The organism is Marinobacter sp., assembly GCF_048259445.1.
In the GTDB taxonomy this organism is placed as follows: Bacteria; Pseudomonadota; Gammaproteobacteria; order Pseudomonadales; family Oleiphilaceae; genus Marinobacter.
Window position 1 is genome coordinate 1 of record NZ_JBLXHQ010000029.1, and the last position, 51,600, is coordinate 51,600.

Consider the following 51,600-nt stretch of genomic DNA (forward strand, 5'->3'; position numbering starts at 1 on the left):
TTTTTCAGGGACAGATTATGATGAATTGTGACCGCCCATGCTGATTATTCCTGCCGAGAACGCTGTTAACTGGAAGCAGCCCCCCTGGGTAACCCTCGGATTGATGTTTACCTGCCTTCTGGTTTTCCTGTTTTACCAGGGTGGAGACAGCCGAAAGCTTGAGCAGGCGGTTGATACTTATGTGGATTCCGGCTTGCCGCAATTGGAAGGTCCTGCCTATGAGGACTACCTGCAACGGAAAATCCGGTTCGAAGGTGAAGATGAACTGGTGTTCGAGCTTCAAAGATTTCAGAAGCTGAGAGCAGAAGACGAAGACTTCTGGCTTGCGGTCAGCCTGCTAATGGATCGTGAATTTTACCAGTACTTGCTGAACAATCGTGATGTGATCTGGGCCCCGACCGATCGGGTGCACTGGCTGGAACAACGCACCCTTATTGAAGAAACCTACATTCAGCGCCTGAGCGCCCAGCAACTTGGCCTTATTCCGGCGCAGCTGTCTTTGTACACCCTGGTTACCTATCAATTCCTTCACGGTGGTTGGGGGCACATTATCGGTAACCTGGTTTTCCTGTTTCTGCTTGGTTTTACCGTCGAAAAGGCGCTTGGCCCGGGCCGTTTTCTGCTTGCCTACCTGATGTGTGGCGCATTGTCTGGCGTGGTATTCACCATTTTCTCGCTCGGCAGCCATATTCCGCTTGTGGGAGCATCCGGCTCAATATCCGGATTGATGGGCATGTACGTAGCCATCTACGGTTTGCAGAAAATCCGGTTTTTCTATTTTCTCGGTGTGTACTTCAACTACTTTCGGGCGCCCGCGCTGGCCATACTGCCAGTGTGGCTGGGTAAGGAAATTTACGATTACTGGTTCGCCGGTGCGACCGGTGTTGCCTATATGGCCCACGCCGGCGGCTTGCTGGCGGGCGCCGGGCTGGTGTGGCTGCTGGGTAAAAGCTGGCTGCAGGTGCGCGAAGAGTTTTTTGAGCCGGAAGAGGCTGAGCAGGATGATCGCTTCACAACCGGTTATGCCCAGGCCATGGCAAGTCTGGGGCGCATGGATTTCGATCTGGCCCGACGCCAGTTCGAGGCGTTGCGCGAGCACTATCCGGACAGGCCCATTCTGCTGGAACACCTGTATAACCTCGCCAAGCTGCGTCCGGACTTACCCGAGTACATGTCCCTTACCCGTGAGCTCATGAACGTCAGTCTGAGCCGCCGGCAGCCGGAACAGATGATTGCGGTATGGCAGGAGTATCTCGGTAAAGGGGAGACTTACCATCCGCTTGCCGCCGAGGATCACAACAGAGTGTTGTTCACCAGCCTCAAGCAGCACGACCTCAAGGCCGCAGAAAAGGCGTTTGAACGCCTGCGCGGTGCTGATGATCCGTTGCTGACTACGGAGGCTTGCAGGTTACTTGCTGAAGAGTTTGAGAAGCTACAGATGGAGCCCAAGGCACGTCATTATCGGCAGTTGCTTCAGACAAGTTGAAGAGTTGGAGGGTGAGCGACGGCATGGCTCCCCCAAAACCGTGCGGAGCCATGGATGGCGGAGCCGAGCGTACAGGGAGGTATTTACAGCGTGTTTTGGGGGAGCCATGCCGTCGCTCGCCTTACTCCTGAATCAGAAAGCTTGCCTTTGGCCCTTTAAGAAGCTCTCGCGTCTCAGCTTGAGCCAGATAAACCGGAATCTGTTCGTGTAACGGGTGTTTTTCACAGCGCTTCTGGATAAACGTCAGGAAAGCCGTCGCCTTCTCCCACTGGTTCAGGCCGTTAGCCAGGCTTTGCGCAACCAACAGATAGGCCGGAGCCAGTTCATCGCTTTCCGGAAAGCGTTTATGGAAGTCCTGCAATAGCCTTATGGCGGGTTTGTATTGCCCACGCTGATATAAACAGCGGGCACAGCGCACGGCGATTTCAGGATCATTCAGTTTGAAGCCGGGCTCTGTCGCTTCAAGCATACCGAGCAATGAAACTATGCCCTCATCATCGCTTCGGCTGGCCAGCCAGCCCAGAATCCTTGGGTGGAAATGGTAAAGCTCCGTTGTATCGTTCCGGGCTACCAATAGCTGGTAGAGCTGGCCGATGCGCAGCGCATCATCCCGGTTTCGCTTCAGTGCTTCCTTCAGCATGCCCTGAACACGATCGTAGTTGCCGTCTTTAAGATTCATATCAATGTCTGCATCAAAACGGGTGCTGCGATCCCGCTGGTGCATGTCGACATTCTCAGTGTCGTCCTGAATATCCGAGGCAAACCCCAACTCTTCCTGATACTGAAATAAAAGATAACCCAGCATGTTGAACAGGATCAGCGTAAAGGTACTGTTCAAAAAACCGGATAAAGGCTGCGAAAACCAGAAGGGAAAGTGATTGTGAGCAAAATCCTGTGCCACGCCAGAGGCCAGGGTGAGCAGAATGAGGTAGCCGTAGAGCAGAAAGTAGGGACTGCCGATGCGGGAAATGAGTACCGCCAGATTCATCGGATTGACCGCGGCGCCCACCGATCGTTCCATGGCCAGAACCATGATGCTGGCGGGCAGCGCCAAAACCACAAAAGCCAGTGCCAGCAACATCAGTAATGGGCCGCCCAACATTGCAGCTGCTCCAACCAGCCCGCCCATGAAAATGAAAACCAGCAACTGGAGAATAACAATATTAAAACCGCTGCCAGTAAAGGCGACGGATACCGAAGGCGGCTTGAGGTGGCCTTCGGCTGTGTGGTTAATGACCGCATAGGTGTATTTGAACAGCGCCAGTGCCAGCAGTAACCAGATCAGGATCCCGATCAGGTTGGCGGGCGCGACAAGGGGCACCAATGTACATATAGCGATGACGATCAGTGGATCAGAGTGGAATGGATAACGAAAAAAAGATCCGATCCGGTTCCAGAAAGGTACTACTTCTGTCGCTGCTCCCAGATACCGCATGGCTTTGCTGCAGTTCGGGCACAGCGCCTTACGCTGGCGAGTATCAGCATCAGGCATACAGCGGGTGCAGTAATGAACCTGGCATTCGCCGCAGTGCCATTTGGCAGGGTCACCCGGGTGGTAGTGGCAATCATGTTTCATGGTCGGAGGAAGCCCTGCCTGGATATAAATAGTCTTTTATGATCGCAAATATGGCACCTAAAGAATATGCCAGCATGGCCGTAAACGATTGTAAGGGCCGCGGTTCCTGAAAAAAGACCCACTTATCACACCAACAGCAGGATATTGGCTATGAGACCTGCCCCCGTCATTCTGCTACTGACAGCACTGACCATGGCCGCAACTTTGCCGTTTGCTCATGGGCTTTTCAACAGAACGGGCGGCGAATCCGGCTTTTACGGGTACAAAACCAACCTGCCAGTTCCAACTTTGGCGGGTGCAGAAGTGCCTGATGCCGGCCTGAATGTGGTGTTTTTTGGTTATCGAAGCTGCGGTACGGTGTGCCCACTTCAGTTGCTCAACCTTAAGGCGTTGCACGATCACTGGTATGACCGACCGGTGCAGTTTGTTTTTGTTTCCCTGGATCCTGAAAACGACAGCCAGCAGGAACTTGACGGTGTAATGGAAGTAATGGGCCAGAACTTCCGGGCTGTGCGGCCGGAGAATTTCCGTCAGGCCCAGGCACTGGCTAATGAATATGGTGATTTCGCAGCTCGCGCGGAAGGTACTCATGGGGAAATCAACCACGGTGCGCGGCTGTACGTAGTAACGGCAGATAACCGGAGGCAACTTCTGTACGCCTCGCCCGAGCTGGATTTGCAGCGGGTGAATGCCGATCTTACGCGGCTTATGGAGCATGCTGGTGGCTGAAGTGCCATGGCGGGTTTTTCACATTAACATTTGAATCAGCTGGTTCAGGTCTGATTTCAAGATGAGGTGTCACTGTGAATTCAACGGATAACATTCAGCACCTGCACCGGCAGGAAATGCTCAGCGCAGATCGCAGCATGCTCTGGTTGTTGCTGGCTCACGTTCCGGTAGTGGGGCTGCTTGTGCCCTGGGGGTACGGCACCACCGGCTTTGCGATCACAGCATCTCTGGCAATCGGTGCACTGGTTATTGCCGGTTATAGCTGGCTTCGCGGAACCCGTGCCTGTGGCGTGCTTTTTTGTATGTGTCTGATGCTGTTCTCGGCCACCATGATTCAGGCCCAGCTCGGGCGCATCGAAATGCATTTTCATATTTTTGCAGCGCTGGCACTCACAATCGCGTACCGCGACTGGCTTCCAGTGTTTGCAGCCGCCGCGTTGATTGCGGTGCACCATCTTGTGCTGACGTCATTGCAGCTTTCGGAAGCCGTCATCGGTGGCATGCCGGTGATGCTTTTCAATTATGGGTGTAGCTGGTCTATCACTGCATTGCACGCAGCCTTCGTGGTTTTTGAAGCCGGCATCCTGTCGTTTTTTGCGATCAGAATGGCCGCTGAGCAGCAGCGCTCACGGGAAATTATTGCACTGGTTAACGCCTTTGATAACGAGCATGACTTGCGCGGCCGTCTGGAGAACACAAAGGGTGATCTTGCTGCCACCGCGTTCAATACCATGATGACCCAGTTCGCAGGACTGATAGATTCGGTACGTGGGCTCTCCAGCCAGTTGCATACAAGTGCCTCGGCACTGACAGCTGCAGGTGCTTCAACCAACCGGATCATAGAGGCTCAGCAGGCTCAGACAGACCAGGCAGCGGCTGCTACCAATCAGATGACGGCAACGATTCAGGACGTAGCCCGAAACGCGCAATCTGCAGCTGAATCTGCATCCCGCTCGACGGAAGCATCGGCTGAGGGCGCTCGTCACATTCAGAGCGCCATTACGATGACTGAAGCCACCAATACCGCGCTCACAGACTCTTCGCGCATGGTCACCGAGCTGGTAGAGAAAGTTGAGTCAATTGGCTCGTTTATCGCCTCAATCAACGATATTTCAGATCAGACCAACCTGCTTGCTCTGAACGCAGCCATAGAGGCTGCCCGTGCTGGCGAACATGGTCGTGGTTTTGCGGTGGTAGCTGATGAGGTTCGCAATCTGTCACGGCGTACTCAGGATTTCACCACAGAAATTCGTGCCACGATTGATGGTTTGGCCAACGTTTCTGAAGCCACTCTGGCTGCCATTGAAATGGGCCAGACCCGCTCGCGGGAGACCCTGGGCGCAATGACCCAGACTGGCAATGCGATTGCGGTTATTGAAGCGGCAATTGCCGAGGTAAACGGCATGAACCTGCAAATTGCCTCTGCTACCGAGCAGCAGGCTGTGGCTTCCGGGCAGATCAATCAAAGTGTTCAGCAGGTTGCGGAGCAGAGCCAGGAGGTTGTTGAAGAGGCGGCAAAGTCCCAGGCTATGGCTGCAGAAATCGGGCGTATGATTGCAGAGGTGGATTCATTGATCGCCGATTACAAAACGCGTTAACAGCCCGGCTGAAAAATACGATGTCGCCCGCCATTCACCGGATGAATGGCGAACATCAGCTGCTATAAGTTGAAGTCTGCCGAAACGATGCGATAGTAATAGGATCGCAATTCATCGTAGGAGGCATACCATGTCCAATGAGAGCCTTGGCAAAGACAGCCTGAATACACTGACCAGCCTGAGCGCTGGCGGTAAAACCTTCCATTACTACAGTCTGCCCAAAGCTGCGGAGTCCCTTGGCGAAATCAATCGCCTGCCCTTTTCCCTGAAAGTGCTTCTGGAAAACCTGCTGCGCAACGAAGACGGCGTAACGGTGGATCAAAGCCATGTTAATGCCATGGTGCAGTGGCTGAAAGACAAGCGTTCAGATACCGAAATTCAGTTCCGCCCGGCACGGGTGCTTATGCAGGACTTTACCGGCGTGCCCGGTGTGGTCGATCTGGCTGCCATGCGGGAGGCCGTTAAAAAGGCGGGTGGAGATCCTGCGCTGATTAACCCGCTGTCGCCGGTGGATCTGGTGATTGACCACTCGGTGATGGTCGACAAATTCGGCACCTCATCTGCTTTTGAAGATAACGTGGCCATCGAGATGGATCGCAACCAGGAGCGCTATGAATTCCTGCGTTGGGGCCAGCAAGCTTTTGATAACTTCCGTGTGGTGCCGCCGGGAACCGGTATCTGCCATCAGGTAAACCTGGAGTATCTTGGTAAAACCGTGTGGCACAAAGAGCAGGGCGGCAAAACCATCGCCTATCCGGACACGCTCGTGGGTACAGACTCCCACACCACCATGATTAACGGCCTGGGTATTCTTGGCTGGGGTGTTGGCGGTATCGAAGCCGAAGCGGCCATGCTCGGCCAGCCGGTCTCCATGCTGATACCGGAAGTGGTGGGCTTTAAAGTGAGCGGTAAATTGCGTGAGGGCATCACCGCCACGGATCTGGTACTGACGGTTACCGAAATGCTTCGCAAAAAAGGCGTGGTTGGCAAGTTCGTTGAGTTCTATGGCGACGGGCTTAAGGACATGCCAGTGGCAGACCGTGCCACTATCGCGAACATGTCTCCGGAATACGGCGCAACCTGTGGCTTCTTCCCGGTGGATGAGCAAACCCTTAATTACATGCGTTTGACCGGCCGGGACGACCAGCAGATAGAGCTTGTTGAAGCCTACGCCAAAGCTCAGGGTCTTTGGCGTGAGCCCGGCCACGAGCCGGTATATACGGCTACCCTCGAGCTCGACATGGGTGAAGTAGAAGCCAGTATGGCCGGGCCAAAACGGCCGCAGGATCGTGTCGCACTGAAGAACATGAAATCAACGTTCGAGCTGTTGATGTCGACGGCCGAAGGCGCGCCGGATGCGGCTGAAAACCGTGAAAGTAATCTGGAATCAGAAGGGGGCCAGACAGCGGTGGGTGTGGATGACAGCTACCATCACCCATCAAGTCAGCCGCTGGAAATGAACGGTGAGAAGACGCGCCTCGATCCGGGCGCGGTAGTGATCGCCGCAATTACGTCGTGCACCAACACATCCAACCCCAGCGTAATGATGGCCGCCGGCCTGGTAGCCCGCAAAGCAGTAGCCAAAGGCCTGAAAACCAAGCCCTGGGTGAAAACCTCGCTGGCACCTGGCTCAAAGGTGGTCACCGAGTACCTGGAGGCCGGTGGTTTCCAGGACGATCTGAACAAGCTGGGCTTTGATCTGGTGGGCTATGGCTGTACTACCTGTATCGGTAACTCCGGCCCGCTGCCAGATGCGGTTGAAAAAGCCATTGCTGACGGTGACATAACGGTTGCGTCGGTGCTGTCTGGTAACCGTAACTTTGAAGGCCGTATACATCCGTTGGTGAAAACCAACTGGCTGGCATCGCCGCCCCTGGTTGTAGCTTACGCATTGGCGGGCAACGTGCGGTTGAACCTCGCGGAAGACCCGCTGGGTGAGGATAAGGATGGCAACCCTGTGTATCTGAAAGATCTCTGGCCGAGTCAGCAGGAAGTCGCGGAAGCTGTGGAAAAGGTCAAAACTGACATGTTCCGCACCGAATACGCCGCCGTGTTCGATGGCGATGCCACCTGGCAGGCCATTGAAGTGCCAGAAACCAAAGTATACAAGTGGTCAGAAGACTCCACCTACATCCAGCACCCGCCCTTCTTTGAAGGTATGGGGCCGGAACCAGACCCGGTGGAGGACATCGTTGACGCGAACATTCTGGCCTTGCTGGGGGATTCAGTAACCACCGACCACATTTCCCCGGCCGGCTCCTTCAGTGCCGACAGTCCCGCTGGTAGATACTTGCAAGAACGGGGGGTTGAGCCGAAGAATTTCAACTCTTACGGCTCCCGTCGCGGTAACCACGAGGTGATGATGCGTGGCACCTTCGCCAACGTGCGCATCCGTAACGAAATGCTGGATGGTGTTGAAGGTGGTTTCACAAAGTTTGTACCCACAGGGGAGCAAATGCCGGTTTACGACGCTGCCATGAAGTATATGGAGCAGGGCACACCACTGGTTGTGATTGCCGGTAAGGAATACGGCACCGGCTCAAGCCGCGACTGGGCTGCCAAAGGCACCCGGTTGCTGGGAGTCCGCGCGGTGGTGGCGGAATCCTACGAGCGCATTCACCGTTCCAACCTGATCGGGATGGGCGTGATGCCGCTACAGTTCCCGGAAGGCACGGATCGCAAGAGCCTCAAGCTGACCGGTGAGGAAACTGTCAGCATCAACGGGCTGTCTGGTGACATATCGCCGGGCCAGACCCTGACTATGACGGTAACCTACAAGGACGGCTCTACTGCAAGCTGTGAGCTGAAGTCGCGGATCGATACTGCCAATGAGGCGGTGTATTTTGTCCACGGTGGCATACTGCACTATGTGGTGCGTGAGATGCTCAAGTCTGCCTGAATCGTCTGTTGACTGGTTCAGATAAAAACCGGCGGCCTGCTAGCAGGCCGCCGGTTTTTTTATGAGTCATCACTGTTTGCAACCGGCAAACGTATCCAGAAGGTAGCACCCTGACCCGGCAAAGACTCAAAACCGACTTCGCCGCCCATCACGGTAATTAACTCCCGTGTGATTGCCAGCCCAAGACCGGTTCCGCCCTGGCTGCGAGTGTCGGAGCTGTCTGCCTGAGCAAAACGCTGGAAGATCTGATCCCGGAAGGCTTCCGGGACACCCTCTCCGCTGTCTTCCACCGCAATCAAAACGGTTGGTTTTCCGTCTGTTATCTCAGGTTGGGCGGACAGGCGAACCCGGCCGTTGTCCGGCGAGAACTTTATCGCATTGGATATAAGGTTGTTCAGCGCTTGCAGTAGCCGCTGCCCATCTACGAACACCTTGATATCGGGAATGCAGGGCGCCGGATCGATGGTGATGTTGCGCTGCACACCGTAAGGCTGATTTGTAAAAACCGCCTGCTCAAGCAGAGGCTGCAAAGGCTGATGCTCCGGATTGATATCCAGTTTGCCAGCGACCAGTTTTTCCATATCCAGCAAGTCATTGATCAAGGTAGCCAATTGCTGGGCGTTGCGCCTGGCGATCGTCATCATGTCCTGAGCTTTTTCGGGAAGTGTCCCGGCGGCGCCGCCGGCCAGCAGGCCAATCGCGCCTGTAATGGACGTAAGCGGTGTGCGCAGCTCATGGCTGACGGTAGAGACAAACTGATTTTTCATCCGTTCGATTTTTTTGCGTTCAGAAATATCTTCCATTAACACCCAGAGCAATTTGCGCCCCGAGGAGTCACGTATCAGCATACTGTGGAGAACAACGGGGTAGATGACACCCTCGCGATTGATCACGTTCTGCTCGATGGGGCCGAAATACCCCGTCTGCCTCAACTGATTCAGAGCTTCAGTGCGTCTCGATACATGGTCAGGCGCAAGCAGAGTACGGTAGTCCAGCTTCAGGAATTCATCCTTGCTGTAACCGGTAGATTTGAGCATTGCGGCATTCACATCGATGATTTCTGAGGTCAGGTAGTCCGAAAGCAGGATACCGCTGGGCGCCAGCTCAAACAGTCGGCGAAGCTGCTGTTCACTTTCCTTCAGGCCGAGCATTGCCCTTTTTCTGTCATCGATATCTTCAAGGTAGCCATGCCAGATAGTGCTGCCATCCGAAAGCTTCTGCGGTGTGGAATGACCCTCTATCCAGCGCCAGTGGCCCTCTTGCCCACGGATCCGGAACTGGATCGACCAGGTGCTCAACTGGCGTCCAGACACATCAATTGACGCTGTTACTGTCGCCAGATCATCGGGATGAATCATCCGGAACAGCGATCTTACATCTTCCCGCGCCTGCTTCTGTGTCACACCAAAAGTACGTTCAATGCCCATGCTGCTGAAAGGGAAGCTCATCCGCCCATCGGGATAGCGCCGGAACTGATAGAGGCCTCCGGGTACCATGTCAGCCAACTGTTTAAGCATGGCCAGGGAATCATTCTTTTGTTCCAGTTCCTGCTCACGGTAGTGAATGGCCAATTCACGGGCGCTGATCTGTTCTTCGGCACAATCGGCGAGATCGCGCAGAGACTGTCGGTCGTCCTCGCTCAGCGTTCGGGGTTTGCGGTCAATGACGCATAAAGTGCCCAAGGCATGGCCGTCTGCACTGTGAAGAGGTGTGCCGGCATAGAACCGGATGTTCGGGGCACCGGTCACCAGGGGGTTGTCGCAGAAACGCTCATCTTTCCATGTATCTTCGATCACCAGCGGCTGCTTTTCGAGAATGGCGTGGCCGCAAAATGAAATACTCCTTGGGGTTTCGCTGACATCCAGCCCGACACAGGATTTGAACCACTGCCTGTCGTGATCGATCAGCGAAATCAGCACGATCGGGGCATTCAGAAGTCGTGCGGCCATTCGGGTGAGGCGGTCGAAGCGCTCTTCAGAGGGCGTGTCGAGGATTCTCAGCTGATTCAGTGCTGTCTGTCGCTCGCGTTCGTTGGCTGGCAGCCTGGGTGCTTTCATGATTCCTGCTCCCTGTCTGTATCTGATGTTTGAATGGGGAGTTCGATCCAGAAATGCGCGCCGCCGTCATTGTAAAAATTTACCTCGCCACCCAGAAGTCCGGCTAGCTGACGGCAAATGGCCAGCCCCAGCCCGGTGCCACTGGTGGCTCTGGTCGTTCCCACTTCTGCCTGGGTGAAACGCTCGAAAATCCGATCCCGGAAACTGTCAGGCACCCCTTTACCCTGATCACTCACGGTAATACGCAGTCGCTGCTGGCTCGTTTCTTCTGCACGAATTGAGACCTCACCAGCACGAGGCGAGCACTTTATGGCATTGCTGATAAAGTTATCCAGGATTTGCCTGAGCCGGTGGCCATCGGTTATCACGGTCAGGTCGGGGATATCGCCAGCGATCAGTGTCACACCGTACTCGTGAGCCATTATCTGGTTGCTGCTGACAGTCAGCCTGACTAACTCTCCAACCTGCTCGTTCTGGAAGTTTACCCGCATTTCTCCTGCCGACAGTTTGTTGAAATCCAGCAAATCTGTAATAAGTAACTGCAGGCGTTCGCTGTTACGCAGGGCAAGAGTGGTCATTTTTCGGGCTTTTTCCGGCAGTTCACCCGCTGTTCCTGAGTCGAGAAGCCGGAGTGCGCCATTCAGTGACGTGAGGGGGGTCCTCAGCTCATGGCTGACGTTGGAAACAAAGTTGTCCTTGAGCCGGTTGTTAGCGTCCCGCTCATCCATCAAATGATTAAACGCCGTCGCCAGATCCCGGACCTCTGGTGCACCTTTTTCTCTGAGGCGGCGGGAGCTTTCTGGTTTCAGGATCATGGAGCGGATCCGGCCGGTCATCTGTGTGAGGGATGCTGTTGTTGAGCGGAGCGCCAGATACGTCAGCAACAATATACCGACCGTTAACCCGGTGCTTATCATAAAAAACCGGCTAAAAGCCTGTTTTGCGGGGGCCGTTGCAAGAGATTTTGGGACGGCGCGGATAAACATCCATCCCAGGCGTTGCAGGTGGTTGGTCGCATAAATCAGTGTATTACCTGAGGCAGTCTCAACCTCACCAAAACGGATACCGGACAGCGCGGCATCAATCAGTAAGTTTTCCCCGGGGTCTGGAAGGCTCTCGATAGCCTTGCCGTCAGCAGAGCCTGCTACAAACAGGAAGTTATCTGTATCTATCACCAGAAACACGGCGTCTTCGCTGGCATCGTTGCGTATGCTTTCCGGTATCAGAAGTGATTGATCCATCTCCATGGTGCCGCTGAGGAAACCCAGGAGCTCTCCGTTGCTGCTCTCGATTGGCGCAATAAAAACCATCAAGGGTATACCCGTTGCCCGCCCTATCAGGGGGCGACTGATGACCGGGCGGCGGGTTGCAATAGCTTCTTTCCAGTGTGGCCGATCGGCATAATAGGTACCCACTCTGCCCGGAGCGTAAATGTTTTCTGCAATCAGAGTGGCGTTTGGAGTCAGAACGGTAAGGCTATGGGGAAACAGCTCTTTCAGTCTTTTCTGGCTTTTCAGTACTTTTGCAAGTTGTGCCGGAGGGAATAACTGGCCATCCTGGTTCAGCATGGCAGCAAACTGGACCAGTGCACTGGTTCGAAGCTCCAGGTCCTGGCTGACCAGGCTGGAAATGTGAGCGGTTTCATTCGCCTGCTGCACTGACAGGTTGGTTGCAAACTCCTCCAGCAAAGCATCGTAGGCGGTATAGATAACAGAACCTACGGTGGCCAGGCTGCCAATCAATATGATCACGGCAAGGCGGGTACCCAGAGATAATTGACTCAAAACGTGCTCCTGTCTGGCTATTTGCCGAAAAACTTGTTTTGATTGAACATCAATTGAACGAGAATTCACAGCGCGTGTGCGCGACTACCAGCAAGAAACCTTATGCCTCATAGCCCTTCATCCGAGGTGCGGAAAAAACTGGAGACTCTGCGTAATCGTTTTCGGGATAAAACGATACGCGAAATTGAAGGATTGGTCGCCAGTATCTCTAATGCATCCCGTCACCCTGAAGCTAGCGAAGAACTGATAGCTGCCTATCATCTGTTGCATCGGCTGGCGGGCTCTGCCGGCACTTTGGGCTTTACACAGCTTGGCGAGCACGCCCGGAAGCTCGAGATTGCGATAAAACCGCTGGCAGATCAGATTGCTGCGGGGGCTGACAACGAGAGTATCCGGCTTCAGTTGAATCAGTTTCTGGATGCCGGTCACAAAGAAGCAATTTTTGGCCTTGGCAGCCTCCTGGGAACAGTTGAGCCTGTCTCGACCGGTTGGCATCAGCCACGTCCGTTAGAGATAGGCAATCAGCCTATGCTGTTGATTCTAGAACCTGATCAGGAGCTTGCAGGGCAGATATCTGCCGGCCTGGCGCTCTATGGCTATCGTTTGCGCAGCCTGAGCACTGGTCAACAGTGGCCGGACAGCATGGATGATGTTGATCTGGTCATCGTGAGGGACACACTTCTGCAGGATGAAGCTGAACAATGGTTGGCCAGGCTGCACAGCCTTCCGGTGATCTGTTTTAGTGAGGCCCATGACATTAACACCCGTTACCGGTTGGCTTCTCTGGGCGTTGATGCCTGTCTTGATGGGCCTCAGGATGTTCCAGCTCTCGCAGACCGGATCGAACAGCTTCTGGCCGAGGGACTGACAACCCTCACCGGGCGCGTAATGATTGTGGATGACGACAGCGAACTGCTGGAACACTATCGCCTGGTTCTCACCAGCGGTGGGATGGAGGTGCGGGCCCTGAGTGACCCTTCACGCTTATTATCCGAGCTGTCAGAGTTCCGGCCCGACATTTTGCTCATGGATGTACAAATGGGCTCTTATGATGGTCCGGTACTGGCCAGGATGCTGAGATTTCAGGCTGAGTGGCTCAGCCTGCCGATTATTTTCTTTTCTTCTGAAGAGAACCGGGATCTGCAACTGGATGTGTTGGCGCGAGGTGGTGATGATTTCGTTACCAAACCTGTTTCTGATCAATTCCTTCTGCGTACGGCCCGGATACGCTGCTATCGTGCCCGGCAGCTTGATAAACTGGTATCGCTTGACAGCCTCACCGGCCTTCTGAAGCACGCACTCGCAAAAATCGAGCTCAACCGAGAGCATGCGCGCTCGAATCGGAATGGACATGATTCGGTTGTTGCCATGCTGGATCTGGACTGTTTTAAACAGGTCAATGATTCCTATGGCCACGGAACGGGTGACATGGTGATCAAGGCTTTGGCAAACCAGCTTCGCCATCGGTTGCGCAATACGGACATTATAGGCCGCTATGGCGGCGAAGAATTTGTATTGGTGCTGACGGAATGCTCATTGGAAAAAGCCGTTGAAGTGCTTGAGTCGCTGAGCCAGGATTTTGCCCGACTGGTGTTTAACGGCGGTGGCGAGGAGTTTTCGGTCAGCTTCAGTGCCGGTGTTGCTTTGCTGAATGCCTATTCATCCGGTGACCAGGCGATTGATGCGGCAGATCGGGCTCTTTATCAGCGCAAACGTGCGGGCCGCAACGGCGTTACCGTGGCGTCAGGAGACACGTTTTGATCTATAACTGCATATTGAGAGCACCAAGATGTATGTGCTGATTCTCGACGATGATGAACTGATCGGTGATCTGCTGGAAACCGTCGTGGCGAGTGCCTATCCTGGTGCCAGAATTCAGCTTTTCACTCTTTTGCAGACAGCGCTCAGTAGCTGGCAGCAGCAGCCTGCAGACCTTGTTATTGCCGACTGGAACCTGCCAGACGGCTCCGGGCTGGACTTGATTCGTGCTGTCAGGCTAACCAGCCGTGACATTCCGGTTCTTATGATCAGTGGTCGCGCTGACCGTAAGTCCATTCTTGCCGCAGCGCACCTTGGCATCAGTGGGTACATCAGTAAACCTTTCCAGATAGATGTGCTGCACCAGAGGCTGGCGGAGCTGGTGCCGACTTCGGTCGTTCATGGTAATGCAACAAGCAGTCTGGATGAAAAAATGGAGGCGGCCTGCAGTTCTGCAATTCAGTTGCCGGGTCAGATTGACACTGCGGCAGTCCTTGCCCTGATGGAAAAACGCGACGAGCTGGATGCGCGCATACTCGCTGAGCAGTGGAAAAAGGAGCCAGCACTGAGTGCCAAAATGCTGGAGGTGGCGAACAGCGCTTCGTTCCGGCGCTCCGGCACGTCGATAAAAACGCCAAGAGAGGCGATCAGCTCGATTGGCGTAGCCATGGCGCTGAACCAGGCGCTTGCGCTGTCGCTGGATATAGCCGGCAAGCTCGCTTGTCCGCGCCTGGCAGATCGCGCGCGTCTTGAACAGGAGCAGGCGCTACGCATTGCTGAGGCAGCCCGCACACTGGCGAAAAAAGTGGGCGATGACCCTGCGCCATACTATACCGCAGGCCTGTTGAGCAGAGCGGGGGAGCTGGCGGCGCTGAAGGTTTTGCAAAACCACTGTGACCAGAGCGGTGAGCCACCGGAACTTGAGCGGATTGACTCCGCTATTACCTATTGGGCCGAAAAGCTGGGTAACAAGATCAAGGTGCAGTGGCATTTGCCGCTGGATCTCCGGGAACTGATTGGCGCTGTGTATTTTTTGAGCCGGAGTAACGTAAGCCGATCAAAACTGGTGATGCGAGCGGCTGCGTTGCTGGCAGCGGAGCAGGCCGAAAGCCCTGAGTGCCGCACACTATTGCGAAGGCTGGGTATCGAAAGCAAGGAGAAGGGCCAGGATGACGCCAGACAACCGTCTTGAACGGATTCTGATGATTGAAGATGAGCCGGATATCCGTGCGGTTGCGGAACTGGCTCTGGAGGCCATTGGCGGATTTGAACTCACGGCCTGTGAATCAGGACAACAGGCGTTGGAACGGATTGGTGAGTGTAAGCCCCAGCTCATCCTTCTGGATGTCATGATGCCGGGGATGGACGGTCCTGCGACCCTGCAAGCCATTCGGTGCATGCCGGGTTATGCCGAAACACCGGCGGTTTTCATGACCGCGAAGGTTCAGAACGATGAAGTTCAGGGTTACCTGGCACAGGGTGCGGCTGGTGTTATTCCGAAGCCGTTTGATCCGCTCACGTTGGCGGACCAGATAAGGGAAATCTGGAATCAGGCCGGTGCAATCGGTTAAGCTTTCGCCGGTTTTACTGTCATCACCCGAAAAGGCTGTCATGTCATCTTCCCGCAATAACGATGAAATCAAAGCCAGGCTTAACCTGGAAACCTCCCGCATACGCTGGCACGAACTGCAAACCTATTATGCCCGTGGGCAGATAGTGCGCGTGAGTAACAATCTGGACCTGCTGGAGGTTGCCTCCGAACTGACAGCAGATAATCGTGCCCTCTTTGAACAGTGGCTCGCTGCGGGCGACGTGGGGGACGTTTCACCCGACCTGGCCCGTGCCTGGTATGAACGCAATGCGGAGCTCTGGGCCGTGGTTATAGCACCCTGGGTGCTGATTCAGGATCGTTCTGACGCGTCGGTGCACTGATGCTGACGGGCGCCTTGCTCATTCTTGCGCCGTTGTTTCTGGGTTTTGCCCTGGCGCTGAATAACCGCCGGCTTATGACGTTTATTCATTATGCCGTTGAAGCGCTGGTGTATTTCATCCTGGCGTTACTGGGGTTTGGTCTGGGTCAGATGGAGGGTTTAGCGAGCCAGCTGGGAACCATGGCGGGGCAGATGTCGGCACTTGTGGCGGTTCTGTTTGTTGCCAATATGCTGGGCCTGTGGCTACTGCATCGCTGGCGCCCCATGTCTCCCGAGCCAAGAGATGCCGGCTCTGGGAGCGCTGGCTACGTGCGCCTGTTCATGGCTGCCCTCAAGCCTCTGCTCGCAGTGCTGGCCGGTGTGTTGTCGGGCTATTTCCTGTTGCCGAAACTGCCACAGGCCGAACAGCTGGCTACCTGGTCTCTGATGCTTCTGCTGTTTCTGATTGGCCTGCAACTGCGGAATGCGGGGCTTTCCCTGCGCAAGCTGCTGATGAACACTCAGGGGTTAGGCATCGCGGTTGTGCTCGTGCTCAGCTCTTTGCTGGCGGGTGTGCTGCTGATTCCTGTACTGGGGCTTCCGTGGCACGATGTGCTTGCTCTGGCGTCAGGATTCGGCTGGTACTCGCTTTCCGGAATCGTGATCGGAGAAGCCCTTGGCCCGGCCTGGGGCGGCGTGGCATTTCTGAATGATGTATTGCGCGAGATTATCGCTCTGGGGCTCATCCCGCTGATCATTGGCAGCCGGCCCGCCATGGCAATTGGTTATGGTGGAGCTACCTCCATGGACTTCACGCTCCCGGTTATACGTAGTAACGGCGGGCTGAGTTGTGTACCGGTTGCTATCGCCTCAGGCTTTCTGCTGTCTTTTCTGTCACCGGTTCTGATGGGTGTTTTCCTGTCTCTGGGCTAGTGTCCCGTCTGGCAAATTCCTTAATCTACTGAGCCAGACGGGACACTAGGCCGGCTCAAGAAAGAAATTTCCGCACGTCAATCCGGTATTCATCGGGGTCAACGGCGCGCAGAATACGGTCCTGGCTACCGGCTTTTGAGAGGTCAATGGTTGTAACGGTAATCGGCATCCGGAATTTTGTGTGGTACATCACCCGCACAACGGGCAACCGCTGATCTTCCTCATTTATTTCAATCACAACACCGAGCCGCCCGCTATCGAGCAGCACCAGGGATCCTACGGGGTACAAGCCGATACAGCGGATGAATTGTTTCACCAGCGCGGGGTCCAGATGATCACCGCTCCACTCCAGAAGCTTCTTGAGACCCTGGGTAGGCGTCATGCCCCGATGATAGACACGGTCGGCGGTAATGGCATCGTAAACATCGGTAATCGCTACCATGCGCCCATAGACAGAGATCTGGTCGCCCTTGAGGCCCTCCGGATAGCCGGTGCCATCCATGCGTTCGTGGTGCTGGGCCGCGGTGATCACGGTGAGTTCGCCGATTCCTTCGGTTGCAGACAGAATATCGCGGGAATGCCGGGCATGAAGTTTCATGACTTCGTACTCTTCTGGCGACAAGCGCCCGGGCTTGTGTAACACCTCATCGGGCGTCAGTATTTTTCCAAGGTCGTGGAGCAAGGCGCCCACAACGGTCTGGTGCATAACGTCGGCCGGCAGCTTTCGATACTGCCCGAACAGGGTCATCAGAACGCTCAGGTTTACCGAGTGTTCAAGCAGGTAGTTGTCTTTTTCACGGATGCGACCCAGACAGCCCAGCGCATTGGCGTTTCTGGTCACCGAGCTTTGCAACTCGTCCGCAAGTTTATGAATAGGGGCGACATCGATGGAAGCGCCAATTTTGGCGCTGTTCATGAAACTACCAACCAGCTCCTGTGCTTCCGAATGGATCCCGAGAGCCGTTGCCATCTCCTCAGAAAGGGAGACCTTTGGTGCAATGCCGGGTTTCTGTTCACCCGCGTTTTGCAGCGCAGCCTCGTTGCGCTTTTCTACTTCGTCGGCTGTTTCGGAATCCTGAGTATCTGCGCCCTTCTGTGCATCGATATAGACAAACTGCACACCCATTTTGCGAATTTTTTCTATGGTTTCTTCACGCTTGACTACACCCCGCCTGCGCTGGGTGTTGTGGGGAATCCAGTCATTGTTGAGGTCGCTGATATACATGCCGACCTTCAGTGCGGATATCGGGATGCGCTTGATCATTGAACGGGGAAGAACGTTCTCAGACTGTTTTTATACGTTTGCACAATCACGTCCTCCAGTGGCAGTTCTTTCACCTCGGCAATCTTTTCCGCGACAAAAGGCAGATAGAATGGAGCATTCTCACGGCCGCGATAGGGCACGGGTGTGAGAAACGGGGCATCAGTTTCCAAGAGAATCTGGCCGATGGGCGCCATGCGAACAATGTCGCGCACGTTTTCTGCCTTGTTAAAAGTGGTAATGCCATTAAAGCCGAGATTCCAGCCCTGATCCAGTGCATATTTTGCAAGCCCGGGCCCCGACGTGAAGCTGTGGATGACGCCACGACGGCTGAGGGTCTGTTCAAACTCCTGGAGTATTGCGATGGTATCTTCATCGGCGTCGCGGCTATGGATAACCACAGGGCGGTCGCTGTCACAGGCAATCTGAAGCTGGCGCCGGAACACCTCGCGCTGAACAGCGCGGTCTGCGTTGTCATAATAATAATCAAGCCCGATCTCGCCAACCGCAACGATTTTCTCGTCCCGGGCGTGAGCGCGGATCTCTTCTTCAACGGCGTCGTTGTAACTTTCTGCCTCGTGCGGGTGGATACCCTGAGTTCCGTAAAGCCAGGGTGCTTTCACGCTGAGTTCACGCACCTGCGCGAGGTTGCCCGGTGCAACAGCGATGGTAATCACGCGTTCAATGTTCACTTTTTGCGTTTGCGCCAGGGTTTCCTCCAGCGACCGTTCCTTGAGGTAGTCGAGGTGACAATGAGTCTCGATGATCGGGTGATCGAATACGGGAATCTCGCGACGTTTTTTACTCATGGACAGGTGCTAGGCTCCGATACAGGCAGTCGGATTGACTGCTACTCTGGGGTCTCAAGCCCGTAAGTTTATCAGTTCTCCGTTTGTTGGCCTACATTGGCCGGTAAGGGGTTTCCTTGATGGATGTCGTACTCGAATACGGTTCGGGTCTTATTCAGGATGGAGGTGCAGATGCACGTTGTCGTAATTGGTGGTGGTGTTGTGGGTGTAACCACAGCCTATGAACTTAGCCGTCGTGGTCATCAGGTGACGGTGCTTGAACGGCACAGCATGGCCGGCAATGAGACCAGCAAAGGCAACGCGGCCCAGCGCTCATACGGAGTGGTCTACCCCTGGGCAGACCCGAGCATGGTGTTCAAGGCGTTGCCCTGGCTGTTCAAACAGGACGGTCCCCTGAAATTGCGAATGCCGCCCTCACTGGATGCCGTGCAGTTCATGTTTTCGACCCTGCGCTATGCCTGGTCACCAGGTCTGTTCGGTTTTAATAAGCGCGCTATGCTTCGCCTCGGAATCCATAGCCGCGACCGCTTTCTGAAGCTCGAGGGGGAGCTGAATCTGGCGTTCGATGGTGGCCACCGCGGCTTGCTGCACCTGGCCAGTACGCCGGACGAACTGGAGGTTTACCGGGGCACACAGCGACTGCTTGGCGACATGGGCATTGCTTCCCGGCTGCTGACCCCTGAGCAGGTCTACGAGGCAGAACCAGGTATGGCCCGTAACGGTCCATTGTATGGTGCGTTGAGTTATGACACCGATGGCACCGGCGACTGCCACCTGTTCTCTAAAGAGATTGCCAAGGCTTGCGAGGACAAAGGCGTAGAGTTTCGTTACAGCGTTCAGGTTGAACGGCTGAAAGCCAACAGCCAGACCGTCGATGCGGTGTTGCTGCGCAACGAAAACGGCCAGCAGGAAACTCTTGCTGCCGATGCGTTTGTTATCAGTGCGGGTTGCTGGTCTCCGGAGCTGGTTCGGCCTCTGGGCCTGAAGCTGCCGATATACCCGGTGAAGGGCTACAGCATTACCGTGCCACTGAAAAATCCGGAAAAGGCGCCCTTCTCCACGATACATGACGACAACTACAAAGTTGTGTCGACGCGCCTGGGTGATCGTTTGCGTTCCACAGGCTTTGTAGAGTTGGCTGATTTTAACCGTGATATTCCTGAAGCGCGCATTGCCACCATCCGGAAATCCGTTGAATCCCGTTACCCGGGTTGTGCGGACCTGAATGCAGCGGAAACCTGGACCGGCTTTCGCCCGATGACGCCGGATGGTCCTGCCATCATCGGGCGCGGGCCGCGCAGCAATCTGTTCCTCAACACTGGCCACGGCACCTTTGGCTGGACCTTTTCGGCGGGCAGTGCGGATGTGATTGCTCAGGTGATTGACGGTGAACAGCCTGCAGTTTGCCTCGATGCCTTCCGCCCGGGGCGCTATCAGGAGTGACTGGTTATGGGCTCGCCGGGTCTCATTACTCTCGGTGGCAACAGATTAATGACTGGTTGGTGAAGCATCAGCACATCTGGCGGCCATCTCCGTTTGCAGAATTGAGGCCGGCCTGGGTGCAAAATTACCCCGGGCTTGAGTGTATGGTCAGAGAGCTCACCGATGCCGAGTGTACTGAGCTGGTCGATGCGCCTGGCGCGCTTGCTATAAAAGCTTCCCGATATGTGCCGGAGCTGGCTCTATACGGGCAAATGGTAAACCTGCCTGAACTTTCACCCGCTCTGGCGGAAGTCTCGGCAGCGACGCTTCCGGAAGTCCGCGCACCGGATATGCCAGGGCGAAAACGGGAGCAGGCTGGTGCTTTTGCGGCGGCGCTGAAGCCGCTACAGAAACCGATTCTGGACTGGTGCAGCGGCAAAGGGCATTTGTCGCGAACGCTTGCGGCCCAGAGCCGTGAAAGCGTTGCAGGTTACGAGTGGAACCCCAGACTGGTGGCCGACGGCAACCGGATTGCCGCGCACTTCGGAGACTCTGTTCAGATTCGTTGTCAGGACGTGATGGCGCATAACCTTTCCATACCGGGTGACATCCATGGTGTGGCCCTTCACGCTTGCGGTGATCTCCACAGGCAGTTATTGAGGCAGGGTGCTTCTGCCTCACTGCCGCGCATAAGCCTTTCCCCATGCTGTTATCATCAGACCTCTGAAGGTTGTTATCAGACCCTCTCAAAGCGCACAGTGGCATATGGCAACAGGCTGTTGCCTGATCGCGGTGATTTGCGTCTGGCAGTGCGTGAAACTGTAACAGCGCCCGCCAGAGTCAGGGAGCAGGGCCTTGAGCTTCACCGCTGGCGCCTGGGCTTTGATGGATTGCAGCGTCACTTGCGGGGTATGGATCAATATATCACTGTGCCGCCATACTCACCGCGCTTGATCCGGGACGGGTTTCCCGCGTTCTGCCGCTGGGCGGCTGCGGAAAAGCAGCTTCGATTACCGGAAGATACCGATTTTGATCGCTGGCTCGCTTTTGGCGTACGACGCTGCGCTGAAGTTCGCCGCTATGAGCTTATCCGGCACCTGTTCCGCAGGCCTCTGGAGCTATGGCTGGTTCTGGATTATGCGGTTTTTCTTGAAGAGCAGGGCTACAGTGTGCGGCTTGGCCATTTTTGCTCCCGGTCACTGACACCCAGAAATCTTTTGCTGGATGCGGTCAGGGTTTGCGGTACTCAACCCGCTCGACACAGCCGTCCTTGAAGTACACGTAGGTCAGCTCGTAAAGCGCGCCGTAATATCGGGTCTGATAAATCCAGACCTCCTGCGGGCCGCCGTAAGTTTCCGGTGGGTTGCCGAATGCGCTGCGCACATGCTCCCGGGTCATCCCTTCGACTACTTGTTCCCTGATAAGGTATCGGCGCAGATCCGTTGAGTTGATGAAGCGGCAGGTTTCGGGTTCTGATTCTTCTTCGGTTGGCTTTCCGGCTTTTTCTTGTGGCTCTGGAGCTGCCGCTTCCGGGGTTGGAAGGTTCTGGTCGAAGCGCCCGCCGATGCGGTTATCTCTGAGCTGAATAGATTGAGCGTTCTCGCCGCAGGGTGTGTCGGAAAAAACTGCGTTTCCTTCTGCATCGCTGCAACGGAAGACATCAGCCTGAACTGCCGCAGCAAACGCGAGCGAAAAAACCAGGCCGATCAAAGATCTGAGCATGGGTTACTCCCCGAAACAACCAAAAAGAAAGGCGCCCTCGGGCGCCTTTCCTGACTTCACTTGCTTCTATAATACTAGCTCATGTATTAGCGAAGAACCTGAATGCGGGCTTCAACCCGACGGTTCTCAGCACGACCTGCAGCTGTATCGTTAGAGGCAACCGGTTCACTTTCACCGTAACCTTTTGCGCTCACTTTTTCCTGATCCACGCCAAGAACACCGGTCAGGCGCTCTGCTACTGCTTCTGCGCGGCGTTGTGACAGGTTCAGGTTGTAGTTTGCGTTGCCTGTATTGTCGGCGTGGCCGGCAATTTCTACAACGGTACCCGGGTTGTCCTTAAGAGCATCTGCAACACGACGGATTTCCGAATCGTAGGCGTTGCCGATCACGGAGCTGTTAGTCGGGAACTTCACCTGAATGGTGAATGTATCAATGGTTTCAACTACACCTTCACAACCGGTTTCATCTACTTCTGCACCAGCGGCGGTGTTCGGGCAAAGATCCTGGCTGTTGACAACGCCGTCGTTGTCGCTGTCGAGTTCACATCCGCGGCTGTCAACTTCGGCGCCACGAGGAGTGTCCGGGCAAGCATCACGTGCATCGGCCACGCCGTCGCCGTCAGCGTCTGGCTCACAGCCTGTGCTGTCTACTGATGCTCCAGCCGGAGTGCCAGGGCATTGATCACGGGAATCGGGCACACCGTCATTGTCGGCGTCTGCCGGAGCCATAGGTGCTGCCGTGCCAACAGTGCGGTTGAATGCAAAGCTGATGCCCAGGGAAACCTGGGTGTCAAAGGTACTTTCGTCGATGCCGTGGAATTCCCGCAGGTCACCGCGCAAGGAGATGGCGTCGCTTACGTTGTAGCGAACACCAGTACCTACGTTAACGCGGGTTTCATCATGGTCGGTACCCGCCGTGTTATAGCTGATGACATCACCCAGACCAAAATCAGCATGGCCGACACCCGCAGAAACATACGGGTTCCAGGCTTTGTCCTGAGAGGCGAAGTAGTAGGTGCCGTCTACGCGGATTTCTTCAAAGTCTGAAGATCCTGAGACGTACTTACGGTCTGCATCGGCCCGGGAGTACATGGCCTCAATCGCCCAGTTCGGCTTGAACCGGTATTCCAGGCCCACACCAAACGTGCCGGTTTCGCTCAGGTCACGATCGTCGTCGAAAAGCTGATAAGCGGCGAAAGGGTTTATATAAACCGTTTCCTGGCGTTCAGCTGCTAGGGCTGGGGCCGCAAAAGTACTGGCGATGGCGGCCATCGCGATCGGACGCATGATGTTCATGCAGAACCTCCTGTTCGGTTATCGTTGTAAAGCTGCTAATTCGTTTAAGTGGCCTAAGTACACTATGAGCGCAACATAAACCAAGGCGTTACAAAAAATAAAGAATTGTTTAACGGTGTTACATTGGGAATTATACGTGTTGTTTGCTGTATTTGCCGAATTTTACTTCGATTTATATGGATGGAATGCTGAAATAAAGGTGAGCACTTTTTTTGCTGAAGTTCATTTTTTCACCGCTGTTGAAATGAACTTCAAAAGAACGTTCATCTTCTGCGACCACTGAACCTGCGCCGAAAATAGCGTGATTGAGGCGCGGCTGGTGCCACAAGGGTGATGTGGTGCTGTCGTGAACCTGCGCCTCGCCTTCCAGGGTGATGCCTTCCTGTACTGCGTAGCGTGAACTGACGGGTGTCAGCGGTGCGCAAAGTTTCAGTGAAGGGCCGCTATCCGCTGAGCGTTCATCCAGCCATCGTCCGAACTCATCTGCCAGTTCAAAGCAGCATTCTTCTATAAAACGACTGGGGCCCTGATCGCCATCCATGTGCGGCTGCTTGCTTGCCGGCCGGGTGATCAGGTGCAGTGTTTTCCGGGTGCGTGTCATGGCGACGTATAACAACCGCCGTTCGCTTTCCAGGGTTGCACGAGCGTCATCCTGGGATCGCGGGCTATGGGGCAGATACTTCTCCTGCAACCCCGGAATGATCACCCTTGGCCATTCCAGCCCCTTCGTGCGATGAATGGTGGAGAGCAGAACGCCTCCGCCGGCCTGCTTTTCATTGGCTTGCTGTTGCAGCGCTTTGAGGTGGGTCAGTGCACCTGCGGCATCAACATCCAGGCCTTTCAGGTACTCGCGGAACCCGTGAATCGTATCGATGCGTTCTTCTGCCCCATCATGGGTCAGTGCCAGACTTCGAGCGCCTTCATAGAGATCAGTGTGCTCTGCATAGACGGTTATCAGCCCCGTTACCGGGCCTGAATAGCCCTGCAACTGTTCCAGAACTTCACCCAGCTTGCGCAGTTTTCGGGCCGCCATGGGTGCCAGCGCACCAAAATCCAGTGCCAGCAAGCGCTCGTGCCAATCGGTGGTAAACCCGGCGAGAAAACGCGCCAGCTGTTCCAGCTCCGGTTCTTTGAGACCCACATGTGGAAAGCGCAGAAGCAGTCGGGCCAGTTCTAACCTGTCTTCCTCCGGCAGTTTCCCCAGCGTTCCGGAAACCACTTTCAGCAATGCCGTGATGGCCTGAACCTCACGACTGAACAGGGCCCCTTTACCAGCATCAATGCGATAGGGAATCTGCCGGGCCAACAGCTTGAGTTCGATTGGTACACTCTGGCTCCAGACCCGGAACAGAATGGCTGTATCTGCAAGCGTGCTGTGAAAAGCATCGTTCGATTCCTGGCCAAGGATCTGCAACACGGCGTCTGCATCGCTTTCCGCTCTATGCAGCGTGATCTCCGTGGCAGGAGTGGAAGAATGCGAATGACAAAGTACATCCTTGCGACCGGTGTTGTGGCAGATCAGATGGTTGGCCAGCAAAGCCACGCGGTGACCATAGCGGAACGTGTAACTCAGTGTTTGTTCCAGCGGGCTTTCAAACTCGTCGCTGAAGCGTTTGAGAATAAACTCAGGCTTGGCGCCCCGGAATTCATAAATGGTCTGGTCAGGGTCCCCGACCACGGTTACCCGGGCCCGATCGCCAGCAACATAACGCAGCAGCAGGTGTTGAATTTCGTTGGTGTCCTGGTACTCATCCACCAGAATCAGATCCATCTTGTTGCCCACAAGGCGCTGCAGTGGAGGGTTCTGGTGGATTGCCATCACAGGTTCGTAAAGCATGTCCGCGAAGCTGATCCGGCTTTGCCTTTTACGCCATTGCTCAAAGCTGTGGAACAGATCAATCAGGTAGCGGTGTTTATCTGAATAGCCCAGCTCCTCAAATACGATTTCGGCCGGTGACAGGGTGGTTTTCACCAGATCGATAAACCCTGTTGCTGTTTCTACAAAATCTTTCGTGTTGCGCCGGATTTCATCCGCCAGATCTTCAGGTGCCAGTTGCCGGGTTAACAGCCAGGCCTGAAAACTGATTTCCTGCTCAGTCAGGATTTTCTCGGAGAAGCCGGGCAGGTAGCCTTCCCTTACAAATCGCTTGTACAGTCGCAACCCCATGGCGTGATAGGTACGTATCTCCGGAAGCGCGAGCCCGCTCTGGTGACAGATCTCCTGCAGCTTGCGCTCGAAATCCATCCGGGCACTGCGGTTGAACATCAGCACCAGCATGCGATCAGGGTCATGGCCCCGTTGTAGCAGGTAGCGAATGCGCCAGGCCAGCGTCGACGTTTTGCCGCTGCCTGCTACTGCGGTGATCACTGAATGCTCGTAGCCGGCGGTAATAATTGCCCTTTGCTCGTCGGTGAGGAAATCAGGCAGATCCAGAGTGGCGGATTCGGGGGTGTTGGTTGGCATAAGTGCTATTGTACTGGCCAACTGGCAGCGCGGGTACCTGTACCGCATAATCTGCTGAGTTAACTTAACCAATCCATCATGTTAGTTGGGAGGAAGAAGCAGAGCAGAAGCCCATCCAAAATACGCTGTGAATACGTCCGTGTACGCTCGGCTCCGCCATCCATGGCTCCGCACGATTTTGGATGGGCTTCTGCTCCGCTTCTTATCTCGACAGTTGTAGGGTCTAAATATGCAAACTGAAAAATCAATAAATGTGCTAGGCGAGAAACTGGAAACTTGTGGCACGGATCCGGAAACCGGTTTTTATCGTGATGGTTGCTGCAATACCGGGCCGGATGATCATGGTTCCCATACTGTTTGTGCGGTTGTCACCGACGAATTTTTGGAGTTTTCCAAGGCTCGCGGGAACGATCTGAGCACGCCGGTACCGGCTTTCGGATTCCCGGGCTTGAAGGCCGGAGACAACTGGTGCCTGTGTGCTGCTCGTTGGCATGAAGCGTTTGAAGCGGGCAGTGCGCCCAGAGTGCGGCTGCGTGCCACGCATCAGGCGGCCTTGGAACACTGTGCCCTCGAAAACCTGAAAGCCCACGGTGTAGATCTCAGTTAATGAGCTCTGGAACCTTAACGCCGACGCCGGATGTCGATGCCTGGCGCTCATTGCAATCTGGCCTTGCGGCCCGAGGTGAGCGTCGCCTGGTGTTACTGGAAGGCCGGCGTGATAGTGCCTTGCAGTGGCTGCAGGCACTTCTTCCCGATATCGGATTGGAAGGCGGGCTCTGGGTTGGAGAGGCTGGTGATGCCCCGAATGAGCGCCTGGCCAGCATTGAGCCAGCGAAGGCTCGGCAGTGGCTGGGTCGCGAAACACCGTTGATTGTGTGGGATGGATGGCGGGGTAATCCGCCCGATGCTTTTGCGGCGCTTTCGGGCACGCTGACAGCTGGCGGGTTGTTGTTCTGGTTGATGCCTGCTTTGGATGAGTGGATTTGTTTTGCTGATCCGGATTACGCGAGAACCGGCCTGGATCAGGGGCAGCCCCATCCATTTGCTGAACGCATGGCGGGCACTTTGGCGGCAGACTCTTCGGTAATCCGGGTGCGTATGGGCTCGCCAAAGGCACTGACCCTCCCGGAACTACCTTCGCCAACCACTGACTTCAGGGTCGCTACGACACCCGATCAGCAGCAGTTGATTCGTACGCTGGTAGCGTTCGGGCTTGGGCGTCGTCGCCGGCCGTTGGTGGTGACGGCAGATCGCGGACGGGGTAAGTCCGCAGCACTGGGAATGGCCGCCGCGCAACTACTGCAACAGGGGCGCCGACAAATTCTTGTCACTGCGCCTGCAAGGGAAAATGTAAACGCCCTGTTCGCGCATGCCCGGGAGAGTCTGGGCGCTGAGGTGTTGCAGGTTGGTGACGACAGCCTTGAAACGTTGTCTGGCGCACAATTGCGATTTCTTCGGGTCCGGGATCTGCTGCGGGAAAAGCCAGAGGCTGAAGTGGTTCTGGTGGACGAAGCGGCAGCCATTCCGGTCTCCCTGCTGAAACGTGTTCTTCTTGGCTGGCCCCGGGTTGCTTTTGCTTCCACAGTCCACGGCTACGAGGGCGCCGGGCGTGGGTTTGCTATTCGATTCCGTCAGATTCTCGACCAGGCAACGCCGCAGTGGCAAGCACAAACCCTTACGCAACCTGTGCGCTGGGCCGAAGGGGATCCGCTGGAGGCTCTGATATCCGATCTGTTTCTGCTGGGCGCCGATCATGACCCGGTTGAGTTGCCGAAAACCGGGGCTTCCGAAGTCGTGATCGAGCCCTGGCAGCCTGGCCAGGCTGCGGAGGCGGAACTTGCTGATGCATTTGGTTTGTTGGTAAACGCCCATTACCGGACAACACCGGCCGACCTTCGGCAATGGATGGACGACCCTTCAGCGAGAAGCTGGCGCGCCTCTGTAAATGGTGAAACGGTTGGCGTGCTTTGGGGCGCCGTGGAGGGCGGGCTGAGCAGTGAGTTGGCAGAACAGGTAGCCAGCGGCAAGCGCCGGATTCGCGGGCATCTCTTGCCCCAGTCACTGGCCAGCCACAGCGGTTTTCCGGAGGCCGCCAGCCAGTGCGGTTTGCGGATTATCCGGGTTGCGGTTTCAGCGCACGCGAGACGTTCAGGTATCGGGCGCAGTCTGCTTGTTGCTGCGGCGGCCGGCGCAGAACAGGAGGGGCTGGACTTTACAGGCACCAGCTTCGGCGGTAGTTCGGATCTTTATGCGTTCTGGGTTTCTTGCGGACTGGAGTTGGTGCGCATAGGGCTGCAACAGGAGGCCTCTAGCGGAGAATATCCGGTACAGATGGTTCTTCCCCATAGTGTTGCTGGGCTATCTCTGGTTCGGCAAGTACAGATACGGCTGGCAAGGCACTGGCTCGCCCTGGTGCCACTGAACTGGAGAGACCTCGAACCCGGGCTGTTGGTGGGCATGACAGCTGGCCTGCCGTCAGGATTCCGGCCAGATGCAGCGGATATGCGGGATCTTCAGAACTTTAGCGACGGCCACAGAGGCTTCCGGCTGATGGTGCCGGTGCTGAGGGATCTGAGCCAGGCCCAGGGCGTTATGGGCTGGTTTCGCGAGCATGCAGAGCTGAGTATCTGGTGTCGGGCCGTACTGCAGGGCTGGAGTTGGTCAGAGCTGCAGGGCGAAGGGCTGTGTTCCGGCCAGCGCGATGGCGAGAATCGTTTGCGCGCAATGGTCCGTGAACTTCTTCAGAACGGGCCGGAGTTGTGAACCGCTCGATTTAATTGTGGCGGCCCCCTGCTCAGAATAGGCTCCACTTATCTGACAGAGACTGTTCGCTATGGCCAAGGGATCCGGCTTCTCAAAATACGCCATCCTGTTCTCTTCTGTTCTGCTCGCTTCAGCGTTTACTGCTCTTCCCGGGTGCGCATCGCGAGAGGCCCCTGCCAATCTGGATCCTCAGGCTGAAAATACATCCGGCTCGGCTCTGTATCGAGCTGCAGCTGAAGGCGATTTTGAAGCCGTAAGCGCCCTGACAAAGTCGGGTGCGCCCCTGAACACGCTGACCGGAAACGGCACACCCCTGATGGCTGCCGTCCGCGCCCGTGCTGACCGAATTGCATGGTATCTGCTGAGCAAGGGGGCAGCTCCCGACCTTGCTGAGACCAGTCAGGTTACACCCTTGATGATGGCTTCGGAGCAGGGTGATCGCCGGCTTGTGCGTTTGCTGTTATCGGCCGGTGCCGGGGTGAATGCTACGGATATACAGGGGAATACACCGGTGATGCGTGCGGCAGAGCAGGGCCAGTTATCTGTTGTGAAGGTTTTGCTGGCAGCGGGAGCAAACGTTAATGTGAGCCAGGGAGGCGAGTCACTGCTGATGAAAGTCGTTTCCACGGGTGACCTGCTGACGGCTGAAATGCTGTTGGCTGCAGGCGCGGATGTAAACTACCGGGCAGACGGTGGTGCCAGTGCATTGGACTTGGCCCGGCTCCGTAACCATCAGGACCTGGAAATGTTGCTGGTACAGGCCGGGGCCGAACTTTAAAAATGCATTGTCGGCCCCCGTTATTCCAACTGCATGGGATCGGTCTGATCGTTCCATACGGGCAGGAAATGAGCGTCAATAACCGCGTCGGGCACCTCTTCGATTCGGGCGAAAGACCAGGTCGGGTTCTGGTCCCTGTCAATCAGCCGGGCCCGGATGCCTTCGGTGAGGTCGGGCCTGCGCACGCACTCCCAGACCATGGCGAGCTCCATGCGGAACACATCTTTCAGTGACATCTGCTGGGCCTTTTTGAGCTGATTCCAGATTAACAGGGCGGAAACCGGGCAGCCCCCTTTCAGCGTTTTCATGCAGGCTTGCCACCATTCACTGTCTACGCGAGCGGCTAACAGCTGATCGACGATCTCCTGCAGGCTGACACCGGCGCATAGCCTTGCAATATTCCGCTCGTGTAATTCCAGCTGGCCGGCGGGCAGCGCACGATAATCCTGCAGCTCGAGTTGCTGCAGCAAGCGGAACAGACGGCTGTCGTCAGACGCTCTATGACCGCTCCAGCGTTCTTCCTGCAGTCGAGATAACAGGCTTTGCTGATCATTGGATGGCAGGGCCATATCAGCAAGGCCGACGCGCAGTGAATCTGTAATATTGAGACGGCAACCTGTCAGGCCCATAAACAATCCCAGGCGCCCCGGCAGGCGATTCAGAAACCAGCTTGAGCCAACGTCCGGGAAAAGACCAATGGAGATTTCCGGCATAGCCAGAGTGGCGTCTGGTGTTAATAGCCGGTACCGGCAGGCAGAAAATAGCCCCAGGCCGCCTCCCATAATAATGCCGTGTCCGATGCCAACAACGGGTTTGGGAAACCTGTGCACCGTGTAGTCCAGTGCGTATTCGTGGCGGAAGACACTGAATGCACCTTCGGGATCGTCAGCGCCCGTTAATGATCGATACAGAGCCCGTATGTCTCCGCCTGCGCAAAAGCTCTTTTCGCCCGCTCCCCTTATGATTACAACACAGATGCGCTCATCGACAGCCCATCGCTCCAGGCTGTCCCTGATAGTGATGATCATTTCCTCAGTGAGTGCATTCAATGTGGCGGGGGAATTCAGGGTTAACAAGCCAATACGGCCTTCGTGACAAGGGAGTTCCTGAACCTCTACAGACATTAATGGCGTCTCCGGACGGTAAAATAATCCCTGGTGCGTGGTTTGTTCGTACAGTCTATATAACCGGATAAAAGTTAAATGAAGACGAATGCCGAACCAGGTGCATTGATCTATGGCATTTGCGCAATTGTATGACTGTGCTATAAGTTTCAGCCAGTTGCTGTCCGGTTCAGAATACCGGTTTGAAAACTTGAAACGATGACGAGAGGTTAACCATAATGAAACTTAAACACTACGCTGTTGCAGGTCTTTTTGCACTGAGTGCCGCTGTTCCTGCCGTATCTTCCGCTGCCGGTGATGTCGCTGCGGGCAAGGCAAAGTCTGCGGTTTGTGCTGCTTGCCACGGCCAGAACGGGATTGCCCAGATTCCGATGTACGCCAACCTGGCGGGCCAGCACGAGCAGTACCTGGCTTCTGCGCTCAAGGCATACAGAAGCAAGGAGCGCAACGGTGGCATGGCAGCCATCATGCAGGGTCAGGCTGCAGGGTTGAGTGATGAAGATATCGCCAACCTGGCAGCCTACTACGCAAGCCTGCCAGCTGGCGGTAAGTAAGCGTTACCCATCAGCACAGCAGCTCAGGCTGCTGTGCTGATGATTCGATAACTCGGTCGATAGGCCGATGTACTTGGCAGCTTCATGCGGTTCTGAGCAACAAACTGTTCCAGCATCGCCTCCAGAGGCTTGATCAGCGTAGGATCTCCTGCGATCTCAAAAGGCCCTTTTTCCTGCACTTTCCGTATACCGCCTTCCTTTACGTTTCCTGCCACAATGCCACTGAATGCTTTCCTCAGATTAGCTGCAATCATATGCACCGGCTGGTCACGATGCAGCTCAAGAGCGAGCATATTTTCGTGATCAGGCTCGAAGGGTAGCTGGAATACCGGATCAATCTTCAGCATCCAGTTGAAGTAATAAGCATCCTGCATGGCACGACGGAAGGTCTCGACCTCCTTCATGCCTTTTTTCATTGCCCGTGCCACCCGCACTGGGTCATCAATGATGATTTCATACTTTCTGGCGGCTTCATCCCCGAGCGCGTTACGGATGAACTTGTCGATCATCTCGAAATACTCGGCGTTTTCCGGCCTGCCAGTGAAAACTACCGGAAAGGGAAGGTCTGCATTATCCGGATGCAGAAGGATGCCGAGAAGGTAGAGGATTTCTTCGGCGGTGCCCACGCCACCGGGGAAAACGATTACGCCATGACCGCAGCGCACAAAGGCTTCCAGGCGCTTTTCGATATCCGGCATGATCACCAGTTCGTTAACGATGGGGTTGGGTGCTTCTGCGCCGATGATGCCCGGCTCGGTAATACCGATATAGCGGCCGTTTTTTATCCGCTGCTTGGCATGGGCGATGGTGGCTCCCTTCATCGGCCCTTTCATGGCGCCCGGTCCGCAGCCTGTGCAGATACTCAGTTCCCGCAGTCCAAGCTGGTGGCCTACTTCTTTGCTGTACTGGTACTCTTCATGGCTTATGGAGTGACCGCCCCAGCAAACAATCAGGTCTGGCTGGCGGCCTGGCTGCAATACTCTGGCATTGCGCAAAATGTGGAACACCATGTTGGTAAGATCATCTGGCTCATTACTTTTCAGAATCCGGGCAAACTGCGGTGTGGAGTGGGTGTAAACAATGTCCCTCAGAACGGAGAACAGGTGCTCACGAATTGCCCTGAGCATTTCATCATCCACAAACGCGTGTGCCGGGGCGTTGATCAACTCCAGCTTCAGGCCCCTGGGCTGAGGTATCAGGCGAATATCAAAATCAGCATGAGCCTCCATCAAATCCTGGCAGTCATCGGTCACGACACCGGTATTCAGCACCGCCAGAGCGCATTGTCGGAACAGCCGGTACAAGCCGCCTTCACTGCGGTCTTTCAGCAGGTTAACCTCGTGATTGGAGAGTATTTCCAGGCTGCCCTCAGGTGATACTAGGGCATTGATGGTGCGTTCGGTCATGAAGGGAAAAGCTCCTGAGTGTTGCGGTAATACCCGATTTTGCGGCATGGCAGCGAAACGTTACACTACGCGCCCCGCTGATAATACACCATCCGACCAAACGCCGATTTATGAAGCTGCTTATTCGCCCCGCCCCGGAAGTTGCCATCAAGAGTAAGCCTGTTCGCCGCAGGCAGATGCGCCATCTGCGTCAGAACATTCGTAAAGTTCTGGCGCGGTTGGATCACGACATTGTTGTGGAAGGCAGCTGGGACAAAGTGGAGGTAGAGGTTCCCGGTGGCCGGAGCCTGGCCGGCCCGGTGGTAGAGGCGCTTTTACGTATTCCAGGTATTTCCACCATTCAGGAGATCGTAGCGTTTCCATTAGTCAGCCTTGATGATATTGCAGAGAAAACTGTCGCAGCCTATACCGGCCGCCTCGATGGCAAGACATTTGCTGTCCGGGTTCGTCGCCATGGCGAGCATGATTTTCGTTCAATCGATCTTGAGCGCCTGGCTGGAGGGGCTTTGATGCAGGCAGCTTCCGATGCCCGCGTTGATCTGAGGTCACCTGAGGTGGAGGTGCGCATCGAGGTGCGGGATGACCAGTTCCACATTGCCCATCGCAGACATCGCGGCCTTGGAGGTTACCCCCTGGGCAGTGTCGAAAACGTAATGACGTTGGTGTCAGGAGGCTATGATTCTTCAGTAGCCGCTTACCTGATGCTTCGCAGGGGCTTGCGCAGCCATTTCCTGTTTTTCAACCTGGGCGGTGTGGCTCACGAAGTGGGTGTGCGGCAGGTTGTGCACTATCTGTGGGATCGCTACGGAGCTTCGCACAGTGCCAAATTCATTTCCGTGCCCTTTGACGGTGTGGTGGAAGAAATCAGGCGGTCGGTGGGTCACCGACACTGGGGTGTGGTGCTGAAGCGGCAAATGCTGAAGGCGGCCAGCGAGATTGCACGAAACAACAATGCAGTTGGCCTGGTAACCGGTGATGCCGCAGCACAGGTGTCGAGCCAGACCCTGACCAACCTGAATGTGGTGGACCGGGCCAGCGACGAGGTAGTTCTGCGCCCACTGATTGCCATGGACAAGGAAACAATCATAAGTATTGCCCGGGAAATCGGCACAGAATCCTATGCCCGAAATATGCCCGAGTACTGTGGGGTAATCTCCCAGAAACCTGCCACCCGGGCCCAACTGAGCCGAGTGGAGGAAGATGAGGCGGCTATGGACCCACTGGTACTGGCGCGTGCCATTGAAGCCCGTGAAGAAACACAGGTCAGCGAGTTGCTGGAAACCACTACGACTCCGGAAGATGTAGATCTGGTAAAAACGCCGGCTGTCAGCGATGTGATCATTGATCTGCGCCACCCTGAAGAAGGTGAGCAATCCCCGTTGAAGCTGACTGGCAACGAGATCCTGAAAATTCCGTTTTACGAATTGAACCGGCGTTGGTCAGAACTCCCCGCTAACAGGGAGTACCTGCTGTACTGCGATCGCGGCACCATGAGCCGAATGCATGCGGTGCATCTGAAGGCTGAAGGGCACGCAAACATCAAGGTTTACGCACCCGCCTCATAGTGCCTCAGCCGAACATCCCCTTGAAGAACTGCTGAACGTTCTCGCTCAGAGTGTCCAGATCGTATCCGCCCTCCTGAACGACCAGTGTTGGAAGGCCAAGCTGGCGCATGTGAGTGCTGAGCCTGCAGAATCCTTCTGAAGATACCGATACCTTGGCCTGGGGATCGTCTTTATAGATGTCGAAACCCAGAGTCAGTATCAGTGCATCCGGCTGGAAAAGCCGGATGGCAGCCATGGCCTCCTCAAGCTTCCCGAAGAAGTCTTCTTCGGAGGAACCGTGTGGCATTGGCATGTTGATGTTGTAACCAAAACCTTCGCCCTCGCCACGTTCATTCTCGAAGCCTGTAACCACGGGGTAGAAGTTGGTCGGGTCACCGTGAATGGATATATAAAGAACATCGCTGCGATCATAGAAAATTTCCTGGATACCCTGGCCGTGGTGCATGTCGGTATCCAGAATGACCAGCCGAGGAAACCGGGATTTCATGTGTTCGGCTGCAATAGCGGCATTGTTGAGATAGCAGAATCCGCCTGCAGAGTCCTTGCGAGCATGGTGCCCGGGTGGCCGGCAGACAGCATAGGCTGTGCGATCGCCGGCCATTACCGCATCTGCAGCACCGAGTGCGGTCTGTGCAGACCAATACGCTGCGTGCCATGTATGCTCACCGATGGGGCTGCTGCCGTCGGCCTGATATCGGGCGGCTTCCGCGAGAATGCCTGTCAGGTGATTCGGAGAGCGGACAAAGATATTGGATATTACCTCCTCGCCCCAGTCGTCCATTTTCATCCAGCGGCGGTGCGCCGACTCGAGAAATCGCAGATATCCCAGATCGTGTACTCTGGAAATCGGCCCCGCGCCATGATCTGAAGGCTGCAATACCGGTACACCCATTGCTTTCAGGCCTTCCAGCATCTGGCTGGTGCGATCTGGCACCTCCTGAGGCTGACGCATCTGGCCCCTGGTGAAATAGGTTCGGGGTGAGTGCTTGTCTTGCGCGGGATGGAAGAATGCTTTCATGATCCGAACTCCTGAATTTCCGGTTCTATTGATATAGGCACTGGGAGTATAGGTACAGATAGATGATGGTCAAAAGCCGGGCTGTCGACTTTACAGGTAGAGTTTCAGCATCCACTATGGAAGACATATTCAAATGACGCAACCGTGCACTTTTACAGGTGCAGTTACTGACATAACAGGAGCCGAAATGATCGAGTCACCACTGCTGGAAAAGCTGACTGGCTACATCGGCGGTCGCTGGACTGACAACGAACAGGGCAGCACCTTTGATGTATATAACCCGGCAACGGGTGAGGTAATTGCCCAGGTTGCCTCCATGCCTGAAAGTGAAGTGAAAGCGGCTGTTGAGGCAGGTAAGTCTGCGCTCCACCTGACAAACCCTTACTCCATCGAAACCCGCAGGAAATGGCTGGAAGATATCCGCGATGCGCTGAAGGCAAACAGGGAAGAAGTGGGCCGGATTCTGTGTATGGAGCATGGCAAGCCCCTGAACGAGGCCCAGGGTGAAGTGGATTACGCTGCCGGCTTTTTTGACTACTGCTCCAAACACATTCAGGCGCTGGATGCTCATACGCTTCCGGAAACCCCTAAAGACTGCAACTGGACCGTGCACTATCGGCCAATTGGCGTTGCTGCGCTGATCACTCCCTGGAACTTCCCCATCGGCATGATCGCCAAAAAGCTTTCTGCTGCTCTCGCAGCGGGTTGCCCGTCAGTTATTAAACCGGCCAGCGAAACACCTTTGACCATGATTGCCCTGTTCAAGCTGATGGACAAGCATGTGGATTTGCCTGATGGCATGGTGAACCTGGTAATGGGCAAGGCCAGCGTGATCGGCAAGGTACTGTGCGAAAGCCCGGATGTGCCCATGCTGAGCTTTACCGGCTCAACGGAAGTGGGCCGCAAGCTGATTGTGGATACCGCTGATCAGATCAAGAAACTCGCGCTGGAGCTGGGCGGCAATGCGCCGTTTATCGTGTTTGACGATGCGGATCTGGACGCGGCGGCAGACAATCTCATTGCCAACAAATTCCGTGGTGGCGGGCAGACCTGCGTCTGTGCAAACCGGGTTCTTGTTCATGAAAAGGTGATGGATACTTTTGGTAAAAAGCTTGCAGAACGCGTTAACAGGATGACCGTGGGCGATGGTATTGCAGGCGATGTCGACATTGGCCCGCTGATCAATAAAGCAGGTTTCGACAAGGTTAAGCGTCATCTGGAAGATGCTCTTGAGAAGGGCGCATCACTGATTGCTGGCAAACAGCCCGGCGATTTGGGCGACGGCCATCTTTTCTTCCCTCCAACAGTTGTCTCCGGCGTAACGCGGGACATGTGCTGCTTCCGGGAAGAAACCTTCGGGCCGCTGGTTCCGATGGCAAGTTTTCGAACGGAAGACGAAGTTATTGAAGCCGGCAACGATACTGAATTCGGTCTGGCTTCCTACGTTTTCACCGCGGATGCAGAGCGCGCCCAGCGAGTTGCTGCCGGCCTCAGGTTTGGCCATGTAGGCTGGAATACGGGCACAGGGCCTACGCCTGAAGCTCCATTTGGTGGCATGAAGGCTTCTGGCACCGGTCGCGAAGGCGGGCATGAGGGGTTGTTCGAGTTTGTTGAGGCGCAAACCGTGCCAAGAGGTTTCTGATTTCAGTACGGCACTTTTAAACAAAGAAGGCGAGCCTGTAGCTCGCCTTCTTTGTTTCTGACAGTTGTTCAGGGTTTAAAAATAACCTTTACAGAGCTGTCCACGTCGGTTTCATCGATATAGCCAATCCCGCCAGGCGTTGATGCGACCTGCGCCTTCATAGCAGCTTCGCTGCCGGCTTCTTGTGGAGGCTGACCGCGGCCAGTGAACACTTGTTTGGACCAGAACGCCTTGAGCTGGGCATCGTTCCGCCCGGTTATCTTGTCGTGGAACTGGGCGCGAACCTGGTTTCCCTCCGGCAGCTCGAATGGTGTGGCCTTTTGACCGTTTGGCAGTTCTTTGCTGCGGTTCAGATACAGATCACGCACTTGATTGTTAGTAATGCTGTCCGGGCCAGCAGGATTGCCAATAATAACGACGTCAGCCTGCAACAGAGGGCTGCAAAGAAGGCCGGCGAGCAAAAAAAATACGTATTTTTTCATGTCGGGCCCCCTCAGAATGCAGCGTCGAGTTTAACGGTGTAGACGTTGGTGCTGTCGTCATCGCTGGTAAGAACAAAGGCGGGGTTCAGGCCGCCAGCAGCGTTGTCGAAGCCGGTAACGTGAGTTACGTCGCCTTTGATGGCCACGCCTGGTGTGATGTCCCAGCGAACACCCAGGCTGTACTCGTTACGGCGGGTGTTGAGTATGGATTCAGGAACGGCCGGAACCGGAGTAGGTGAGCCCTGGGCCAGGAAGGCGCCTGTTCGCTCATCATCATCCTGGCTTTCGATCCAACCGATAACCGCGTACGGGGTAAGTGATCCGAATCGACGACCGACCGAAATATAAGCGGAGTCTGTATCGGCAAACTTTCCGTCCAGCTCGGCGCGCGTTACTTCGGAGATGATCTGCCAGATGCCGTTATCGTAACCCAGACCAATGCCATAGAAGTTTCCGCGAGCTTCTTCCGCAAGCACCGACTGCCCTGGAACCAGTTGCAGCCCATTGGCTGCCGCGATGGCAGCGAGGCGTGTTGCATCCACTGTTGCTTCCGCAGTGGCCGCTACGCCACGCAGCGTCCAGACGTAATCGGTCCAGCTCAGGGTAAGGCCGACGGTGTTGCGGAACTCAACCTGCGATGTGTCACCCTCTTCATCGGTGAAACCTGTAAAAACTTGTGTGGTCAGCGCCGAGTTATCAAGATTCAGTGTATAGGTGGCATCCGCACCTACATAGCTTTTGATGGTTATCGGGCCATAGACGCTTTGTGGTGGCCGCGCCCAGGGCTGGGAGTAGCCTACTTCCAGTGAATCGGAATACATGAACATCGGCAGGCGCATTTTACCTGCGCGTAATTGCAGGTTGTTGGTGGGCCGGTGGCTCAGGTAAGCCCACTCAATCTCCGGGTCCCAGTCATCAGCACCACGGCCGACTAACTGCAGAACCGCCTGGCTTTTTTCGGTCACATCAAACGTGCCCTGCAGTGCGATCAGGCTCAGATCTGCCACATTGGTATCTTCTGTTATGCCAGCATACCCTGCGTCGTTGCTGGCTCGCGCTACACCAGTACTAAAAAAGCCGTTGAAGCGAACACGGTCATTTTTAGCAGCATTCAGCTGTTGCTGCATGGAGTCAAGCTGCTGCTGCATGCGGTCCAATGTGTCTTCAGTGCTCTGTGCAGATGCGGAACTCGCAGCGATGGCCAAGGCTAATGGAGCGAGGTGTAGCAGTTTTTTCATAGATTTTCGATCCGTAAGGTTTTCGGGTTTTCGTAGTTTGTTTACACGCGGAACTGGCTGGCAACGGTCTGAAGACCATTGCTGACGCCCTGGATATCCCGGCTGACGGTATCCAGCTCATCGGTACTTTCCATCACGGCTTCAGCATTTCGGTGCATATCCGTCATGTATTTGGTGACTTCGTTGAACGTTGTACTTTGTTCATAGGTAGCGGCAGCGATTTGCTCATTGAGCTCGCTGATCTGTTGTACGTTCTGCAAAATACGAGAAAGTATTTCACCGGATTCGGTCGTCGCTTCCACGCCTTCATGGGCCTTGCTTACGCTGGCCTTCATGGAGGTAACCGCAGAAGACGAAAGCTTGGAGAGTTCTGAAATCACGCCCTGGATTTCTTCCGTTGCCTTGTGGGTGCGTACCGCCAGACCTCGCACCTCGTCTGCCACAACTGCGAAACCGCGGCCATGCTCACCCGCACGGGCGGCCTCAATGGCAGCGTTCAGGGCCAGCAGGTTGGTTTGTTCTGCAACGGTTTGAATGGTGTCCAGCAAACCGCCGACACGGGCGGAGAACTCATCAAACTGATTGACCAGGCCAGCGGTCTTTTCAATGTCACTGACCAGTTCACGAATGGTTGCCACATTATTCTGGACTTTCTCTTGCCCTGACTGTGCGAAACGGGCCGCATCCTGAGTCTGGTCCGAGGCGCTTGAGGCAAAGCCCGCCACCTCTTCGACGCTTTTTACCAGCTCATCAACAGAGTTGCGGGTAGAGGAAATGGCCTGAGCCTGGCTGCTGATGCGCTCAAGGTTCGCCCGGCTGGCTTCAGTCAGATGGCCGGTGGCCGTGTTGAGGCCGTGCACATCGCCGCTGATGGTGGCAAAAGAGTTATGCAGCTTGGCAACGAACAGGTTGAACTGGTTAACCAGCTCCCGGAGCTCGTCCCGGCCTTCGTAGTTCAGGCGGCGAGTCAGGTCGCCTTCGCCAGAGGCCATGTTTTTCAGAGAATCGATAATCTGGGTAAGGCTGGAGGATATTGAGCGCCCGATCACCAGGCTGATTGTGATCAGTGCAATTACGGCAACCACCAGAATAATCAGAGCCAGGGTCTGAGCTTTACTCGAAGCTTCAACAGTTTCCGAGATGGCACTCTGAAATTTTGCCCGGTTGCTTTCCAGCATTGCGTTCAGGCCCGATTGCAATTGCTCAAGGCGTTCTGCATTACGCGCTGCATCGTCGCCGATGCGGCTGAAGTCGGCCGAGCCATCAATAATGGTAGTCGCAATACGGGTGGCGTTTTCGTAGTAGGTGCCCAGATCACGGCTGAGCTTCCGGATAGTTTCGGTCTGGGAGGGGTTTAGTTCCGCAATTTCCTCCAGGTTATTCTGAATAATGTCGCGATACGCACGGGTTGCTTCCAGTTGCTGGTCGTCCCCCGTGGTAACCGAACCACTGATCTGCTGTTCCATCAGCTTCAGCTGACCTTCATTGATGGTGGTCAGTTCCAGGGTTGGATAAAGGCGATCTTTTACCTCGCTCAGGCGATCAGAGTTGGATCGCTCGGTTATAAAGGCAAAAACCTGACTGATGAGGAACGCGAGAATGGCAATGCCAACAAGCAAGCCAAGCTTTTGTGATATTTTCAGCGATGACAACATAGTCTTTTCCTGACTTGGTAACCCGGGTTCGCGGCGCGAGTCTATAGGGGGCGATTGAATGACAAAACGGTAATTGTGTTTCGTACTGTTATATTCTGTTGTCGACGAATCAGGTCACAATTTGACTAAAAGACGAATTGGAATTCATGGTTCAGGAGGGATCAGGGCAGTCTTTGCCCCGAGTTGTTATAATCTTCAACCTGAATACCCAACACACCGGACTGCAGCGAATTCTCCATGGATGTCTCCCACATAATCGATTCCCTGAATGATGCCCAGCGTGAGGCGGTTACGGCCCAGAACGACCATTTACTCGTTCTGGCGGGTGCCGGGAGCGGCAAAACCCGGGTGCTGGTGCACCGGATCGCCTGGCTGATGCAGGTGGATCGTGTTCCGCCTACGGGGATTCTGGCGGTCACTTTTACCAACAAGGCCGCTAAAGAGATGCGTTACCGCATCGAGCAGATGATGAACATTCCGGCGCGAGGCTTGTGGTTTGGCACATTCCACGGCATTGCCCACCGATTGCTGAGGGCGCACTGGAAAGATGCCGGCTTACCAGAGAACTTTCAGGTGCTGGACAGTGATGACCAACTGCGGATGGTCAAGCGGGTGATGCGGGAGGCACAGATTGATGAGAGCCAGTTCCCGCCAAGGCAGGCCCAGTGGTTTATCAGTAGCCAGAAAGACGAAGGCTTGCGAGCCGATCATATCCAGGAAAACCCCGGTGACCATTTCACATCGACCATGCTGAAGGTTTACCGTCGTTACGAGCAGCTTTGTCAGCAGAGTGGTCTGGTGGATTTTGGCGAGTTGCTGTTGCGTTCCCACGAGCTCTGGCTGCATCGCCCTGAGTTGTTGGCTCACTATCAACAGCGCTTCCAGCATATTCTGGTGGACGAGTTCCAGGACACCAACACGATTCAGTACGCCTGGCTGCAGGTGCTCGCCAGTAACCGGGTTCCTATTACCGTGGTGGGCGACGATGATCAGTCCATATACGGCTGGCGTGGTGCGAAAATCGAGAACATCCAGCAGTACCAGCGGGATTTCCCTAACGCCCGGTTGGTGCGCCTGGAGCAGAACTACCGCTCGACGCAGCTGATACTGAAAGCCGCCAATTCGGTGATTGCCAACAACCAGGGTCGGCTGGGTAAAGAGCTCTGGACCGATGGCGTAGAAGGCGAACCCATCAGCCTGTATGCCGCGTTTAACGAGCAGGATGAGGCCAACTACATTGCCGACAGTATCTCCAGCTGGGTAGATGAGGGGAACCTGCGCAGCGAATCCGCAATCCTTTACCGTTCCAACGCCCAGTCCCGCGTGCTGGAAGAGTCCCTGATGCGTCAAGGCATACCGTATCGCGTATACGGCGGCCTGCGTTTCTACGATCGTCAGGAAATCCGCAATGCCCTGGCATACCTGCGGCTGGTTCATTATCGCCGCGATGATGCAGCCTTCGAACGGGTGGTGAACGTGCCGACACGGGGTATCGGGGCCAAGAGCCTGTCAGAGCTACGTGAATACGCAAGCAACCAGAGCATTTCCCTATGGGAATCCGCCGAGCGCTTGCTGGAAGCCGGACAGGTGAAAGGCCGGGCGAAAACCGGCTTGCAAAAATTCATAGATATCATTGAAGAGTTGTCTGCAAAGGCGGAAGAAGCGTCGCTTCACGGCCTCATGAAAGAGACCATCGAAGCCAGCGGCCTGAAGGACTACCACGCCAGTGAAAAAGGCGAGAAGGCCCAGGCCAAGGTTGAGAACCTGGAAGAGCTGGTTAACGCTCTTGCAGACTTTCAAGTGGAAGACGGGGTTGATCCGCTTTCGGAGTTTATCGCCCAGGCTGCACTGGATGCCGGCGAATCCCAGGCGGGCGACCACGAAGACAGCGTACAGCTGATGACACTGCATTCCGCCAAGGGGCTGGAATTTCCTCTGGTGTTCCTTGCCGGTGTTGAAGAAGGACTGTTTCCCCACAGCATGTCTCTGGAAGAGCCAGGGCGTATGGAGGAAGAGCGACGGTTGGCCTACGTGGGCATCACTCGCGCCATGAAAAAGCTGGTGATCACTTACGCGGAATCTCGCCGGCTTTATGGGCAGGAGAAGTTCCACGCGCTTTCCCGCTTCGTCCGGGAGATACCAAGTGATTGTCTGCAGGAAGTACGGTTACGCAACACGGTAACCCGGCCTGCAATGCTTGAACGTCCGAACGAAGGGCTGTTCAGCCAGGATTCCGCCAAGCAGTCCGGCTTCAGCCTGGGGCAGCGGGTTCGGCATCCGAAATTTGGGGAAGGTATTGTTCTGAATGCCGAAGGCAGCGGGCACCATACGCGAGTACAGGTGAACTTTGATGAAGGGGCCAAGTGGTTAGTATTGGCCTATGCACCTTTAGAGGCCTGCTAGAAATCTTCGGGAGCGCAGGCTGGGGTGGGGCTTTTCAAAACTGTGCGGAGCCATGGATGGCGGAGCCCAAGCGTCACATGGATGTGCCGCAAGGAGCGTGTTTTGAAAAGCCCCACCCCAGCCTGTGCTTCTTACGCGGAGCTTAATAGCGATTACATCAGCACCGCGTAAATCACCCCAGCCAGAAGAATCCTGTAGATAACGTAAGGCCACATGCCAACGGTGTTCAACCATTTCAGAAAGAAGTGGATCGCGGTAATGGCCATCAGGAACGACGTTACCCCGCCAATCAGAAAGCCACTCCAGTCCACAATGACGTCTGAAGTTGCCACTTCCAGCAATTTCACGGCAGATGCCAGCACGATAATGGGAATAGCCAGCAGGAAGGAGAAGCGAGACGCGGTTTCTCGGCTCATGCCCAGAAACAGGCCGGCGGTGATGGTGACGCCGGAACGGGAGGTGCCAGGAACCAATGCAATAGCTTGGGCAATACCTACCAGCAGGGCGTCTTTCCAGTTCAGAGAATCCATCGCGCGCTGGCGTTTGGGCAGCCAGTCGGCAAGGCCCAGAAGCAGGCCAAAAATCAGGGTGGTGAAGAAGATGACCTCCACTGCCCGCAGTTCATTATCGATCATGTCCAGCAATGCCAGCCCGGCAAGGCCGGCAGGGATGGTGCCGATCACCAGATACCAGGCCAGGGCACCCTGGCCGGTTATTTTACGCTGGGCAACCGAGATCAGGCCGTCTCTGGCGATACCGAATACATCCCGGCGAAAGTAAAGTACCACCGCCAGCAGGGTGCCGATGTGAACGGAGAGATCAAAGCCTACGCCCTGATCGTTCCAGCCAAAAAACGCCGGAGTCAGGATCAGGTGGGCAGAGCTGGAGATGGGCAGGAATTCGGTCAGTCCCTGGAGAAGGCCAAGGAAAAGAGCCTGGTAAAAATCCATTCTTTTGATTCCGTTCGGGTCAGAAGTTCAGGGCGCAAGGCGATAAGAAGATGGGCGGGATATTAGCAGGGTGGTCGTTGGCTTAACAGTTCTCCGGCCCGCGAAGGAAGCGCGCACCGGAGAACAGTGGGTTATGCCGGGAATTTATCCCGGGTGTTGTTGGCGATTTTCACCAGCATCAACATCAAGGGCACTTCTACCAGCACGCCAACAACCGTTGCCAGAGCTGCACCGGATTGCAGGCCGAAAAGGGCAATGGCTGCGGCTACCGCCAGTTCAAAAAAATTGCTGGCACCGATCATGGCGCCGGGGGCGGCGATGCAGTGGCGAACATTCCACAGTCTGGCCCAGCCGTAGGCGATGAAGAAAATCAGCACCGTCTGGATGATCAGTGGTACGGCAATCAGCGCAATGTGCAGCGGGTTTTCCAGAATGACCTCGCCCTGAAAGGCGAACAGCAACACCAGGGTGACAATCAGCGCCGCGGGTGTAATCGGCCCCAGCCGTTTCATGAATACCTCGTCGTACCATTGTTCGCCACGGCGGGCGATCAATGTGCGGCGGGTGAGGTAGCCGGCAGCCAGCGGGATCACGATATACAGCACAACCGACAGGATCACCGTATCCCAGGGCACCTGGATGTCGGAAATACCCAGCAGGAAAACTACAATAGGCGCGAAGGCAAACAGCATGATGATGTCGTTCAGGGATACCTGCACCAGCGTGTAAGCGGCATCGCCTTTGGTCAGGTAGCTCCACACAAACACCATGGCGGTGCAGGGGGCCGCACCCAGAAGAATGGCGCCAGCCAGGTATTCGCTGGCCAGTTGCGGGGCAATCCAGGGCTCAAATACAACCATCAGGAAAAACCAGGCGATGGCGAACATGGTAAAGGGTTTGATCAGCCAGTTGACGACGGTGGTGATGGCCAGCCCTTTGGGTTCCTTGCGCACACCCACGATGGCGCTGAAATCAATCTGCGCCATCATCGGAAAAATCATCGCCCAGATCAGAATGGCGATAGGAATAGATACCTGAGCATATTCGAAGCGGGACAATGTCTCTGGTATTCCGGGTGCAAACTGACCCAAGGCCACGCCGGCGATAATAGCCAGGGCCACCCAGACCGACAGAAATCGACCGAACAGGTCCATGCCACCCGAGTTGTTTTCAGGTTTTGCGGCTTCTGCGTTGTTGCTCATGGCTGTTCCTCAGATAGACCGCTGGTTTACACGTTTTGACAGCTCTTCTGCGCTCTCCTTGCGTTCGGAGTAACGGTCAGTCAGGTAGTCACTGCGGTCGCGCACCAGTAGAGTGAACTTCACCAGCTCTTCCATCACATCCACGATGCGGTCGTAGTAAGGCGACGGTTTCATGCGATCCTTGTCATCAAACTCCATGTAGGCTTTTGGCACCGACGACTGGTTCGGGATGGTTACCATTCTCATCCACCGGCCCAGCACCCGCAGCTGATTCACCACATTGAACGACTGCGAGCCGCCGCACACCTGCATCACCGCCAGGGTCTTGCCCTGAGTGGGGCGAACGGCGCCCATAGACAGCGGAATCCAGTCAATCTGGGTTTTCATGATCCCGGTCATGGCGCCGTGGCGTTCCGGGGAACACCACACCATACCTTCTGCCCACTGCGCCAGTTCCCGCAGTTCCTGAACTTTGGGATGTGAGGCATCTTCGGCATCGGCCAGCGGCAGGCCCCTTGGATTAAAGGTACGGGTTTCGGCGCCCATGGCACTCAGTAAACGAGCCGCTTCTTCAACGGCCAGGCGGCTGAATGAGCGCTCACGTAGCGAACCGTAAATCAGCAGAATGCGCGGTGCGTGGTTTGAGGGCTGCGTTGCGAATACCTGCTCAGCGGTTGGTGGCTGGAACAGGTCCGTGTTGATATTCGGTGTATCGGTCAGCTTCATAGTGCGATTCGGAATTCCTGAAAATGTGTTTAGCCCAGATGTTTCTTGATGTCGGCCGGGCTGGCCACTTTGCCTTCCACCACAATCTGGTCATTCAAAGCCAGGGCGGGTGTGCGCATGATGCCGGCGTCGATGATGTCATTCACGTCGGTGACCTTTTCCACTTCGTAGCTCAGGCCCAACTCATTAGCGGCTTCTTCGGCGTTGGCGGTAAGCTGTTTGCACTTGGCGCAGCCACTTCCATAGATTGTCATTTTCATAGTGATTTCCTTTCGATGTTTGGGGTACGTATCAGAGTGGGCATCAGGCGGACACCCACCAGTTGCCATAAGCAAAACCTGTGATGGTGGCCATCACCACCACCAGCGCGCAGTAAACCAGTGTTTTCTGCGTGCCCAGAATGGTGCGAATAACCAGCATGTTAGGTAATGATAGAGCCGGGCCAGCGAGCAGCAGCGCAAGGGCTGGTCCTTTGCCCATACCGGAACCCATCAGAGCTTCCACTATGGGCACTTCGGTCAGCGTAGAGAAGTACATCAAAGCACCCAGCACCGAGGCAAGTATGGTGGATAGCAGCGAGTTGTCACCAACCGCGATGGCTACCCATTCAGACGGAATCATGCCTTCGTGGCCTGGTCTGCCCAGCGCAAAGCCCGCAACGAATACGCCGGCCAGCAGCAGCGGCAGGATCTGTTTGGCGAAATCCCAGCTTTGTACCGGCCACTCCCGGTCGTCTTCCCGCAGCGTGGCAATCAGCATCAGCCCACCGATGCCGATCACGAACGGTAACTCGGGTATGCCGGGTGCCATTATGGCGATAACAGCAATGACGGCGCCCAAGATCAGTAGTTGCGCCGGGGGCCAGTTCCAGCGCCAGACCAGCAAGCCACCCAGGGCCGCTGCCAGTGCGGCGGTGATCGGCCATTTTAGTGCGTGAATGGCCATCCAGGTATCGCTGTCGGCTGCCGCCCAGTTGGCGAACACCAGAATGCCGACCATCAGGGCAAAGAACAGGGCGATGATGCCGACGGGTTTTTCCGCACTGTCGTCACCAAAGCCTCGGGCATTTGAGACTGAGCGTTGGGCTTCTTCCTTGCGATAGATCAGGTGCATGATGGCACCAATCACTATGGCAAAAATGATAGCACCGACGGCCCGGGCAAGGCCGATTTCAGCACCCAGTACCTTGGCGGTTACTACAATGGCCATGATATTGATGGCGGGGCCGGAATAAAGAAAGGCTACTGCAGCTCCCAGGCCGGCACCGCGGCGATAGATGCCGCCAAAAAGCGGCAGCACGGTGCAGGAGCAGACAGCCAGCAAGGTGCCGGACACAGATGCCACAGTAAAGGCAACGGGCTTGGGGGCGGCGGGGCCGAGATAACGCATCACCGAACCCTGGCTGATGTAAACCGACATGGCGCCGGCAATCAGGAACGCGGGCAGCAGACACAGGATGACGTGTTCGCGGGCGTACCAGTTGGTCAGACGAAAAGCTTCAAGGATGGCGTTATCAAAACGCTCGGTGCCGGCGGGCAGGAAAAAGATAGCCAGAAACGCCAGTATCATGAAAAACAGCAGGTTGCCTTCCCGCTGATTGCCCCGGTAAATCTCTAGAAGTTTTTCTGTCATGTCGGGTTCCGGTTCCTTGGGTGATGCGTGCAGGCAACCATAGAAGATAAGGGGAATATGTCATCCAGGTGTCTTTACTTTGTAACTTTCAACACCTATTATCGCTAAAAACAGATATATGGCAACCTGTATATGCGAAAAATCATATGAAAAGAAAAGTTCTGTTCATCTGTACCGCAAACAGCGCCCGTTCATTGATGGCGGAGGCACTGTTGAGGCACATGGCCGGAGATCAGTTTGAGGTGGCCAGTGCCGGTACTCAGCCATCTGAGCCCAATCCCCTGGCTTTGCAGGTTTTGCAGGAGGCGGGAATACCCACCGAGGATTTGCAGAGTAAATCGTTGTCGCATTTTCAGAATGAACGCTGGGATTATGTGATCACTCTTTGTGAAAACGCCGCCCGTGAGTGTGTAGCTTTTAGCCAGGGAGCTCAGCAAATCGCCTGGGATTTCCCGGATCCGGCCGCCAGTAACCGCCATGCAACATTTTCTCTGACTCTGAAAGAGCTTAAAGAGCGGATAGGTCTGTTCACTCTGGTGCATCAGAAAGGGACAGCCCTGAAGCCCGAAGTTTATAAACCCGTGACTATATTCAAGGCTCTGGGTGACGATTTGCGGTTGGCTGCCCTGTTGTTGATCCGGGATCAGACCAGGCTTTGCGTGTGCGAATTGACCGAGGCTTTTGGACTGGCGCAGCCGAAAGTCAGCCGCCATCTGGCGATTCTTCGAGATGCCGGGCTGGTCGAAACGGAGCGCCGTGGCCAATGGGTCTATTATTACCTTAATCCCCGGCTACCCGGTTGGGTTTCACGGGTTCTGGATGAAACTGCCCGGAGCAATGGAGGATTGATCGAAACTCCCTTGGTGAAATTGCAGGCCATGGCTGAGCGCCCGGCACTGCAGTGCCCCTGATCATTAACCGGATACACGCGTTTCGAATTTCGCAAGGAGATCGCTATGAACAAGATCAAAGTAGGCATTAACGGATTTGGCCGCATTGGCCGCCTGGCTCTGAGGGCTGCATGGGGCTGGCCGGAACTGGAATTTGTTGCTATTAACGATCCAGGTGCAGACACCCACACGTTCGCCCATCTCCTGAACTTCGACAGTGTTCACGGTCGCTGGGACCATGAGGCCGAGGCCAGCGGTGATGAGATCGTCATCGAGGGCAGGCGCATCACCGTTACCCACAACAAGGCTATCGGCGACACCGACTGGTCTGGTTGCGATGTGGTGATCGAAGCCAGTGGCGCGAACAAGAAGGTAGCGGTATTGCAGGGTTATCTGGATCAGGGCGTGAAACGCGTGGTGGCTACCGCGCCGGTGAAGGAGGAGGGGGCCAGGAACATTGTCCTGGGTGTGAACGAGCACATTTTCGATCCGGCCACCGACCGTATTCTTACCGCCGCTTCGTGCACCACCAACTGTCTGGCGCCAGTGGTCAAAGTTATTCATGAGAAACTCGGCATCAAGCATGGCTCTATCACTACCATTCACAGCCTGACCAACACCCAGACCATCATCGACGCGCCCCACAAGGATCTGCGCAGGGCCCGGGCCTGTGGCAGTTCGTTGATTCCCACCAGCACCGGCTCTGCTACTGCGATCATCGAGATCTTCCCGGAGCTGAAGGGGCGGCTGGATGGTCACGCCGTGCGGGTCCCCTTAATCAACGCGTCGTTGACCGACTGTGTGTTTGAAGTTGAAACGCCAACAGATCGTGACACCGTGAACCGGTTGCTGAAAGAAGCCGCCGAGGGCGAACTGAAGGATATTCTGGGTTACGAAGAGCGCCCGCTGGTGTCCATCGACTACAAGACCGATCCGCGCTCATCCATTGTTGATGCGCTGTCCACGCTGGTGATCAACGGCACCCAGGTGAAGATCTACGCCTGGTACGACAATGAATGGGGTTACGCCAACCGCACCGTAGAACTGGTGCGCAAGGTAGGGGCTGCCTGATATGAGCGCAGCCATCCGTCAGTACCTGGTGATTACCGGTAACTACTGGGCGTTCACCCTGACGGATGGCGCCCTGCGCATGCTGGTGGTGCTGCATTTCCACCAGTTAGGCTATTCGCCTCTGGAAATCGCCCTGTTGTTTATTTTTTACGAGTTCTTCGGGGTGGTGACCAACCTGGTGGGCGGCTATCTGGGTGCCCGCATGGGGCTGAATCGCACCATGAATATCGGGCTATTTCTGCAGATTGCGGCGCTGGCCATGCTGGCAGTGCCTGCAGCCATGCTGACCGTACCCTGGGTGATGGCGGCGCAGGCTTTGTCCGGTATTGCCAAAGACCTGAACAAGATGTCGGCCAAGAGCGGCATCAAACTGCTGGTGCCGGATGACCAGCAGGGTAAGTTATACAAGTGGGTGGCTATCCTGACCGGGTCGAAGAATACCCTGAAAGGGGTGGGCTTTTTCCTCGGCGGTGTATTGCTGATGTCGACCGGTTTTACCGGGGCGGTCATTATCATGGCGGCGGCACTTGGGTTGGTGTGGTTGGCCAGTCTGTTTCTGCTCAAGCAGGAACTGGGCAAGAGCCAAGCCAAGCCGAAGTTCCGCGAGATCCTGTCAAAAAGCCGCGCCATTAACGTGCTGTCCGCTGCCCGCATGTTTCTGTTCGGCGCCCGGGATGTCTGGTTTGTGGTGGCTCTGCCGGTCTATCTCCATACTGTCTTCGGCTGGGATTTCTGGAAAGTGGGAGGCTTTATGGCTACCTGGGTCATTGGCTATGGCTTTATCCAGACGGTCGCTCCCCGGATTACCGGCAATTTGGACAATAAACAGTCTGCCGTGTTCTGGGCCGCTGCCTTGGCACTGATTCCCGCCGCCATCGCCATTGGCTTGATGGCGAGCTGGTCGCCCCAAATCGTGGTTATCGGTGGTCTGCTGATATTCGGCGTGCTGTTTGCCATCAACTCCTCCCTCCACAGCTATCTGATTGTCAGCTATGCCCGGGGTGATGGCGTGTCGCTGGATGTGGGCTTCTACTACATGTCCAATGCGGCAGGTCGGCTTCTGGGAACTATCTTGTCCGGTTGGGTCTATCAGAATTATGGCCTTGAGGCCTGTCTGTGGATTTCTGCTGGGCTCGTGGCGATGGCTGCTTTGCTATCGTTGATGCTTCCCCAGAGGCATAACGCCCTGGCCTGACAGCAGGGAATGGGTCAGAAGCGCAGCACCAGGCCGGCACCGGCTTCAACCTGAAGATAGCCGCTGCTGCGATATCTGATCTCACAGCCGCCGGAACAGAATACCGAGCCGCCGGAGTCGAGGGCGGTGTAGATGCCTCGCAGATCCAGACGCAGGCGCAGTTGTTCGTTGATCAAAAACTGATAACCCCCGCCCAGCGACAGGGAGGCTCGGTGGTGGGTATCGAATGCTGAGTCATCTGGTTCCAGGCGGGCCACGCCCAGTACTCCGGAGGCAAAACCGCCGTAGCTTTTCCCTCCCGGGAAGTAGAGGCCGCCGAATTGCAGCTGGTAAATCGTAACGTCAATGGCCTGTGTGCCGGGTGCGAAAAAGCCGTTGTCGAGCTTTGCCGAGGTTTCCTGTCGGCCGAAATATAACTCTCCCTGAGTGCCTGGGTCCTGCAGATCAAAGTTCAGGATCAGCCCCTGGCTTACGGAGTCTTTAAACCGGACCTGGTCACTGGTGCTGGCACTGGAGGATTCAATATCGATTGAGCTGCCCATTCGGTAGCCCACGAAAGGCGTAATGCTGATATCGGCTGCCGCTGGAACACTTACCAGGGTGAGGCCTGTCGTTAATACGATTAACTGCCTGAAGTTCATGGGTTCCGGATCTCTGTTGTCGCGTTCTGGCCAGGTTGAGCATTATGGTATAACCATTACAGATCCCGGTAACCTTGCCAATAGGCGGGGGTGATCCAATGGAGTGTCGAATCTGATCAGAACGGAGGCGTTCTTTATGCCAGAGCCCAAAGTAGTCGTAACCACCGGGGCCAATCGTGGCATCGGCCTACTGATCACCCCGGAGGAATCCGCGCGTGGGCTGGCGGAACGGATTGCCAGCATGAGCCTGGAGAATACCGGCTCCTTCTGGCACAGCAACGGTGAGGAATTGCCTTGGTGAGCCAGCTTTGATGGGGCTTTTATTGGAAAATGTCAGCGTTGGTGCCCTGAGTGATGTGTCACTCTCGGTGCCCTGCGGGCAGGTGGTTTGCTTGTCTGGCGCTTCCGGCAGCGGCAAGAGTCGCCTACTGCGGGCGGTGGCTGATCTGGAACCCCATGGTGGCAGTATTTGCCTGGCGGGCACCGGACAAATGGATATGCCCGCTCATCAGTGGCGAAGCTGGGTCGTGATGGTGCCGGCAGACAGCCAATGGTGGTTTGATGATGTGGGCGCTCACTTTCCTGCCAAGGCTGGTGACCAATTGCCCGCAGCGTTGGGTTTGCCACCAGAATGCATGGATTGGTCTGTTAGCCGGTTGTCTTCCGGTGAGCGGCAGAGGCTGGCGCTTTGGCGGGCTCTTTCCCTGGAACCTCAGGCATTGTTATTGGACGAACCTACCGCCAACCTGGATGACGAAACCACGAAAGCCATTGAGAACTGGCTGCTCGAAGAAATCCGGCAGCGGCAGCTCGCTACCTTGTGGGTTGCTCATGACGCGGCTCAGATTCAACGTGTAGCCAACGCTCATTATCGCATTCACGGAGCCCGACTGGAGTCTGTTCATGGAAGTGATTGATCTGGCCTGGTGGAAACTCGGGCTGGCGGCTCTGCTGATACTGGC

At 55.6% G+C, this 51,600-nt stretch carries 42 protein-coding genes and 1 pseudogene; 23 read left to right on the forward strand and 20 right to left on the reverse strand.

The window, feature by feature from the left end; genetic code table 11:
* Nucleotides 1-37 precede the first annotated feature (37 nt).
* Entirely contained in the window at nucleotides 38-1,486 is a 1,449-nt protein-coding gene (locus tag ACN0RL_RS16920; RefSeq protein WP_417518948.1) for a rhomboid family intramembrane serine protease, read from the forward strand.
* Nucleotides 1,487-1,607: 121 nt separating this feature from the next.
* On the opposite strand, the gene ACN0RL_RS16925 is transcribed toward ACN0RL_RS16920, so the two are convergent.
* Nucleotides 1,608-3,062, reverse strand: a complete 1,455-nt coding sequence (locus ACN0RL_RS16925) for a hypothetical protein (RefSeq protein ID WP_417518950.1) — start codon at nucleotides 3,060-3,062, stop codon at nucleotides 1,608-1,610.
* Nucleotides 3,063-3,212: 150 nt separating this feature from the next.
* Here ACN0RL_RS16925 and ACN0RL_RS16930 point away from each other — a divergent pair, with 150 nt between their 5' ends.
* The 3 genes from ACN0RL_RS16930 to acnA all read left to right on the forward strand — a co-directional run bounded on the left by ACN0RL_RS16930 (nucleotide 3,213) and on the right by acnA (nucleotide 8,288).
* Nucleotides 3,213-3,791: an SCO family protein gene (locus ACN0RL_RS16930; protein WP_417518952.1), complete on the forward strand. Its 579-nt coding sequence runs from the start codon at nucleotides 3,213-3,215 to the stop codon at nucleotides 3,789-3,791.
* 74 nt (nucleotides 3,792-3,865) lie between these two features.
* The gene (locus tag ACN0RL_RS16935) at nucleotides 3,866-5,389 is read left to right on the forward strand and encodes a methyl-accepting chemotaxis protein (RefSeq protein WP_417518954.1); all 1,524 of its coding nucleotides are present in this window, start codon (nucleotides 3,866-3,868) and stop codon (nucleotides 5,387-5,389) included.
* 130 nt (nucleotides 5,390-5,519) lie between these two features.
* On the forward strand, nucleotides 5,520-8,288 hold the full coding sequence (gene acnA / locus ACN0RL_RS16940; protein WP_417518956.1) for an aconitate hydratase AcnA: 2,769 nt from the start codon (nucleotides 5,520-5,522) through the stop codon (nucleotides 8,286-8,288).
* Nucleotides 8,289-8,347: 59 nt separating this feature from the next.
* Here the strand turns inward: acnA and ACN0RL_RS16945 are convergent, their stop codons facing one another.
* Both ACN0RL_RS16945 and ACN0RL_RS16950 read right to left on the reverse strand, forming a co-directional pair.
* A complete protein-coding gene (locus ACN0RL_RS16945) occupies nucleotides 8,348-10,345 on the reverse strand; it encodes an ATP-binding protein (protein WP_417518958.1) in 1,998 nt (665 codons plus the stop codon).
* A complete protein-coding gene (locus tag ACN0RL_RS16950; protein ID WP_417518960.1) occupies nucleotides 10,342-12,129 on the reverse strand; it encodes an ATP-binding protein in 1,788 nt (595 codons plus the stop codon). The genes ACN0RL_RS16945 and ACN0RL_RS16950 overlap by 4 nt, the downstream gene beginning before the upstream one ends.
* 102 nt (nucleotides 12,130-12,231) lie before the next feature.
* Here ACN0RL_RS16950 and ACN0RL_RS16955 point away from each other — a divergent pair, with 102 nt between their 5' ends.
* From ACN0RL_RS16955 to ACN0RL_RS16975, 5 genes are read left to right on the forward strand one after another with little or no spacing between them, the layout of a single operon-like run.
* On the forward strand, nucleotides 12,232-13,890 hold the full coding sequence (locus ACN0RL_RS16955) for a diguanylate cyclase domain-containing protein (protein ID WP_417518962.1): 1,659 nt from the start codon (nucleotides 12,232-12,234) through the stop codon (nucleotides 13,888-13,890).
* A 28-nt stretch (nucleotides 13,891-13,918) separates the two neighbouring features.
* Nucleotides 13,919-15,079: an HDOD domain-containing protein gene (locus ACN0RL_RS16960; protein WP_417518964.1), complete on the forward strand. Its 1,161-nt coding sequence runs from the start codon at nucleotides 13,919-13,921 to the stop codon at nucleotides 15,077-15,079.
* Nucleotides 15,057-15,458, forward strand: a complete 402-nt coding sequence (locus ACN0RL_RS16965; protein WP_417518966.1) for a response regulator — start codon at nucleotides 15,057-15,059, stop codon at nucleotides 15,456-15,458. The genes ACN0RL_RS16960 and ACN0RL_RS16965 overlap by 23 nt, the downstream gene beginning before the upstream one ends.
* Before the next feature lie 40 nt (nucleotides 15,459-15,498).
* Complete coding sequence (locus ACN0RL_RS16970) at nucleotides 15,499-15,819, forward strand: DUF2288 domain-containing protein (RefSeq protein WP_417518968.1); 321 nt, start codon at nucleotides 15,499-15,501, stop codon at nucleotides 15,817-15,819.
* Nucleotides 15,819-16,730 carry a lysine exporter LysO family protein gene (locus tag ACN0RL_RS16975; protein WP_417518970.1) on the forward strand — a complete coding sequence of 304 codons (912 nt, stop codon included), beginning with the start codon at nucleotides 15,819-15,821 and terminating at the stop codon, nucleotides 16,728-16,730. Before ACN0RL_RS16970 ends, ACN0RL_RS16975 begins: the two co-directional genes overlap by 1 nt.
* A 55-nt stretch (nucleotides 16,731-16,785) precedes the next feature.
* Here ACN0RL_RS16975 and ACN0RL_RS16980 read toward each other — a convergent pair whose 3' ends face one another.
* Together ACN0RL_RS16980 and ACN0RL_RS16985 are read right to left on the reverse strand one after the other, a co-directional pair.
* Nucleotides 16,786-17,994, reverse strand: coding sequence for an HD-GYP domain-containing protein (locus tag ACN0RL_RS16980; protein ID WP_417518972.1), 1,209 nt, complete (start codon nucleotides 17,992-17,994; stop codon nucleotides 16,786-16,788).
* The gene (locus ACN0RL_RS16985; protein WP_417518974.1) at nucleotides 17,991-18,800 is read right to left on the reverse strand and encodes a TatD family hydrolase; all 810 of its coding nucleotides are present in this window, start codon (nucleotides 18,798-18,800) and stop codon (nucleotides 17,991-17,993) included. The genes ACN0RL_RS16980 and ACN0RL_RS16985 overlap by 4 nt, the downstream gene beginning before the upstream one ends.
* Before the next feature lie 171 nt (nucleotides 18,801-18,971).
* Between ACN0RL_RS16985 and ACN0RL_RS16990 the strand changes: the two genes are divergently transcribed.
* Together ACN0RL_RS16990 and ACN0RL_RS16995 are read left to right on the forward strand one after the other, a co-directional pair.
* Nucleotides 18,972-20,243, forward strand: a complete 1,272-nt coding sequence (locus ACN0RL_RS16990; protein WP_417518976.1) for a D-amino acid dehydrogenase — start codon at nucleotides 18,972-18,974, stop codon at nucleotides 20,241-20,243.
* A gap of 116 nt (nucleotides 20,244-20,359) precedes the next feature.
* A complete protein-coding gene (locus ACN0RL_RS16995) occupies nucleotides 20,360-21,496 on the forward strand; it encodes a methyltransferase (RefSeq protein WP_417518978.1) in 1,137 nt (378 codons plus the stop codon).
* Here the strand turns inward: ACN0RL_RS16995 and ACN0RL_RS17000 are convergent.
* The 3 genes from ACN0RL_RS17000 to ACN0RL_RS17010 all read right to left on the reverse strand — a co-directional run bounded on the left by ACN0RL_RS17000 (nucleotide 21,453) and on the right by ACN0RL_RS17010 (nucleotide 25,751).
* A complete protein-coding gene (locus ACN0RL_RS17000; protein WP_417518980.1) occupies nucleotides 21,453-21,944 on the reverse strand; it encodes a DUF4124 domain-containing protein in 492 nt (163 codons plus the stop codon). The two genes, ACN0RL_RS16995 and ACN0RL_RS17000, sit on opposite strands and share 44 nt — an antisense overlap.
* 86 nt (nucleotides 21,945-22,030) lie before the next feature.
* On the reverse strand, nucleotides 22,031-23,239 hold the full coding sequence (locus tag ACN0RL_RS17005; protein ID WP_417518982.1) for an OmpA family protein: 1,209 nt from the start codon (nucleotides 23,237-23,239) through the stop codon (nucleotides 22,031-22,033).
* Between the two features lie 172 nt (nucleotides 23,240-23,411).
* Nucleotides 23,412-25,751 (reverse strand): ATP-dependent helicase, encoded by a 2,340-nt coding sequence (locus ACN0RL_RS17010; protein ID WP_417518983.1) that lies wholly within the window; start codon nucleotides 25,749-25,751, stop codon nucleotides 23,412-23,414.
* Between the two features lie 181 nt (nucleotides 25,752-25,932).
* Between ACN0RL_RS17010 and ACN0RL_RS17015 the strand changes: the two genes are divergently transcribed.
* The 3 genes from ACN0RL_RS17015 to ACN0RL_RS17025 all read left to right on the forward strand — a co-directional run bounded on the left by ACN0RL_RS17015 (nucleotide 25,933) and on the right by ACN0RL_RS17025 (nucleotide 29,244).
* The gene (locus ACN0RL_RS17015; RefSeq protein ID WP_417518985.1) at nucleotides 25,933-26,310 is read left to right on the forward strand and encodes a DUF2237 family protein; all 378 of its coding nucleotides are present in this window, start codon (nucleotides 25,933-25,935) and stop codon (nucleotides 26,308-26,310) included.
* Nucleotides 26,310-28,466: a tRNA(Met) cytidine acetyltransferase TmcA gene (locus ACN0RL_RS17020; RefSeq protein ID WP_417518987.1), complete on the forward strand. Its 2,157-nt coding sequence runs from the start codon at nucleotides 26,310-26,312 to the stop codon at nucleotides 28,464-28,466. The genes ACN0RL_RS17015 and ACN0RL_RS17020 overlap by 1 nt, the downstream gene beginning before the upstream one ends.
* Before the next feature lie 70 nt (nucleotides 28,467-28,536).
* Complete coding sequence (locus tag ACN0RL_RS17025; protein ID WP_417518989.1) at nucleotides 28,537-29,244, forward strand: ankyrin repeat domain-containing protein; 708 nt, start codon at nucleotides 28,537-28,539, stop codon at nucleotides 29,242-29,244.
* Nucleotides 29,245-29,264: 20 nt separating this feature from the next.
* Here the strand turns inward: ACN0RL_RS17025 and ACN0RL_RS17030 are convergent, their stop codons facing one another.
* Nucleotides 29,265-30,368 carry an enoyl-CoA hydratase/isomerase family protein gene (locus ACN0RL_RS17030; protein ID WP_417518991.1) on the reverse strand — a complete coding sequence of 368 codons (1,104 nt, stop codon included), beginning with the start codon at nucleotides 30,366-30,368 and terminating at the stop codon, nucleotides 29,265-29,267.
* Between the two features lie 218 nt (nucleotides 30,369-30,586).
* On the opposite strand from ACN0RL_RS17030, the gene ACN0RL_RS17035 reads away from it, so the two are divergent.
* Nucleotides 30,587-30,922 carry a c-type cytochrome gene (locus tag ACN0RL_RS17035; RefSeq protein ID WP_417518993.1) on the forward strand — a complete coding sequence of 112 codons (336 nt, stop codon included), beginning with the start codon at nucleotides 30,587-30,589 and terminating at the stop codon, nucleotides 30,920-30,922.
* Nucleotides 30,923-30,945: 23 nt separating this feature from the next.
* Here ACN0RL_RS17035 and ppnN read toward each other — a convergent pair whose 3' ends face one another.
* Complete coding sequence (ppnN, locus tag ACN0RL_RS17040; RefSeq protein ID WP_417518995.1) at nucleotides 30,946-32,328, reverse strand: nucleotide 5'-monophosphate nucleosidase PpnN; 1,383 nt, start codon at nucleotides 32,326-32,328, stop codon at nucleotides 30,946-30,948.
* 110 nt (nucleotides 32,329-32,438) lie between these two features.
* Here ppnN and thiI point away from each other — a divergent pair, with 110 nt between their 5' ends.
* Nucleotides 32,439-33,893, forward strand: a complete 1,455-nt coding sequence (thiI, locus tag ACN0RL_RS17045; RefSeq protein WP_417518997.1) for a tRNA uracil 4-sulfurtransferase ThiI — start codon at nucleotides 32,439-32,441, stop codon at nucleotides 33,891-33,893.
* A 4-nt stretch (nucleotides 33,894-33,897) separates the two neighbouring features.
* Here the strand turns inward: thiI and ACN0RL_RS17050 are convergent, their stop codons facing one another.
* A complete protein-coding gene (locus tag ACN0RL_RS17050; RefSeq protein WP_417518999.1) occupies nucleotides 33,898-34,911 on the reverse strand; it encodes a histone deacetylase family protein in 1,014 nt (337 codons plus the stop codon).
* 187 nt (nucleotides 34,912-35,098) lie between these two features.
* Here ACN0RL_RS17050 and ACN0RL_RS17055 point away from each other — a divergent pair, with 187 nt between their 5' ends.
* On the forward strand, nucleotides 35,099-36,553 hold the full coding sequence (locus ACN0RL_RS17055; RefSeq protein ID WP_417519001.1) for an NAD-dependent succinate-semialdehyde dehydrogenase: 1,455 nt from the start codon (nucleotides 35,099-35,101) through the stop codon (nucleotides 36,551-36,553).
* A 68-nt stretch (nucleotides 36,554-36,621) separates the two neighbouring features.
* Here ACN0RL_RS17055 and ACN0RL_RS17060 read toward each other — a convergent pair whose 3' ends face one another.
* From ACN0RL_RS17060 to ACN0RL_RS17070, 3 genes are read right to left on the reverse strand one after another with little or no spacing between them, the layout of a single operon-like run.
* A complete protein-coding gene (locus ACN0RL_RS17060) occupies nucleotides 36,622-37,035 on the reverse strand; it encodes a phosphate ABC transporter substrate-binding protein (protein WP_417519003.1) in 414 nt (137 codons plus the stop codon).
* A gap of 11 nt (nucleotides 37,036-37,046) precedes the next feature.
* Nucleotides 37,047-38,273 carry a hypothetical protein gene (locus ACN0RL_RS17065; protein WP_417519005.1) on the reverse strand — a complete coding sequence of 409 codons (1,227 nt, stop codon included), beginning with the start codon at nucleotides 38,271-38,273 and terminating at the stop codon, nucleotides 37,047-37,049.
* 41 nt (nucleotides 38,274-38,314) lie between these two features.
* Nucleotides 38,315-39,928 (reverse strand): methyl-accepting chemotaxis protein, encoded by a 1,614-nt coding sequence (locus ACN0RL_RS17070; protein ID WP_417519007.1) that lies wholly within the window; start codon nucleotides 39,926-39,928, stop codon nucleotides 38,315-38,317.
* A 237-nt stretch (nucleotides 39,929-40,165) separates the two neighbouring features.
* Here ACN0RL_RS17070 and uvrD point away from each other — a divergent pair, with 237 nt between their 5' ends.
* The gene (gene uvrD / locus ACN0RL_RS17075; RefSeq protein WP_417519009.1) at nucleotides 40,166-42,331 is read left to right on the forward strand and encodes a DNA helicase II; all 2,166 of its coding nucleotides are present in this window, start codon (nucleotides 40,166-40,168) and stop codon (nucleotides 42,329-42,331) included.
* Nucleotides 42,332-42,483: 152 nt separating this feature from the next.
* Here the strand turns inward: uvrD and ACN0RL_RS17080 are convergent, their stop codons facing one another.
* From ACN0RL_RS17080 to ACN0RL_RS17100, 5 genes are all read right to left on the reverse strand, one after another.
* A complete protein-coding gene (locus tag ACN0RL_RS17080; RefSeq protein WP_417519011.1) occupies nucleotides 42,484-43,281 on the reverse strand; it encodes an undecaprenyl-diphosphate phosphatase in 798 nt (265 codons plus the stop codon).
* A 131-nt stretch (nucleotides 43,282-43,412) separates the two neighbouring features.
* A complete protein-coding gene (gene arsB, locus ACN0RL_RS17085) occupies nucleotides 43,413-44,483 on the reverse strand; it encodes an ACR3 family arsenite efflux transporter (protein WP_417519013.1) in 1,071 nt (356 codons plus the stop codon).
* 9 nt (nucleotides 44,484-44,492) lie between these two features.
* The gene (gene arsH / locus ACN0RL_RS17090; protein ID WP_417519015.1) at nucleotides 44,493-45,209 is read right to left on the reverse strand and encodes an arsenical resistance protein ArsH; all 717 of its coding nucleotides are present in this window, start codon (nucleotides 45,207-45,209) and stop codon (nucleotides 44,493-44,495) included.
* Nucleotides 45,210-45,238: 29 nt separating this feature from the next.
* Complete coding sequence (locus ACN0RL_RS17095; RefSeq protein ID WP_417519017.1) at nucleotides 45,239-45,469, reverse strand: thioredoxin family protein; 231 nt, start codon at nucleotides 45,467-45,469, stop codon at nucleotides 45,239-45,241.
* A 43-nt stretch (nucleotides 45,470-45,512) separates the two neighbouring features.
* Nucleotides 45,513-46,841, reverse strand: coding sequence for a permease (locus ACN0RL_RS17100; RefSeq protein ID WP_417519019.1), 1,329 nt, complete (start codon nucleotides 46,839-46,841; stop codon nucleotides 45,513-45,515).
* Between the two features lie 146 nt (nucleotides 46,842-46,987).
* Between ACN0RL_RS17100 and ACN0RL_RS17105 the strand changes: the two genes are divergently transcribed.
* The 3 genes from ACN0RL_RS17105 to arsJ are packed head-to-tail and all read left to right on the forward strand — an operon-like array spanning nucleotide 46,988 to nucleotide 49,997.
* Nucleotides 46,988-47,752, forward strand: a complete 765-nt coding sequence (locus ACN0RL_RS17105; RefSeq protein WP_417519021.1) for a metalloregulator ArsR/SmtB family transcription factor — start codon at nucleotides 46,988-46,990, stop codon at nucleotides 47,750-47,752.
* A 45-nt stretch (nucleotides 47,753-47,797) separates the two neighbouring features.
* Entirely contained in the window at nucleotides 47,798-48,802 is a 1,005-nt protein-coding gene (locus ACN0RL_RS17110) for an ArsJ-associated glyceraldehyde-3-phosphate dehydrogenase (protein ID WP_417519023.1), read from the forward strand.
* A 1-nt stretch (nucleotide 48,803) separates the two neighbouring features.
* Nucleotides 48,804-49,997, forward strand: a complete 1,194-nt coding sequence (arsJ, locus tag ACN0RL_RS17115; RefSeq protein ID WP_417519024.1) for an organoarsenical effux MFS transporter ArsJ — start codon at nucleotides 48,804-48,806, stop codon at nucleotides 49,995-49,997.
* A gap of 14 nt (nucleotides 49,998-50,011) precedes the next feature.
* On the opposite strand, the gene ACN0RL_RS17120 is transcribed toward arsJ, so the two are convergent.
* Nucleotides 50,012-50,638, reverse strand: a complete 627-nt coding sequence (locus tag ACN0RL_RS17120) for a hypothetical protein (RefSeq protein ID WP_417519026.1) — start codon at nucleotides 50,636-50,638, stop codon at nucleotides 50,012-50,014.
* Nucleotides 50,639-50,822: 184 nt separating this feature from the next.
* Here ACN0RL_RS17120 and ACN0RL_RS17125 point away from each other — a divergent pair.
* A pseudogene (locus ACN0RL_RS17125) lies at nucleotides 50,823-50,939 on the forward strand (short-chain dehydrogenase); the annotation flags it as partial.
* Nucleotides 50,940-50,961: 22 nt separating this feature from the next.
* A complete protein-coding gene (locus ACN0RL_RS17130) occupies nucleotides 50,962-51,555 on the forward strand; it encodes an ABC transporter ATP-binding protein (protein WP_417519028.1) in 594 nt (197 codons plus the stop codon).
* Nucleotides 51,556-51,600: the final 45 nt, after the last annotated feature.

Bases quoted from the DNA above. Each gene is read 5' to 3' on its own strand.
- ACN0RL_RS16920 (WP_417518948.1), top strand. From the start codon at position 38: ATGCTGATTATTCCTGCCGAGAACGCTGTTAACTGGAAGCAGCCCCCC.
- ACN0RL_RS16925 (WP_417518950.1), bottom strand. From the start codon at position 3,062: ATGAAACATGATTGCCACTACCACCCGGGTGACCCTGCCAAATGGCAC.
- ACN0RL_RS16930 (WP_417518952.1), top strand. From the start codon at position 3,213: ATGAGACCTGCCCCCGTCATTCTGCTACTGACAGCACTGACCATGGCC.
- acnA (WP_417518956.1), top strand. From the start codon at position 5,520: ATGTCCAATGAGAGCCTTGGCAAAGACAGCCTGAATACACTGACCAGC.
- ACN0RL_RS16945 (WP_417518958.1), bottom strand. From the start codon at position 10,345: ATGAAAGCACCCAGGCTGCCAGCCAACGAACGCGAGCGACAGACAGCA.
- ACN0RL_RS16955 (WP_417518962.1), top strand. From the start codon at position 12,232: ATGCCTCATAGCCCTTCATCCGAGGTGCGGAAAAAACTGGAGACTCTG.
- ACN0RL_RS16960 (WP_417518964.1), top strand. From the start codon at position 13,919: ATGTATGTGCTGATTCTCGACGATGATGAACTGATCGGTGATCTGCTG.
- ACN0RL_RS16965 (WP_417518966.1), top strand. From the start codon at position 15,057: ATGACGCCAGACAACCGTCTTGAACGGATTCTGATGATTGAAGATGAG.
- ACN0RL_RS16970 (WP_417518968.1), top strand. From the start codon at position 15,499: ATGTCATCTTCCCGCAATAACGATGAAATCAAAGCCAGGCTTAACCTG.
- ACN0RL_RS16975 (WP_417518970.1), top strand. From the start codon at position 15,819: ATGCTGACGGGCGCCTTGCTCATTCTTGCGCCGTTGTTTCTGGGTTTT.
- ACN0RL_RS16980 (WP_417518972.1), bottom strand. From the start codon at position 17,994: ATGATCAAGCGCATCCCGATATCCGCACTGAAGGTCGGCATGTATATC.
- ACN0RL_RS16985 (WP_417518974.1), bottom strand. From the start codon at position 18,800: ATGAGTAAAAAACGTCGCGAGATTCCCGTATTCGATCACCCGATCATC.
- ACN0RL_RS16990 (WP_417518976.1), top strand. From the start codon at position 18,972: ATGCACGTTGTCGTAATTGGTGGTGGTGTTGTGGGTGTAACCACAGCC.
- ACN0RL_RS17000 (WP_417518980.1), bottom strand. From the start codon at position 21,944: ATGCTCAGATCTTTGATCGGCCTGGTTTTTTCGCTCGCGTTTGCTGCG.
- ACN0RL_RS17005 (WP_417518982.1), bottom strand. From the start codon at position 23,239: ATGAACATCATGCGTCCGATCGCGATGGCCGCCATCGCCAGTACTTTT.
- ACN0RL_RS17010 (WP_417518983.1), bottom strand. From the start codon at position 25,751: ATGCGGTACAGGTACCCGCGCTGCCAGTTGGCCAGTACAATAGCACTT.
- ACN0RL_RS17015 (WP_417518985.1), top strand. From the start codon at position 25,933: ATGCAAACTGAAAAATCAATAAATGTGCTAGGCGAGAAACTGGAAACT.
- ACN0RL_RS17020 (WP_417518987.1), top strand. From the start codon at position 26,310: ATGAGCTCTGGAACCTTAACGCCGACGCCGGATGTCGATGCCTGGCGC.
- ACN0RL_RS17025 (WP_417518989.1), top strand. From the start codon at position 28,537: ATGGCCAAGGGATCCGGCTTCTCAAAATACGCCATCCTGTTCTCTTCT.
- ACN0RL_RS17030 (WP_417518991.1), bottom strand. From the start codon at position 30,368: ATGTCTGTAGAGGTTCAGGAACTCCCTTGTCACGAAGGCCGTATTGGC.
- ACN0RL_RS17035 (WP_417518993.1), top strand. From the start codon at position 30,587: ATGAAACTTAAACACTACGCTGTTGCAGGTCTTTTTGCACTGAGTGCC.
- ppnN (WP_417518995.1), bottom strand. From the start codon at position 32,328: ATGACCGAACGCACCATCAATGCCCTAGTATCACCTGAGGGCAGCCTG.
- thiI (WP_417518997.1), top strand. From the start codon at position 32,439: ATGAAGCTGCTTATTCGCCCCGCCCCGGAAGTTGCCATCAAGAGTAAG.
- ACN0RL_RS17050 (WP_417518999.1), bottom strand. From the start codon at position 34,911: ATGAAAGCATTCTTCCATCCCGCGCAAGACAAGCACTCACCCCGAACC.
- ACN0RL_RS17055 (WP_417519001.1), top strand. From the start codon at position 35,099: ATGATCGAGTCACCACTGCTGGAAAAGCTGACTGGCTACATCGGCGGT.
- ACN0RL_RS17060 (WP_417519003.1), bottom strand. From the start codon at position 37,035: ATGAAAAAATACGTATTTTTTTTGCTCGCCGGCCTTCTTTGCAGCCCT.
- ACN0RL_RS17065 (WP_417519005.1), bottom strand. From the start codon at position 38,273: ATGAAAAAACTGCTACACCTCGCTCCATTAGCCTTGGCCATCGCTGCG.
- ACN0RL_RS17070 (WP_417519007.1), bottom strand. From the start codon at position 39,928: ATGTTGTCATCGCTGAAAATATCACAAAAGCTTGGCTTGCTTGTTGGC.
- uvrD (WP_417519009.1), top strand. From the start codon at position 40,166: ATGGATGTCTCCCACATAATCGATTCCCTGAATGATGCCCAGCGTGAG.
- ACN0RL_RS17080 (WP_417519011.1), bottom strand. From the start codon at position 43,281: ATGGATTTTTACCAGGCTCTTTTCCTTGGCCTTCTCCAGGGACTGACC.
- arsB (WP_417519013.1), bottom strand. From the start codon at position 44,483: ATGAGCAACAACGCAGAAGCCGCAAAACCTGAAAACAACTCGGGTGGC.
- arsH (WP_417519015.1), bottom strand. From the start codon at position 45,209: ATGAAGCTGACCGATACACCGAATATCAACACGGACCTGTTCCAGCCA.
- ACN0RL_RS17095 (WP_417519017.1), bottom strand. From the start codon at position 45,469: ATGAAAATGACAATCTATGGAAGTGGCTGCGCCAAGTGCAAACAGCTT.
- ACN0RL_RS17100 (WP_417519019.1), bottom strand. From the start codon at position 46,841: ATGACAGAAAAACTTCTAGAGATTTACCGGGGCAATCAGCGGGAAGGC.
- ACN0RL_RS17105 (WP_417519021.1), top strand. From the start codon at position 46,988: ATGAAAAGAAAAGTTCTGTTCATCTGTACCGCAAACAGCGCCCGTTCA.
- ACN0RL_RS17110 (WP_417519023.1), top strand. From the start codon at position 47,798: ATGAACAAGATCAAAGTAGGCATTAACGGATTTGGCCGCATTGGCCGC.
- arsJ (WP_417519024.1), top strand. From the start codon at position 48,804: ATGAGCGCAGCCATCCGTCAGTACCTGGTGATTACCGGTAACTACTGG.
- ACN0RL_RS17120 (WP_417519026.1), bottom strand. From the start codon at position 50,638: ATGAACTTCAGGCAGTTAATCGTATTAACGACAGGCCTCACCCTGGTA.